The 50,307-nt window shown below is 74.1% G+C and carries 38 protein-coding genes; 20 read left to right on the plus strand and 18 right to left on the minus strand.

What is annotated here, in order from left to right:
• Window positions 1-141: 141 nt before the first annotated feature.
• From ABZ862_RS36235 to ABZ862_RS36255, 5 genes are all read right to left on the minus strand, one after another.
• Window positions 142-1,779 (minus strand): NAD(P)-binding protein, encoded by a 1,638-nt coding sequence (locus ABZ862_RS36235; RefSeq protein WP_360968137.1) that lies wholly within the window; start codon window positions 1,777-1,779, stop codon window positions 142-144.
• Window positions 1,776-2,789, minus strand: coding sequence for a thiamine pyrophosphate-dependent enzyme (locus tag ABZ862_RS36240; RefSeq protein ID WP_360968140.1), 1,014 nt, complete (start codon window positions 2,787-2,789; stop codon window positions 1,776-1,778). Before ABZ862_RS36240 ends, ABZ862_RS36235 begins: the two co-directional genes overlap by 4 nt.
• A complete protein-coding gene (porA, locus tag ABZ862_RS36245) occupies window positions 2,786-4,027 on the minus strand; it encodes a pyruvate ferredoxin oxidoreductase (protein ID WP_360968142.1) in 1,242 nt (413 codons plus the stop codon). The genes ABZ862_RS36240 and porA overlap by 4 nt, the downstream gene beginning before the upstream one ends.
• Complete coding sequence (locus ABZ862_RS36250; RefSeq protein ID WP_360968145.1) at window positions 4,011-4,601, minus strand: 2-oxoacid:acceptor oxidoreductase family protein; 591 nt, start codon at window positions 4,599-4,601, stop codon at window positions 4,011-4,013. Before ABZ862_RS36250 ends, porA begins: the two co-directional genes overlap by 17 nt.
• 372 nt (window positions 4,602-4,973) lie before the next feature.
• A complete protein-coding gene (locus tag ABZ862_RS36255; RefSeq protein WP_360968147.1) occupies window positions 4,974-5,873 on the minus strand; it encodes a universal stress protein in 900 nt (299 codons plus the stop codon).
• Between the two features lie 520 nt (window positions 5,874-6,393).
• Between ABZ862_RS36255 and ABZ862_RS36260 the strand changes: the two genes are divergently transcribed.
• Genes ABZ862_RS36260 through ABZ862_RS36280 form a run of 5 tightly spaced genes read left to right on the plus strand, consistent with a single transcriptional unit; the run spans window position 6,394 to window position 13,627 of the window.
• A complete protein-coding gene (locus ABZ862_RS36260) occupies window positions 6,394-10,092 on the plus strand; it encodes a nitrate reductase subunit alpha (protein WP_360968150.1) in 3,699 nt (1,232 codons plus the stop codon).
• 1 nt (window position 10,093) lies between these two features.
• Window positions 10,094-11,623 carry a nitrate reductase subunit beta gene (gene narH, locus ABZ862_RS36265; RefSeq protein WP_360968154.1) on the plus strand — a complete coding sequence of 510 codons (1,530 nt, stop codon included), beginning with the start codon at window positions 10,094-10,096 and terminating at the stop codon, window positions 11,621-11,623.
• Window positions 11,620-12,393 carry a nitrate reductase molybdenum cofactor assembly chaperone gene (gene narJ / locus ABZ862_RS36270; RefSeq protein ID WP_360968157.1) on the plus strand — a complete coding sequence of 258 codons (774 nt, stop codon included), beginning with the start codon at window positions 11,620-11,622 and terminating at the stop codon, window positions 12,391-12,393. Before narH ends, narJ begins: the two co-directional genes overlap by 4 nt.
• A complete protein-coding gene (gene narI, locus ABZ862_RS36275; protein ID WP_360968160.1) occupies window positions 12,393-13,121 on the plus strand; it encodes a respiratory nitrate reductase subunit gamma in 729 nt (242 codons plus the stop codon). Before narJ ends, narI begins: the two co-directional genes overlap by 1 nt.
• Window positions 13,121-13,627 (plus strand): hypothetical protein, encoded by a 507-nt coding sequence (locus ABZ862_RS36280; protein ID WP_360968236.1) that lies wholly within the window; start codon window positions 13,121-13,123, stop codon window positions 13,625-13,627. Before narI ends, ABZ862_RS36280 begins: the two co-directional genes overlap by 1 nt.
• Here the strand turns inward: ABZ862_RS36280 and ABZ862_RS36285 are convergent.
• Window positions 13,611-15,488: a PAS domain S-box protein gene (locus ABZ862_RS36285; RefSeq protein WP_360968238.1), complete on the minus strand. Its 1,878-nt coding sequence runs from the start codon at window positions 15,486-15,488 to the stop codon at window positions 13,611-13,613. The two genes, ABZ862_RS36280 and ABZ862_RS36285, sit on opposite strands and share 17 nt — an antisense overlap.
• A gap of 406 nt (window positions 15,489-15,894) precedes the next feature.
• On the opposite strand from ABZ862_RS36285, the gene ABZ862_RS36290 reads away from it, so the two are divergent.
• From ABZ862_RS36290 to ABZ862_RS36300, 3 genes are all read left to right on the plus strand, one after another.
• Window positions 15,895-16,650 carry a CBS domain-containing protein gene (locus ABZ862_RS36290; RefSeq protein ID WP_360968163.1) on the plus strand — a complete coding sequence of 252 codons (756 nt, stop codon included), beginning with the start codon at window positions 15,895-15,897 and terminating at the stop codon, window positions 16,648-16,650.
• A 237-nt stretch (window positions 16,651-16,887) separates the two neighbouring features.
• On the plus strand, window positions 16,888-17,460 hold the full coding sequence (locus ABZ862_RS36295; protein WP_360968166.1) for a hypothetical protein: 573 nt from the start codon (window positions 16,888-16,890) through the stop codon (window positions 17,458-17,460).
• A gap of 122 nt (window positions 17,461-17,582) precedes the next feature.
• Entirely contained in the window at window positions 17,583-18,005 is a 423-nt protein-coding gene (locus ABZ862_RS36300) for an Hsp20/alpha crystallin family protein (protein WP_360968168.1), read from the plus strand.
• A 109-nt stretch (window positions 18,006-18,114) separates the two neighbouring features.
• Here ABZ862_RS36300 and ABZ862_RS36305 read toward each other — a convergent pair whose 3' ends face one another.
• The 4 genes from ABZ862_RS36305 to ABZ862_RS36320 all read right to left on the minus strand — a co-directional run bounded on the left by ABZ862_RS36305 (window position 18,115) and on the right by ABZ862_RS36320 (window position 24,065).
• Window positions 18,115-18,771 carry an NAD-binding protein gene (locus tag ABZ862_RS36305; RefSeq protein WP_360968171.1) on the minus strand — a complete coding sequence of 219 codons (657 nt, stop codon included), beginning with the start codon at window positions 18,769-18,771 and terminating at the stop codon, window positions 18,115-18,117.
• A complete protein-coding gene (locus ABZ862_RS36310; protein ID WP_360968174.1) occupies window positions 18,768-19,430 on the minus strand; it encodes a TrkA family potassium uptake protein in 663 nt (220 codons plus the stop codon). The genes ABZ862_RS36305 and ABZ862_RS36310 overlap by 4 nt, the downstream gene beginning before the upstream one ends.
• A complete protein-coding gene (locus ABZ862_RS36315) occupies window positions 19,427-22,231 on the minus strand; it encodes a cation-transporting P-type ATPase (protein ID WP_360968177.1) in 2,805 nt (934 codons plus the stop codon). Before ABZ862_RS36315 ends, ABZ862_RS36310 begins: the two co-directional genes overlap by 4 nt.
• A gap of 1,162 nt (window positions 22,232-23,393) precedes the next feature.
• Window positions 23,394-24,065, minus strand: coding sequence for an alpha/beta hydrolase (locus ABZ862_RS36320; protein ID WP_360968180.1), 672 nt, complete (start codon window positions 24,063-24,065; stop codon window positions 23,394-23,396).
• A gap of 292 nt (window positions 24,066-24,357) precedes the next feature.
• On the opposite strand from ABZ862_RS36320, the gene ABZ862_RS36325 reads away from it, so the two are divergent.
• Window positions 24,358-24,873, plus strand: a complete 516-nt coding sequence (locus tag ABZ862_RS36325; RefSeq protein WP_360968182.1) for a hydrogenase maturation protease — start codon at window positions 24,358-24,360, stop codon at window positions 24,871-24,873.
• 439 nt (window positions 24,874-25,312) lie between these two features.
• Window positions 25,313-25,534 carry a hypothetical protein gene (locus ABZ862_RS36330; RefSeq protein WP_360968185.1) on the plus strand — a complete coding sequence of 74 codons (222 nt, stop codon included), beginning with the start codon at window positions 25,313-25,315 and terminating at the stop codon, window positions 25,532-25,534.
• Window positions 25,535-25,624: 90 nt separating this feature from the next.
• Here the strand turns inward: ABZ862_RS36330 and ABZ862_RS36335 are convergent, their stop codons facing one another.
• Entirely contained in the window at window positions 25,625-26,239 is a 615-nt protein-coding gene (locus ABZ862_RS36335; RefSeq protein WP_360968188.1) for a DUF4389 domain-containing protein, read from the minus strand.
• Window positions 26,240-26,475: 236 nt separating this feature from the next.
• Entirely contained in the window at window positions 26,476-27,201 is a 726-nt protein-coding gene (locus ABZ862_RS36340) for a CBS domain-containing protein (RefSeq protein ID WP_360968191.1), read from the minus strand.
• Between the two features lie 425 nt (window positions 27,202-27,626).
• On the opposite strand from ABZ862_RS36340, the gene ABZ862_RS36345 reads away from it, so the two are divergent.
• The 4 genes from ABZ862_RS36345 (at window position 27,627) to ABZ862_RS36360 (ending at window position 33,439) form a co-directional block, all read left to right on the plus strand.
• The gene (locus ABZ862_RS36345) at window positions 27,627-28,499 is read left to right on the plus strand and encodes a universal stress protein (protein WP_360968194.1); all 873 of its coding nucleotides are present in this window, start codon (window positions 27,627-27,629) and stop codon (window positions 28,497-28,499) included.
• A 64-nt stretch (window positions 28,500-28,563) separates the two neighbouring features.
• Window positions 28,564-30,942: a glycosyl hydrolase family 65 protein gene (locus ABZ862_RS36350; RefSeq protein WP_360968197.1), complete on the plus strand. Its 2,379-nt coding sequence runs from the start codon at window positions 28,564-28,566 to the stop codon at window positions 30,940-30,942.
• A gap of 196 nt (window positions 30,943-31,138) precedes the next feature.
• On the plus strand, window positions 31,139-31,960 hold the full coding sequence (locus tag ABZ862_RS36355; RefSeq protein WP_360968241.1) for a universal stress protein: 822 nt from the start codon (window positions 31,139-31,141) through the stop codon (window positions 31,958-31,960).
• A 489-nt stretch (window positions 31,961-32,449) separates the two neighbouring features.
• A complete protein-coding gene (locus ABZ862_RS36360; protein WP_360968200.1) occupies window positions 32,450-33,439 on the plus strand; it encodes a nitroreductase family protein in 990 nt (329 codons plus the stop codon).
• Window positions 33,440-33,492: 53 nt separating this feature from the next.
• Here the strand turns inward: ABZ862_RS36360 and ABZ862_RS36365 are convergent, their stop codons facing one another.
• The 3 genes from ABZ862_RS36365 to ABZ862_RS36375 form a co-directional block, all read right to left on the minus strand.
• Window positions 33,493-33,783, minus strand: coding sequence for a hypothetical protein (locus tag ABZ862_RS36365; protein WP_360968203.1), 291 nt, complete (start codon window positions 33,781-33,783; stop codon window positions 33,493-33,495).
• 172 nt (window positions 33,784-33,955) lie between these two features.
• Entirely contained in the window at window positions 33,956-36,301 is a 2,346-nt protein-coding gene (locus tag ABZ862_RS36370; protein WP_360968205.1) for a heavy metal translocating P-type ATPase, read from the minus strand.
• A gap of 18 nt (window positions 36,302-36,319) precedes the next feature.
• Window positions 36,320-37,198 carry a universal stress protein gene (locus ABZ862_RS36375; protein WP_360968208.1) on the minus strand — a complete coding sequence of 293 codons (879 nt, stop codon included), beginning with the start codon at window positions 37,196-37,198 and terminating at the stop codon, window positions 36,320-36,322.
• A gap of 237 nt (window positions 37,199-37,435) precedes the next feature.
• Between ABZ862_RS36375 and ABZ862_RS36380 the strand changes: the two genes are divergently transcribed.
• Complete coding sequence (locus tag ABZ862_RS36380) at window positions 37,436-38,260, plus strand: universal stress protein (RefSeq protein WP_360968211.1); 825 nt, start codon at window positions 37,436-37,438, stop codon at window positions 38,258-38,260.
• A gap of 46 nt (window positions 38,261-38,306) precedes the next feature.
• On the opposite strand, the gene ABZ862_RS36385 is transcribed toward ABZ862_RS36380, so the two are convergent.
• Window positions 38,307-38,936 (minus strand): TetR/AcrR family transcriptional regulator, encoded by a 630-nt coding sequence (locus tag ABZ862_RS36385; protein WP_360968214.1) that lies wholly within the window; start codon window positions 38,934-38,936, stop codon window positions 38,307-38,309.
• A gap of 240 nt (window positions 38,937-39,176) precedes the next feature.
• On the minus strand, window positions 39,177-43,196 hold the full coding sequence (locus tag ABZ862_RS36390; protein ID WP_360968217.1) for an acyltransferase domain-containing protein: 4,020 nt from the start codon (window positions 43,194-43,196) through the stop codon (window positions 39,177-39,179).
• Between the two features lie 456 nt (window positions 43,197-43,652).
• Between ABZ862_RS36390 and ABZ862_RS36395 the strand changes: the two genes are divergently transcribed.
• Window positions 43,653-44,006 (plus strand): helix-turn-helix transcriptional regulator, encoded by a 354-nt coding sequence (locus ABZ862_RS36395; RefSeq protein WP_360968219.1) that lies wholly within the window; start codon window positions 43,653-43,655, stop codon window positions 44,004-44,006.
• A gap of 62 nt (window positions 44,007-44,068) precedes the next feature.
• Here the strand turns inward: ABZ862_RS36395 and ABZ862_RS36400 are convergent, their stop codons facing one another.
• Window positions 44,069-45,763, minus strand: coding sequence for a glutamate--tRNA ligase family protein (locus ABZ862_RS36400; protein WP_360968222.1), 1,695 nt, complete (start codon window positions 45,761-45,763; stop codon window positions 44,069-44,071).
• Between the two features lie 242 nt (window positions 45,764-46,005).
• Between ABZ862_RS36400 and ABZ862_RS36405 the strand changes: the two genes are divergently transcribed.
• From ABZ862_RS36405 to ABZ862_RS36420, 4 genes are all read left to right on the plus strand, one after another.
• Window positions 46,006-47,196 carry an MFS transporter gene (locus ABZ862_RS36405; RefSeq protein ID WP_360968225.1) on the plus strand — a complete coding sequence of 397 codons (1,191 nt, stop codon included), beginning with the start codon at window positions 46,006-46,008 and terminating at the stop codon, window positions 47,194-47,196.
• Window positions 47,193-48,110 (plus strand): TIGR03619 family F420-dependent LLM class oxidoreductase, encoded by a 918-nt coding sequence (locus ABZ862_RS36410; protein WP_360968227.1) that lies wholly within the window; start codon window positions 47,193-47,195, stop codon window positions 48,108-48,110. Before ABZ862_RS36405 ends, ABZ862_RS36410 begins: the two co-directional genes overlap by 4 nt.
• Window positions 48,111-48,123: 13 nt before the next feature.
• The gene (locus ABZ862_RS36415) at window positions 48,124-49,092 is read left to right on the plus strand and encodes a LysR family transcriptional regulator (protein WP_360968230.1); all 969 of its coding nucleotides are present in this window, start codon (window positions 48,124-48,126) and stop codon (window positions 49,090-49,092) included.
• A 180-nt stretch (window positions 49,093-49,272) separates the two neighbouring features.
• The gene (locus tag ABZ862_RS36420; protein ID WP_360968233.1) at window positions 49,273-50,229 is read left to right on the plus strand and encodes a DMT family transporter; all 957 of its coding nucleotides are present in this window, start codon (window positions 49,273-49,275) and stop codon (window positions 50,227-50,229) included.
• The last annotated feature ends 78 nt before the right edge of the window (window positions 50,230-50,307 follow it).

A 50,307-nucleotide genomic window follows, 5' to 3' on the forward strand; every position in this document is an offset into this window, starting at 1 on the left:
TCGTCCTCAAACTCCCCCAGAGGGGGTACCCCCGGACGGGCTGTATCCAGCCCCTCCGGCGTTTGAGGAGCGGGGGTACGGGGGCAGCGCCCCCGGGTCGGGACGGGAAGGGGCGGCGGGGGCGGCATCCCCCCGGTCCGCTCACCCCGCGCCGTCATCCTCCGGCGTCATCTCGATCGCCCCGCACGGGCACTCCGCCGCGCACAGCCCGCAGCCCTTGCAGTAGTCCAGGTCGATCGAGAACCCCTTCCCCGGACCCAGCTTGGTGATCGCGTTGTCCGGGCAGACGCCGTAGCAGTTGTCGCACTCGAAGCAGTTGCCGCAGGACATGCAGCGCCGCGCCTCGAACAGCGCCGTCGACTCGTCCAGCCCCTGCACCACCTCGTCGAACGTCGTGACCCGCCGCGCCAGTTCGAGCCGCGGCCGCACCGACGCCGGCGCGTCGGAGTAGTACCAGGTGTTCAGCTTCCCGAACTCCGCGACCGCGTGCCGGTCACCGGGGTCGTACGACGTGCCGCGCAGATACGCGTCGATGTGCCGCGCCGCCCGCTTGCCGTGTCCCACGGCCACCGTGACCGTACGCTCGTCGGGCACCATGTCACCGCCCGCGAAGATACCCTGACGGCCCGTCATCAGCCCGTCGGCGACCTGGACCAGACCGTGGTCGAGGGTGAGGCCGGGCACGTCCCGCAGCAGCGACAGATCGGACTCCTGGCCCAGGGCCAGGACCACCGTGTCGGCGTCGAGATCCTCGAACTCGCCCGTGGGCTGCGGGAATCCGGTGTCGTCGAGACGCATCCGCTCGATGGAGAGATGCCCGCCGTCGGCGTGCTTGATGGTGGAGAGCCACTTCATCCGCACGCCCTCCTCCAGCGCCTCCGCGACCTCGTCGTCGTGCGCGGGCATCCGCTCCCGGGTGCGCCGGTAGACGACGACCGCGTCCGTGGCGCCCAGCCTGCGGGCCGTGCGCGCCGCGTCCATGGCCGTGTCGCCGCCGCCGTACACCGCGACCCGGCGGCCCAGCAGCGGCGGTTCCCCGCCCTCCATGCCGGCGAGCAGCGACACCGCGTCCAGGATGCGGGCGCTGTCACCCGCCGGGATGTACGCGCGCTTGCCGATGCCCGCCCCGACGGCCAGGAACACCGCGTCGAAGGCGCCGTCGCGCTGCGCGGCGAGCACATCGTCCACCCGTACACCGCATTCCAGCGTCACGCCGAGCGCGGTGATCCGCTCGGTCTCCGCGTCCAGCACCTCACGCGGCAGCCGGTAGCGCGGAATGCCGTAGCGCATCATGCCGCCGGGCAGCGGCTGCGCCTCACGGACCGTCACCTCGTGCCCGTACAGGCGCAGATGGTAGGCGGCCGACAGGCCCGCGGGGCCGGAGCCGACCACCAGGACCCGGCTGCCGGTGGACACCGCGGGCGGCGGGACGTGCCAGCCGCGCCGGATCGCCTCGTCGCCGAGGAACCGCTCGACCGCGTTGATCCCGACCGCGTGGTCGAGCTGCGCCCGGTTGCACGCCGTCTCGCACGGGTGGTAACAGACCCGGCCCATCACCGCGGGCAGCGGATTGTCGCGCATCAGCTGCCGCCACGCGGTCTCGTAGTCGCCGCTCTCCGCGTGGTACAGCCACTGCTGGACGTTCTCCCCGGCGGGACACGCCTGGTTGCACGGCGGCAGCAGATCGACGTAGCCGGGGCGTTCGGTGCGCCACGCGCCGGTGCGGTTGGCCAGGCTGGAGCCGACGTCCAGGGTGATCGCGAACGGCTTCTCCTTCATGACGGCACCTCCTCACGATGCCCCAGCAGCCCGAACCGGGCGATGTTGCGGTCCGCCGCCTGCTGCAGGCGGGCGATGACGTCCGTGCGCACCTCCGGCTCGAAGAGATGCGCGTACCGCTTCTGCGGCCGCAGATACTCCTCCACCGCCACCTTCCGGCGGATCGGCGTCACATCGGTGACCACCCCGCCCGTCGCCTCGAACACCGGGAACAGACCGCTCTGTTCGGCGAGCCGCGCGATGCGCACCGTGTCGCAGGACGCCGTGCCCCAGCCCAGCGGACAGGGCACCAGCACCTGCAGATAGCGGGCGCCGCGCATCCCCATCGCCCGGTGCACCTTCGCCTCCAGGTCGCGCAGCCCGGCGACGGTGGCGGTGGCGACGTACGGGATCTCGTGCGCCATCGCGATCAGCGGCAGGTTCTTGCCCTGCCCGAACGGGGCGCCCGGGCTCTCGCCCACCGCCTGGGTGGTGGCGGTGCGCGCGGCCGGGGGAGTGGCACCCGAGCGCTGCACACCGGTGTTCATGTACGCCTCGTTGTCGTAGCACACGTACAGCACGTCGTCGTCGCGCTCGAACATGCCCGACAGACAGCCGAGCCCGATGTCCACGGTGCCGCCGTCGCCGCCCTGCCCGACCACCCGCACATCGGTGCGGCCCTTGGCGCGCAGCGCGGCCGCGACCCCGGCGGCCACCGCGGGGGCGTTGCCGAACAGCGAATGCAGCCAGGGCAGTTGCCAGGACGTCTCCGGATACGGGGTGGAGAACACCTCCAGGCAGCCAGTGGCGTTGACGGCGATCACCCGGCCGCCGGTGGCCCGCTGCGCCGCGTCCAGGACGTACCGGGCGCCCAGGGCCTCGCCGCAGCCCTGGCAGGCCCGGTGGCCGGAGGTGAGCGCGTTGGAGCGGCCCGGGTCGGCCTGGTCGGACCGGGCTTCCGGCGCGAGCAGCCGGTTCCCCGCGGCGTAGCTGCCCACCTGGTAGAACCTGGTCTGCGGTGCGGCACTCATCGGTTGCTCCCCACGTCGCGCAGGATGTTCTCCGCGGACGGGCCCGACCGTCTGGTCGCGGCCATCCGCGCCAGCTCCCGCTCCACCAGCTCCGTGTCGAGGTCCAGGAAGGTCAGCTGTCCCAGCCGCCCGGCGAGCGCGTCGTCGAGCAGCCGCAGCAGGGATTCCTTCGTGACCGCCCGCCCGCCGAGCCCGGCGATCACGGTGTGCCCGTCGAGCTGGATGCCGGACAGCGCGGTCCGCACGTTCGCGGAGACGATCCCGCCGATCCCGACGGCCAGCGCCCGCTCCAGCACCACCACCCGGGCCGCCCGCCCGAGCACCGCGCGCACCGCGTCCAGCGGGAACGGCCGGAACGACGTGATCGCCAGCGCCCCGATCCGCACGCCGTGCCCGCGCAGCTCGTCCACCGCGTCGCACACCGTGCCGAACACCGATCCCAGCGCCACGACGACGGTCCCGGCGTCCTCGCACCGGTACGGATGCACCAGGCCGCCGCTCGAGCGTCCGAACACCTCGCAAAACTCCCCGGCGACGCGCGGGATCACGTCCAGGGCCTGCATCTGCTTGGCGTGCGCCAGATAGCGCACCTCGGTGAAGGCGTCCGGGCCGACCATGGCGCCGATCGACACCGGGTCCGCCGGATCCAGGACCTGCCGGGGCTCGTACGGCGGCAGGAACGCGTCGACCTGCGCCCGCTCCGGCACCTCGACCCGCTCCCAGGCGTGGGTGAGCACGAAGCCGTCCATGCACACCATCACCGGCAGCGACAGCTCCTCCGCGAGCCGGAACGCCTGCGGATGCAGATCGGCGGCCTCCTGGTTGTCGCGGGCGTACAGCTGGATCCAGCCCGAGTCGCGCTGCGACATGGAGTCGCTGTGGTCGTTCCAGATGTTGATGGGCGCGCCGATCGCCCGGTTGGCGACCGTCATCACGATCGGCAGGCCGAGCCCGGCGGCGTTGTAGAGCGCCTCCACCATGTACAGCAGGCCCTGGCTCGCGGTCGCCGTGTAGGTGCGCGCCCCGGCCGCGGACGCCCCGATGCACATCGACATCGCGGCGAACTCGGACTCCACGTTCACGTACTCGCAGGGCGTCAGCGCGCCCGACTTCACCAGGCGGCTGAGCTCCTCCACGATGTGGGTCTGCGGCGAGATGGGATAGGCGGCGATCACCTCCGGGCGGCAGTACGCCACCGCCTCGGCGACCGCGCGTGATCCCTCAGTCTGCTTCAGCACCGGCCGGCTCCTTCCGCTCGGCGCCCACCCGCTCGAACGCCTCCCGGGCCGCGGCCGCGTTGGCCGCGCCCAGCGCCCCGGGGAACCGCTCCTCGATCGCCGCGGTGAGCGAGCCGATCCGCACGCACCCGGTGAGCGCGGCGAGCCCGCCGAGCAGCACGGCGCTGGGCACCGGCCGTCCGACGTGCCGTACCGCGATCGCCGTGGCGGGCACGGTCAGCACGACCGCGCCCGGCACCGTCCCGGTCAGCGACGCCAGGCCCAGTTCCTCGCTCCGGCGCGGGGAGTTGATCAGCACCGTGCCGCCGGGCCGCAGCCCCTCGAAGACGTTCACCTGGTGCAGCAGCGTGGCGTCCTGGATCACCAGGGCGTCCGGGCGGGTCACCGGTTCGTGCGCCCGGATCGGCGCGTCGTCCGTCCGGCAGAACGCCGTCACGGGCGCCCCGGTGCGCTCCGAGCCGAAACTCGGGAACGCCTGCGCGTGACGGCCCTCCCGGAACGCCGCCAGCGACAACAGCTCCGCGGCGGTGACGGCCCCCTGGCCGCCCCGTCCGTGGATGCGAACCTGGAACACGGCACCCTCCTCCCAGAGGCCGGCCGTCCTGTCCTTCCAGTCGTAACCCCGCCCTCGCCGCCCCGTACAAGGGCCGAAGGGTCCACCCCGGGACCCGACGGGACCCCAGGGCCACCTGGCCCCGTGCCGCGACCACAGCCCCGGCGCGGCCCGTCCTGGCCCGTCCTGACCCGGTCCTGGCCTCGCCTCGGCCCGGCCCGGAGTGCCGCCGGCGGAGCCCCCACGGCCTTGGCCGAGCCCTCGTCCGGAGCGTCCCCGGACCAGGGCCGGGCTCAGAGACCGTGCGGCCCGCCCGGGCCAGGGCCGCCCGTCCCGGCGGGGGCCCTGGCCCGGGCGCCGGCCGGCCCGGGGCGGCTCAGGCCGCGGTCAGGGTCACGCGTGCGGTACCACCGCCACCGGGCAGCGGGCGTGGTGCATCGCCGCGTGGGCCACCGGGCCGATGTGCGTGCCCAGCCGGCCACGGCGGGTCCTGCGGCCCACCACCAGCAGTCCCGCACCGGCCGCCGCGCGCGGCAGCTCCTGCGCCGGACGGCCCTGTTCGACCCGCTCCCGGATCTCGACCGACGGGAACTTCTCCCGCCACGGCAGCAGTGCCGCGGCGAGCGCCTGCCCGGCCGCCTCCCGCGCCGCCTCGTCCGCCTTCGCGTCCGAGACGCCCGGCAGGCGCGAGGTCTGCCAGGTGTGCACCGCGACCAGCGGGGCGCCGCGCCGCTCCGCGCTCTCGAAGGCGTACGCGACGACCTCCTCGCACGGCTGCGTGGCGTCCAGGCCGACCACGACCTCACGGTACGGGGCGTGCGCCGACGGCCGCCCGGCGGGGTCCGGCAGATGCTCGTCCTCGAGGGTCTGCTCGGCCCGGACGAGCACCACGGGCCGCGGCACCCGGGCCACCGTGGACAGCGCCACCGAGCCCGCCATGAAGCCGCCGAACCCGCTGAAGGCCCGGCTGCCGAGGACCAGCAGCTCGGCGTCGGAGCCCGCCGTGACCAGCGCGTCGGCCGCCGGCCGCGCGACCTGCTCGGCACTCAGATACACCTGTGGATAACGCTCGTTGAGCCGGTCGAGAGCCGCGCGGAGGATCCGCCGCGCCCAGTAGCGCGGTGCCTCCAGCTCCGGCAGCTCCGACGCGTCCGGCTCGTTCGACGGCAGTCCCTCGTACGCGTGCACCAGCCGCAGCGGCAGGCCGCGGCGCAGCGCCTCCCGAGCGGCCCAGTCGGCGGCTGCGAGACTTTCGCGGGAACCGTCCAGCCCTACGACAACGGGGCGTAGCACGGCCAACACCTCCCCGGATCGGTGCCCGCTCGGTCCGCTCCGTCGCGGGCCCTGCCCTACCAGCATCCCGGGACCGCCGGGGCCCCGGGCAGGGCCCGCGCGTCCTGGCGGCCGGGCCGAACGGCCCCTTCCACCGGCTCGGACGGCGCCGCCCCCGGCCCGCCCGGCCGACGGCCGGCGCACCCCTGTCCGGGGGAGCCGGCCCCGCCGTCGCCCGCGGCCGAACCCGCGGCCGTCCGTGTCCGGCCCCGCGACCGACACACGGCCGACATGCGACAGGCACGGCGGTCGCGGCCGGCGCCGGGCGGAGCGCGGCGCGGGGTCCTTCCCGGGTGGTGCGCCGAAGGGCCCGCCGTGCCGGGGTCGTCCGGCGCGGGCCGGGACCGGCGGCGCATCGTACTCGTGGCCCATCGGCGAGGATCACGTGGGCCGCAGGGCCCCGTGATCGGGCCGTCCGGAGCCCGCACAGGGACCATCGGCCCAAGGTGTGATCGAAAACCCCCGCATAGCGTCGCGCCTCATGGAGAACGATCAGAAGACACGGCGTGGTGCGCCGGCCCCCGACGGCGGCTGGCCCCTGGCGGCCCGGAGGCTCTTGTCCCGCCGGGAGATCTCGGCGGACGGACGCGCCGTGTTCGGTACGGGAGACGCCGAGTGGGAGGGCTTCTACCGGGACCGCTGGTCGCACGACAAAGTGGTGCGTTCCACCCACGGGGTGAACTGCACGGGTTCGTGCTCGTGGATGGTGTACGTCAAGGACGGGATCATCACATGGGAGCACCAGGCGACGGACTATCCGTCGATCGGCTCCGACTGCCCCGAGTACGAGCCGCGCGGCTGCCCGCGCGGCGCCTCGTTCTCCTGGTACACGTACTCGCCGTCGCGGGTGCGCTATCCGTATGTGCGGGGCGCGCTGCTGAAGCTGTGGCGTGAGGCCCGCCGGCGGCTGGGCGACCCGGTGGCCGCGTGGGCGGAGATCACCTCCGACCCGGCGAAGGCACGTGCCTACAAGAGGGCGCGCGGCAAGGGCGGTCTGGTGCGCGCCGACTGGGACGAGGTGGCCGAGCTGGTCGCCGCCGCCCAGGTCCACACGGTCAAGGAGTACGGCCCCGACCGGGTGGCCGGCTTCTCGCCGATCCCGGCCATGTCGATGGCGTCGTTCGCGGCGGGCGCCCGCTACCACTCCCTGATCGGCGGCACCCTGCTGTCGTTCTACGACTGGTACGCCGACCTCCCGGTGGCCTCGCCGCAGGTGTTCGGCGACCAGACCGACGTGCCGGAGTCGGCGGACTGGTGGAACGCCGGTTACCTGATCATGTGGGGTTCCAACATCCCCGTCACCCGCACCCCGGACGCGCACTTCCTCACCGAGACCCGGTACAACGGCACCAAGGTCGTCGCCGTGTCCCCGGACTACGCGGACAACGTGAAGTTCGCCGACGAGTGGATGGCCCCGCACCCGGGCACCGACGGCGCGCTGGCCATGGCCATGGGCCATGTCGTCCTGCGCGAGTTCCTGGTGGACCGCAAGGTGCCCTACTTCGAGGGCTATCTCCGCCAGTTCACGGACGCCCCGTTCCTGGTCACCCTGCGCGAACACGGTGAGGGCCTGGTGCCCGGCGGCTTCCTGACGGCCGCGGACCTCGGCGAGGACAGCGAGAACGCCGACGCCAAGACGGTGCTCGTCGACTCCGCGACCGGCGAGCCCGTGGTGCCGAACGGGTCGCTGGGCTTCCGCTGGGCGAAGGGCGAGACGGGGCGCTGGAACCTCGACCTCGGCGAGGTCGTCCCGGAACTGACCTTCCTCGACACGGCCGAGGAGACCGTCGAGGTGGCCCTGCCCCGGTTCGACGAGGGCGCCACCGAGGGCGGCTCCGTCCTCGTGCGCGGCGTGCCCGCGCGCCGGGTCGGGGGCCGGCTCGTGACGACCGTGTTCGACCTGATGCTCGCCCAGTACGGAGTCCACCGCCCCGGTCTGCCGGGCAGCTGGCCCGCGTCGTACGACGACGCCTCCCAGCCGTACACCCCGGCCTGGCAGGAGACCATCACCTCCGTGCCGGCCCGGCAGGCGGCCCGCATCGCCCGGGAGTTCGCCCGCAACGCCGAGCGCACCCAGGGCCGTTCGATGATCGCGATGGGCGCGGGCACCAACCACTGGTTCCACTCCGACACCATCTACCGCGCCTTCCTCGCCCTGACCACCATGACGGGCTGCCAGGGCGTCAACGGCGGCGGCTGGGCGCACTACGTCGGCCAGGAGAAGGTGCGCCCGGTCACCGGGCTCCAGCACCTGGCGTTCGCCTTCGACTGGCAGCGCCCGACCCGGCACATGGCGGGCACCTCGTACTGGTACCTGCACACCGACCAGTGGCGCTACGAGGCATTCGGCCCCGACGAACTGGCCTCCCCGCTCGGCGAGGGGCGCTTCAGGGACAAGGGGTTCGCGGACTGCCTCGCACAGGCGGTGCGGCTCGGCTGGACGCCGGGACACCCCGGCTTCAACCGCAACCCGCTCGACATCGCCGACGAGGCCGCCGCCCGGGGCAAGCCGGTCGCCGACCATGTCGTCGACGAACTCAAGTCGGGCAAGCTGAAGTTCGCGGTCGAGGACCCGGACGACCCGGCCAACTTCCCGCGCGTGCTCACCGTCTGGCGGGCCAACCTGCTCGGCTCGTCCGGCAAGGGCAACGAGTACTTCCTGCGCCACCTGCTCGGCACCGACGCCGCCGTGCGCAGCGAGGAGGCCCCGGAGGAGGCCCGCCCGAAGGAGGTGGTGTGGTACGAGGAGGCGCCGGAGGGCAAGCTCGACCTGCTGGTCTGCATGGACTTCCGCATGACCTCCACCGGCCTGTTCGCCGACGTGGTGCTCCCCGCGGCGACCTGGTACGAGAAGGACGACCTGTCCTCCACGGACATGCACCCCTTCGTCCACGCGTTCACGCCGGCCATCGCCCCGCCCTGGCAGGCGCGCACCGACTACGACACGTTCCTCACGATCGCCGACAGGTTCAGCGCGCTCGCCGCCGACCACCTGGGCACCCGCACCGACGTCCTCCCGGTGCCGCTGACCCACGACACCCCCGACGAACTCGCCCAGCCCGGCGGAGTGGTGAGGGACTGGAAGCACGGCGAGTGCGAACCCGTCCCCGGCCGCACCATGCCCAAGCTCGCCGTCATCGAGCGGGACTACGCGGCCGTGGCGCAGAAGATGCGCGCCGTGGGCCCGCTGCTCGACACCCTCGGCACCACCACCAAGGGCGTCACCGTCCACCCCGACCGCGAGATCGACGAACTGCGCCGCCGCTGCGGCACCGTCCGCGACGGCGTCGCCGAGGGCCGCCCCTCGCTGGCCACCGCCACCGACATGTGCGAGGCCATCCTCGCCCTGTCCGGCACCACCAACGGCCGCCTCGCGACCGAGGGATTCAAGGAACTGGAGCGGCAGACCGGCAGCGAGGGCCTCGTCGAACTCGCCGCCGAACGCGAGGCCGAGCGCATCACCTTCGCCGACACCCGCACCCAGCCCCGCGCCGTGATGACCTCCTACGAGTGGTCCGGCTCCGAGACCGGCGGCCGACGCTACTCCCCGTTCGTCATCAACACCGAGCACAAGAAGCCCTGGCACACCCTGACGGGCCGTCAGCACTTCTTCACCGAGCACGACTGGATGGCCGAACTCGGCGAGCAGCTCCCCGTCTACCGCCCGCCGCTCAACACCAACCGGCACTACGGCGACGAGCACCTCCACGACGGCGACCGCGCCGAGGTGACGGTCCGTTACCTCACCCCGCACTCCAAGTGGTCCATCCACTCCGAGTACCAGGACAACGCCTACATGCTGGCCCTGTCCCGCGGCGGCCCGGTGATCTGGATGTCCGTGCAGGACGCCGAGAAGGTCGGCGTGAAGGACAACGAGTGGATCGAGGCGTACAACCGCAACGGCGTCGTCGCGGCCCGCGCCGTCGTCACACACCGGATGCCCGAGGGCACGGTGTACATGTACCACGCCAAGGACCGCACCGTGAACGTCCCGAAGACCGAGGTCAGCGGCAAGCGCGGCGGCATCCACAACTCCCTCACCCGGCTGCTGCTCAAGCCCACCCATCTGGCGGGCGGCTACGCCCAGTTCACCTACGCCTTCAACTACTACGGCCCGACCGGAAACCAGCGCGACGAGGTCACCGTCATCCGCCGTCGCTCGCAGCGAGTGGAGTACTGACATGCGTGTGATGGCCCAGATCGCCATGGTCATGAACCTCGACAAGTGCATCGGCTGCCACACCTGCTCGGTCACCTGCAAGCAGACGTGGACCAACCGCACCGGCGTCGAGTACGCCTGGTTCAACAACGTCGAGACCAAGCCCGGCATCGGCTACCCGCGCCGCTACGAGGACCAGGAGCAGTGGAAGGGCGGCTGGATGCTCGACAAGCGCGGCCGCCTCGTGCTGCGCTCCGGCGGCCGGGTGCGGCGGCTGCTGTCGCTGTTCTCCAACCCCCACCTGCCCTCCATCGAGGACTACTACGAGCCGGTCACCTACGACTACGACACCCTCGTCAACGCCCCGGCCGGCAACGACGTCCCCGTCGCCCGTCCCCGCTCCGTCCTCACCGGCAAGCCGACCGCCATCACCTGGGGCGCCAACTGGGAGGACAGCCTCGGCGGCGCCCCCGAGCACGCCGGAGGCGACCCCAACCTCACCGGCGAGTGGGCCGAGAAGGTCAAGTTCGAGTTCGAGCAGACCTTCCTCTTCCACCTGCCCCGCCTCTGCGAGCACTGCCTCAACCCCGCCTGCGTCTCGGCCTGCCCGTCGGGCGCCATGTACAAGCGGGTCGAGGACGGCATCGTCCTGGTCGACCAGGACAAGTGCCGCGGCTGGCGGATGTGCGTGACGGCGTGCCCGTACAAGAAGGTGTACGTCAACCACGCCACCGGCAAGGCGGAGAAGTGCACCTTCTGCTTCCCCCGCATCGAGGCCGGCCAGCCCACCGTCTGCTCCGAGACCTGCGTCGGCCGGCTGCGCTACCTCGGCCTGCTCCTCTACGACGCGGACCGCGTCGGTGAGGCCGCCGCCACCCCCGACGAGAAGGACCTCCTCGACGCCCAGCGAGGCGTGTTCCTCGACCCGCACGACCCCGAGGTGATCGCCGCCGCCCGCGCGAGCGGCATGCCCGAGGACTGGCTGGACGCCGCCCGCCGCTCCCCGGTCCACGACCTGGTCGCCCGCTACAAGGTCGCCCTGCCCCTGCACCCGGAGTACCGCACCCTGCCGATGGTCTGGTACGTGCCCCCGCTCTCCCCGGTGCTCGACGCGGTCAGCGGAGCCGGCGGCGACCAGGACGACCCGGACCACGTGTTCGCGGCCGTCACCCGGCTGCGCATCCCCCTCGACTACCTCGCCAGCCTCTTCACCGCGGGCGACACCGACGTCGTCGCCGGCGTGCTGATGAAGCTCACCGCGCTGCGCTCCTTCATGCGCAGGCGCACCCTCGGCGAGGTGGACGACGACACCGTCCTCAAGCAGGTCGGCCTCACCGTCCGCGAGGCGGAGGACATGCACCGCCTGCTCGCGGTGGCCAAGTACAAGGACCGCTACGTCATCCCCGCCGCCCACAAGGAGGACGCCGCCGCGCTCACCGCGATGGAGAACCGCTGTCCGGTCGAGTCCTCCGGCGAGCAGCCCGGCGACGGCCGCAAGGTCATGCTCGGCATCCCCACCCTGCGCCGCTCCACCCACGGAGGCCACGCATGAGCCCCCTGCCGGGCCTCGCCCGCACCCGGGTCCGCGCCGCCGCGCGCCGCCCCGCGCCGCTCACCCCCGAAGAGGCGCGGACGCGTCAGATGCTGCTGCGGCTCATGTCGCTGTTCCTGCAGTACCCCGACGCCGAACTCGCCACCGCCCGGCCGGTGCTGACGGCCACCGTCGACGCGCTGCCGCCCTCCCCGGCGGCCGGTGAACTGGCCGCGTTCGCCGAGTGGTTCACCACGCAGGACCCCGACGCGCTGGAACGGCACTACGTCGAGACGTTCGACCTGCGCCGCAAGAGCAGCCTCTACCTCACCTACTACCTGCACGGCGACACCCGCCGCCGCGGCATGGCCCTGCTCACCCTGGCCCAGCGCTACCGCGCCGCCGGCTGGGACATCGACGGCGGCGAACTGCCCGACCACCTCCCCGTGGTGCTGGAGTTCGCCGCGCTCACCGGAACCGGCAAGGGCGAGGCCCCGCTGCGCCAGCACCGCCGCGGCCTGGAACTCATCCACCGCGCCCTCACCGACGCCGGCTCGCCCTACCGGCATGTGCTCGCCGCCCTCGTCGGTCTGCTGCCCCCGGCCACCGAGGAGGACCTGGCGGCGGTGGCGAAGCTGGCCGCGGAAGGACCGCCCAACGAGGACGTGGGCCTCGACCCGTACGGCAGCGGGGAGTTCGCCCCGCCCGGCACCTTCGTACCGCCCATGCAGGCACCGAACACCCTGGTCCCGCCGAACCCCGCCGCGCCCGCACCCCAGGAAGACCTCTGATGAACGTCTCCGGCCCCGACCTGCTGCTGTGGGTCGCCTTCCCCTACATCTGCCTGGCCGTGTTCGCCGTGGGCCACGTCTGGCGCTACCGCCACGACCAGTTCGGCTGGACCTCCCGCACCACCCAGCTCCTCGAACACCGCTGGCTGCGCTGGGGCAACCCGCTCTTCCACCTCGGCGCCCTGATGGTCGTCGGCGGCCACGTCGTCGGCCTCGCCGTGCCCGCCTCCTGGACCGAGGCGGCCGGGATCAGCGAGGACGCCTACCACACCACCGCCGTCGTCGCCGGGTCCTTCGCCGGTGTCTGCATGGTCGCCGGCCTCGGCATGCTCAGCGCCCGCCGGCTGCTGACCCGCCGCATCCGCCTCACCACCGACCGCAGCGACAAGCTCCTCTTCCCGCTGCTCGCGGCGACCGTCCTGCTCGGCATCACCGCCACCGCCGCCCACAACGTCTTCGGCCCCGGCTACGACTACCGCGAGACGATCTCCGTCTGGTTCCGCGGCGTGTTCACCTTCCGCCCGCAGCCCGACGCCATGAGCGGCGCCCCGCTCCTCTTCCGGCTGCACGCGCTCACCGCCTGCGTGCTCTTCGCGGCCTGGCCCTTCACCCGGCTCGTCCACGTGTGGAGCGTCCCGGTCGGCTATCTCGCCCGCCCGTACCTGGTCTACCGGCGCAGGGCCGGTGCACGGCCGATGGGCAGGCCCGTCCCTGAGGAGGTCCGTTGATCGTTGCCGTCGGGCACGGGGATCTGACCCCGGCCACCCTGGAACTGGTGGAGAGCGAGCTGCGGGCGCGCATGGAGCGCCTCGGCGAGGGCGTGACCGGACTGGTGCGCGCCGGTGCCGGACTGCCCGTGGCCTTCGGGCGTGCGGTACGGGCGGCGGGCCGCAGGCTCGTCGTGCTGCTGCCCGCGCAGCAGTCGGTGCCCGCGACACTCCCCGGCAGCGACCGGGCGGGTGCCGGAGAGCTGCTGATGCTGGCCGAGCAGGTCCGTCTGGTGGCCATGGATCCCGCCGACCGGGGCGCGTGCATCGGCGCCGACGAACGACTCGTCGGCGCCAGCAACGGCGTCCTCGCCGTATGGGACGGCTCACCGTCCACCGGCCGGGACGCCACCGCGCACCTCGTCGCCTACGCCCGCGCCCGGGGCATCCCGGTGGACATCGTCTGGCCGGACGGCGCCCGCCGCGCCGCCCACGGCACGGGCCCGGGGTTCACAGCCGCAGGGTGAACCAGGTGGTCTTGCCCTCGTCGGTCGCCCTGACCCCCCAGTCCGCGGCGAGGGCCCTCACCAGGCACAGCCCGCGCCCGGACTCCTCGTCCTCGGCCGCCGACCGGGGCTGGGGCAGCTGCGGGCTGCGGTCGTCGACCTCCACCGTCAGCTCGGCGGCCGTACGGTGCAGCCGTACGGTGAGCGGCCCCGCCGCGTGCTGCACCGCGTTCGTCAGCGTCTCCGAGAGCAGCAGCAGCGCGTCGTCGGCGCCGTCGGCGCAGTTCCACAAGGTCAGCGCCTTGTGCAGGAACACCCGGCCCTCGGGCACGGAGGACGCCAGGGCGGGCAGGTCCGTGCTCAGCGCGGCCAGCGGCGCGGCCGGCAGCTGCGCCAGCAGAAGCGTCACGTCGTCGTTGTGGCCCTCGGCGCCGGGCAGCATGCTCGCCAGTACATGGTCGGCCGCGTGCTCCAGGCTCGGCGTACCGGCGAAGCACCGCTCCAGGACCACGGACAGCTCGTCTATCCGGCCCTCGATGTCGCTCTCCGGCGTCTCGATCAGGCCGTCGGTGTAGAGCATCAGCGTGGCGCCCGGCGGGATCGCCGTGCAGGACTGCTCGTACAGGACGCCGCCCACCCCCAGCGGGGCGTTGACCGGGGCGCTCAGGCTGCTGACGCGCGCCCCGGCACCGTCCGCCCCGGCCGGTTCCCCGTCTCCGGGGCCCGCGCCCGGGCCCGCGACGAGGACCGGGAGATGTCCGGCCGAGCAGACGGTGACCGTGCCGGCGTCGGGCGCGATCACGAGATAGCAGCAGGTGACCAGCTGGTCGGGCACGTCCAGGTCGGCCACACAGGTGTCCAGTGCCTGCATCAGCTGCCGCGGCTGCATCCCGGTCTTGGCGAGCGCGTGCGCCGCCGACCGCAGCTGGCCCATCACCGCGGCCGCCTCCAGACCGCGGCCCATCACGTCACCGATCAGCACCCCCACGCGGTCGGCGCCGAGCGGTATCAGATCGAACCAGTCGCCGCCCACCCCGGCGCCCTGGGTGGCGGGCCGGTAGCGGCTCGCGGTGGCCAGGCCCGGCAGGGCGGGCGGGGTGCCCATCAGACTGCGCTGCAGGGTGAGGGCGATGTGCCGCTGCTGCTCGTACAGCGCGGTCAGCTGGGCCTCCGCGCGCTTGCGGTCGCTGATGTCCCGCACGATGGCGCACGCCCCGACCACCGTGCCGCCGGTGTCCCGGGTCGGCCACAGCGTGACGTCGACGTCCAGCATCCGGCCCGTCCTGGTCACCCGCAGCGTCTCGAAGTGCTCGACCTTCCGGCCGCGCCGCAGCCGCTTCAGCAGCTCGGCGATCTCCTTGTCCAGGCCGGGCGGGGCGAGCATCGACACATGGCGGCCGATGGCCTCCTCGGCCGTGTAGCCGTACAGGTCCTGGGCGGCCTTGTTCCAGTACGTGATGCGGCCGTCCAGCGTCTTGGCGAGGATCGCGTCCTGCGACGACTCGACGAGCGCCGCGAGCTCGTTGATCCGCGCCTCGGCGGCCTTGCGGTCGCTGACGTCCCGGACGGCCGCCGACACCAGCAGCCCGTCCGCCGTCTCCAGCGGGCTGAGACTGATCTCGACCGGGAACTCGGTGCCGTTCTTGCGCAGCCCGTGCAGATCCAGCCCGGCCCCCATCGGGCGCACCTGGCGGTTGGCGGTGTAGTCGCGCCGGTTGCGGGTGTGCTGGACGCGGAACCGGCGCGGCATCAGCAACTCGACCGGGCGGCCCAGCAGTTCCTCGCGCCGGTAGCCGAACAGCGCCTCCGTCTGCGCGTTGACCAGCTTGATGGTCCCGGCGTCGTCCACGATCACCATGGCGTCCGGCGCGGCCTCCAGCAGCCCCCGGAACCTTTCCTCAGCACCGCCGGGCCCGCTCCGGTGCGTGGCCGCGCCGCACCGGCATCCCTCACGGTCCGGACCGCCTGCCGAAGGCGCTCCGCCGCGTGTGACGAAGTCGTTCACCTCCGTCTCACCTCCATCCGAACACGACCACTGGGAGGACATCTCACCGCTTCCCGGCCGGCCGCACGGCACGATGTCGTTTACTGTCCGTGCACTGTCCGTTCCTGTACGTCGCCGGGGCCGCCCGTGCCCGCGCCCTGGCCGCCCGCCGTCCGGAACGGGGCGATGCGCGGTCCGGGAAGTGCCCACCGGGGTCCGGTCCGGGGGCCGGTCGGCCCTGCCGTACGGCGGCCGGAGGGACGAACCTGGAGAAAGGGACCCCGCACACTGCCCGGAGGTCACCATGTACGGAACCGCGCACCTGGTCGGCGACGTGATGACCCGTACCGTCGTCGCCCTGGGCGGCGGAGCGGCGTTCAAGGACATCGTCAGGGCCATGCGGCAGTTCCAGGTCAGCGTCCTGCCCGTGGTCGACGATCAGTACCGGGTCCTGGGCGTCGTCTCCGAGGCCGACCTGCTCTCCAAGGAGGAACTCCGCGACGACGGCCCCGATCGCGGTCTGCTGCCCGCCCGGCTGAGGCTCGCCGACCTGGCGAAGGCGGGGGCGCGGACCGCGGGCGAGCTGATGACCGTGCCGCCCGTCACCGTCCGGCCGGACGAGACCCTCTCGCGGGCCGCGCGGACCATGGCGCACCGCCAGGTCAACTGCCTGCCGGTGGTGGACGGGGAAGGGGTCCTCAAAGGCGTCGTCAGCCGTTCCGACCTGCTCAAGGTGTTTCTGCGGGAGGACCTCGACATCGCCGGTGAGATACGCCGCGAGGTGGTCGCCCGTCTGTTCCCCAGCCCGCTGGAACCCGTCAGGGTGACGGTGCACGATGGTGTGGTGGGACTCACCGGGCGGGTGCCCGACGCCTCCCTGGTGCCCGTCGCCGTACGGCTGGTGCGGGCCGTGGAGGGCGTGGTCGACGTGGACTGTGCGCTGACCGGACCGCGCCGCCGGGTGGACCTCGACGCCGACCTGCCGGACACGGGGACCGCGGCGGAGCCGGAGCCCGAACGGCCGGAAGGACCCGAACAGCCCGAACAGCCCGAACAGTAGGAAGGACCGGAACGGCACCGGCGGCCAGGTGGACCCGGTCGGGCCGCGGCCGGGGACACAGGCGCCGGTGACGCGGCCCGGACGGGCCCTTGACGGGTCCCAAGGTCCCGTGAAGACGCCTCATCGGCCCCTCTTGCGCCGGACCGCCGCGTGAGACGTTCGACGTGAGGGGACCCGGGCGGGGCGCGGTATGCGCGGAAGGGGTGCTGAGCGATGACGACGGCACAGCGTGACCCAGTGAGGAAGCTGCCCTTCTGGAGGTGGCGGAGCAACACCCTGCGCCGCCGCAGCGACCGCGTGGAGGCGTGGATCGTGCTGGCCGCCTGGATCATCGGCGCGCTGGGCGCGCTGGTCGCGGGCGTCGCGGCGAGCCTGTGGGTCGATCACGATCTCACCGCCCGGCGTGAGGCCACGCGTGAGGTGTCCGCCGTGCTGGCGGAGAACGCCCCGAGGAACACCTCCGTGACGCCCTACAACGGCGACGGCACCGTATGGGCGCGAGTGCGGTGGACGGACCCCGACGGCAGCAGGCACACGGCGCGCGCCAAGGTCGACCCCGGCGGCCGGGCCGGCAGCCCGGTCACCGTGTGGATCGGCCCCTCCGGCACGCCGGTCACCCAGCCGCCGGGAGCCGTGGAGGCCCGGTTCCAGGCCACGCTGCTCGGCGTGCCGGCCGCCGTCGGCGCCGCTTCCCTGACACTGATCGCCACCCGCCTGGTGCTCGTCCGCATGGAGCGGCACCGCATGGCCGAGTGGGAGGCGGAATGGGCGCAGACCGGCCCTCGCTGGCGCAAGCGCATGAACGGCTGACCGCCCGGGACGTCGAGCGTCTTCACCAGGGCCCGATCGGGTCCCGCAAGGGGCCGGTCGGCCCACCCGACGGACCGCCCGGGGGGTGACGCTGGAATCGGGAGGACGAGAAGGAGGGCGACATGAGCGGCATGATCGAGCGGTTGCCCGGCTGGCCGACGCTCCCCGACCTGTTCGGCTGGGTCGAGGGCGGATTCCCGGCGGCGCACACCGTTCCCGGTACGCACGGCATACGCGTCGAGGAACACCTCGAGGACGGCACCTACGTGCTGCGGGCCGAGCTCCCGGGCATCGACCCCGCCGAGGACGTGGAGATCACCGTCGCCGAGGGCATGCTGACGCTGCGCGCCGAGCGCACCGAGAAGTCCACCGAGAAACACCGCACCGAGTTCCGCTACGGCACGTTCACCCGCTCCGTGCGGCTGCCCGCCGGCGCCAGGGGCGACGAGGCGACCGCGGAGTACAAGGACGGCGTGCTGACCGTCACGGTCCCGGTGCCCGAGAAGGAGAGCGGCGCGAAGACCATCCCGGTGCGGCACGCCTGACCGTGCCCCGCACCGGACCGTAGCCGTACCGCAGTGCGCGACCGGTCCGCCGGCCGCGCACGCGCATGCGCCGGGCACCGGGGTGTGCCGTCCCTGCCGCCGTGCCGGGTCACTGGAACGCCGCGTGGACCTCCGTCTCGGTCGCGGTGTGGGACACCACGAGGAGTTCGTCGCCGGCCCGCAGCTCCAGGTCCGGCGCCGGGACGAGCGGCTCGCCGTCGCGGACCACCGCCGTGACGACGATGCCCGCCGGGACGGCGAGCCGGGCGAGGGTCTGCCCGGCGGCGCGGGAGAGCGGCGAGATGGTCGTCTCGATGACGTTCACCCCCGCCTTGCTCAGCCGCAGCAGCGCGACGGTGTCGGTGGCGCTGGTCGCCTCCTCGATCAGCGAGACCAGCGGCGCGGCGGACGGCACGGCGGTGTCGACGCCCCAGTGGGAGGTGAACAGCCAGGCGTTCTCGTCGTCGTTGACGCGGGCGATCACCCGGGCCACCTTGAACTGGCGTTTCGCCAGCAGACTGACGACCAGGTTGTCCTCGTCCGCGCCGGTCGCGGCGACCACGAGATCGGCGGCGTGCGCGCCCGCACCCTCCAGGACGGCCGGTTCGCAGGCGTCCCCGACGACCAGCTCGGCGGGCAGCCGGTCGCGCAGCGCGCCGACCCGGTCCTCGTCCCGTTCGACGACGGTGACCTGGTTGCGGGCCGAGCCCAGGACCTGGGCGATCTGGGTGCCGAGGCGGCCCGCCCCGGCGACGACGACCTTCATGTCCCGAGCTCCTTGTCCAGGAAGCCGCGCAGCCGGCCCAGGGCGTCCGCGGCGACCGCGAACGTGACCAGGTCGTCGGCCTCCGCCGGGGTGTGCGGTGTCGGCAGGAACGACCGGCCGCCGCGTGTCACCTCGACGACCCGGATCTCCCCGTCGACCTCCAGATCGCCCAGCGGCCGGCCGGTGAGATACCCGGGCAGCCCGGAACGCAGCAGCAGGGTCTCGCCGTTGCCGAAGTCCAGCTCCGGCGTCAGATGGCGGTGCAGCAGCATCTGGTGCAGCTGGTGCACGGTCCAGCGCACGCTGGCGATGGTGGGGATGCCCAGGTCGCGGTAGATGTCGGCGCGCCGCGGGTCGTAGATGCGGGCCAGCACGATCGGCACCCGGTAGGTCTCCTTGGCGGTCCGCGCGCTGACGATGTTGGTGTTGTCGCCGGAGGTGACGGCGACGAACGCGTCGGCCAGCCCGATCCCGGCGCTCTCCAGCACCGTACGGCTGAACCCGTTGCCGTGCACCACCTGCCCGCCGAACCCGGCGGGCAGCATGCCCCGGGTCCGTCTCGGGTCGCGGTCGATGACCCGTACGTCATGGCCCTCGCCCGCCAGCCGGGCGGCGAGCGCGGAACCCACCCGGCCGCAGCCCACCACGATGACCCTCATGGCGTCTCCTCCTTCTCGGCCGTCACGGCGGGGACCGGTGTCCGGCGCACCCACCCCTTGCGGGCTTCCTCCGCGGCGAGCAGCAGCACGCCGAAACCGGCCAGGACCGCCCAGTCGGCGGCTGCCAGGGCCGCCGTGTGGAACACGTCCTGCAACAGCGGTACGTAGCTGATGGCGGCCATCAGCCCGATGCCGAAGCAGCCCGCCGCGATGAGCCGGGGGTTGGAGAACAGCCCGATCGTGAACACGCTCTCGCGGTCGGTCCGCACGGCCAGGGAGTTGAAGAACTGGCTCACCACGATCGCGGCCTGGGCGAGCGTGATCGCCTTGCGGTAGGCGGGGTCCGAGGCGGTGAAGTCGGCGTACGGGATGCCGGCGGAGTTCACCTGCCAGAAGAACACCGCGCACACCCCGAGGGACTGCACGGTGCCCAGGAACACGAACCGCCGTACCAGCGTCGCGTTGAACAGCCGCTCGCGGCGGGAGCGCGGCGGACGGTCCATGGTGTCCGGTTCCGGTGGTTCCGCGCCGAGCGCCAGGGCGGGCAGCACGTCGGAGCCGAGGTCGATGGTGAGGATCTGCACGGCCGTCAGCGGCACCAGCGGGAACCCGGCGAACGCCGCGGCGAGGATCGGGGCGAGCTCGGCGAGGTTGTGGCTGAAGAGATAGGCGAGGAACTTGCGGATGTTGCGGTAGACGGAGCGGCCCAGCTCCACGGCCGCCGTGATCGACGCGAACGAGTCGTCCAGCAGCACCATCGCGGACGCCTCCCGGGCGACGTCCGTGCCGGTGGCGCCCATGGCCACCCCGATGTCGGCGTGCTTGAGCGCCGGCGCGTCGTTCGCGCCGTCCCCGGTGACCGCGACGACCTCGCCGCGCGCCTGGAGCCCGGCCACGACCCGCATCTTGTGCTCCGGGCTGACCCGGCACAGCAGCAGCTGCCCCGGTGCGGCCAGCAGGCCGTCCAGCTCGGCGGTGTCCATGGTGTCCAGCCGGGCGCCGGTGACGACGGTGGGGGAGGGGCCGGTGACGATGCCGACGCGGCGGGCGATCGCCTCCGCGGTCAGCGGGTGGTCGCCGGTCACCATCACGATCCGGATGCCCGCCCGCCGGCAGGCCCGCACCGCGTCGGCGACCTCCTGCCGGGGCGGGTCGAGCATGCCGATCAGGCCCAGGAACGTCAGCCCGGACTCGGCGGCCGACTCGTCCCCGGGCACCTCGTCCACGGCGCGCACCGCCACGCCGAGCACCCGCAGGCCCCGCTCGGCCATCGCGTCGTTCGCGCCCGTCACGACGGCCCGCCGGTCGTCGGTCAGCGGCCGGTCCTCCGCCCCGGCGGTGCCGGTGCCGTCAGGGGCGCCGCCGGTCCCGGTGCGGACGCGGGTGCAGCGGGCCAGGAGCTCCTGCGGGGCGCCCTTGACGCACAGCACGTTCCCCCCGGGGCTCCGGTGCACGGTGCTCATCAGCTTGCGCACCGGGTCGAAGGGGAACTCCCCGATCCGCGGCGCCGCCGCCTTCTCCTCGACCCCGTCCAGTCCGGCCTTGGCCGCCGCCACGAGGATCGCGCCCTCCGTGGTGTCGCCCAGTATCCGCCAGTCCCCGGTGTCCGGTCCCTGCGCCTCTCCCGGCCCGGAGGGCGGCACGAGACGGGCGTCGGTGCACAGCAGCCCGGCCCGCAGCAGGTCCCGTACGGCAGCCGCGTCGGCCACCTCGCCCTCCGGGGCGTAGCCGACGCCGGACACGTCGTGCGTCACGCCGTCGCCCCACACCTGTGTGACGGTCATCTCGGCCCGGGTGAGGGTGCCGGTCTTGTCCGTGCAGATGACGGTGGTGGAGCCCAGCGCCTCCACCGCCAGCAGCCGTTTGACCAGCGCCCGGCGGCGGGCCATGCGCCGTACCCCGATGGCCAGCGACACGGACAGCGTCGCGGGCAGCCCCTCGGGCACCAGCGCCACCATCACCCCGAGCGCGAACACGAACGCCGACACCAGCGGCTGCCCGGTCTGCAACCGCAGGGCGAACAGGGCCGCGCCGATCGCCACGGCCAGGGCCGACACCCGGCGCGCCATGACGGCGACCTCGCGCTGCAGCGGCGTCTTCGTCCGGGGCGCCTGGTCCGCCAGCCGGAAGATCCGGCCGAACTCCGTCGCCGCGCCGGTCGCGTAGACGACGGCCTTGCCCGCGCCGGACATCACCGTGGTGCCCATGAACACGCAGTTGCGGGAGTCCAGCGCGGTGTCCGCGGTGGTCGGATCACTGCCCCGGCCCACGGCGGCGCTCTCCCCGGTCAGCGGCGCGTTGTTCACCGACAGGCCGTGCGCCTCCACGACCCGGCAGTCCGCCGACACGGCGTCCCCGGCCTCCAGGACGACCAGATCACCCGGGACCAGCGCGGCCGACGGCAGCTCCACCCGCTCCCCGTCCCGCAGCACCCGGCAGGTGTGCGGCACCATCGCCTGGAGCGTCTGCGCGGTCCGCTCCGCCGAGTACTCCTGGACGAAGCCGATGACCGCGTTCAGCACGACCACGCCCAGGATGGCGAACGCCAGCTGGAGGTTGCCGACGTCGTGCGGGTCCTGGAGGCCGTAGGCGAGGAAGGTCAGCGCCGACGCGATGAGCAGCACGACCGCGAACAGGTCGGTGAACTGGGCGGCGAAGCGCCGCCACAGGCCCTTGCGGCGGGGGCGGGGCAGCTCGTTGGGCCCGTGGCGGGCCAGCAGCCCGGCCGCCCGGACCGGGTCGAGACCGCGTGGCGAGCCGCCGTACGCGCCGTACACCTCGTCGGGACGCAGCCGCTGCACGGGCGGCACCGGCGGACCGGGCGCCGGTCCGCCGGGCGGCACGAGCGCGGACGCCGGCGCGGGTACGGGTGCTGTGCGGTCGGCCGGGACGCCGACACCGGGACGATGTGACACCGGACCCCCAGACCGGACGGGCGGCTGTCCGTCCAGGCTCGCTCGCGGGAGGCCGCGTCGCCGCGGGCCACCCGGCACCGGACGCCGGCGGTGGCGGCGGAGACGGGCGAGAACGCGCGAACGGGTTCCCGCCGCCGGCAACTGAGTTGCTGTGGAGAGTCGTTCGGGGGCAGAGGCGGGCTCCGTCGCTCGCCCCGCAGGCTGATCTCAGGATACGTCCACCTGGACCGGATGCCAGGGTCGAGCGGACCGGGGCGGGGGTCCACCGGCCCTGGCGGCGGCCCCGCGCCCCCGGCCGGAGTCGACGACGTCCGGGGGCCACGGTCCGCGCCGCCGGGGGCGGCAGCCGTCGGGTGAGGGTGTCCATGTCGCCGTCGGCCATGGGAAGCCGGGCGGCGGCGGCCGGGCGGCTGAGCGGGCGGCGCTGTGCGGGGACGGCGGCCGTCCGTGGCGGGCCGGTCCGGCGGGCACGGGCCGGGGTGGCGCCGGGACCGGCCGGACGCGGGTGTCCTGCGGCGCCCTCCGGGTTTCCGCGGTATCCGGAAGGTGCCGACTGGTCGTCAAGTCTGGTCTCCAGCAAGGTTGTTGGTCCGACCGGACCCACGGATGAGCCGTTCGGCCCCGTCCCGGGGAGCGCTCCGCGGTGCCAGGGTGAGAGACGAGCCCGCGGGACGAACAGCGAGAACGTGCCGTGGGCGGCGCCGGAGGGGGGCCGGTGCGGGCCGCCGCCGGGGAGCGGCCGTCCGGGAGGGGCGGGTCAGGTGATGCCGCCCAGCCGCCGGGCCCACGCGAGGCCGAGGGGGAGCGACACGGTCGCCAGGGAGGGGTCCCCCGCACGGCCCGTGGGCCCGGCCTTCCCGTGTCCGTATGTGTGCGCACGCGCCCGCTCGGGACGAGTCCCGTCCGCCCCGCGACATCAGGCGCGCCGTCCCGCACCGGCCGTCCGCGGCACCCGTCCTCCGGCGGCCGGGCGACGCCGCCTTCGTGACCTACCCGCCCGCCGTACGGCCGTTGCCGCCGCGTCCCTGGCCGCGCCGCCCCGCGCCGGTCAGTTCCGCGACGTGGCCGCGGTCGGACGGCCGAGATGCGCCGTGAACCACTCGGCCGCCAGCGAGGCCACCGTGGCGAGTGCGCCGGGCTCCGGGAACAGCTGCGTGGCGCCCTGCACCACCGCGATCCGGTGCTCGCACCGCATCCAGTCGGCGGCCAGCCGGTTGAGACCGAGGACCCGGGTGTCCTGTGAGCCCACGACGAGCAGCGTGGGCGTCCGCACCCCGGCGAGTGCCGCCGGGGACGCGAGATCGGGACGTCCGCCCCCCGACACCACCGAGAGGACGTCGGCGCCGGGCATCGCGGCGGCCTCCAGAGCGGCGGCGGCGCCGGTGCCCGCGCCGAGGAAGGCCACCGGAAGCCCGCACTCCCGGCCCGCCCAGAGGGCGGTGGCGTGCAGCCGGCCGGCCAGCATCCGCACGTCGAAGACGTTGTGCCGGTCGCGTTCCTCGGCCTCGGTCAGCAGATCGAGCAGCAGGGTGCCCAGCCCGGCCCGCCCGAGGACCCGGGCGACGTAGCGGTCGCGGGGACTGCGGCTGCCGCAGCCGCCCCGCGCGAACGCCACGACCACCGGCGCGCCGCCGGGCAGCGCCAGCCGTCCGGCCAGTCGCACCCGTCCCGCGGGCACGTCGACCTCACGGCCCGCCTCGCTACGGTCCCGGTGACGCATGGGCCACCTCCTCACGCGGGTAAGGCGGGCGGCGCGACGGCCTCCCGCCCCCTCCATTGGAACCCCGCCCGGCGCGGTCCGGCAGGGTCCATCGGTCCCCGTCGCCCTCCTCCGCCGTCCTCTCCCGCTCTCAGCCGCTCACCGTCGTTCTCCGCCGCCGGCTCCGCGGAAGAACCGGTCACCGAGCCCCGGCGCAAAGGCCGGGCGGGCCGGACCCGGGGGTCCTTCGGCCCATGGCGGCGGCCCCGAGGTCCCGCACGCTGGAGACACACGCAGTGGAGGGAGGACGACCATGGCTGTCTCCACCCGCATCGCGGTCATCGCCGTCGGCGACCGCTCCCGGCACGACGCCGGTATCGGTCCGGCGGTGCTGGCCCGGCTGAGGGAACGCGCCGCCGAGCGGCCGCTGCCCCGGGGGACCGCGCTCGCCGAGTGCGACGGGGAGCCGGGACGGCTCGCCGGACTCTGGGAGAAGGCTGAACTGGCCGTCGTGGTGACATCCGCGCAGGCCCACCGGGGCCGTCCCGGCCGCGTCTACCGGCTCGAACTCGACGAGCAGGCCCTGCGCCGTCCCCCGGGCACCGGCGGCCCGGACACCGATCCGCACGGGCTCGCCGCCGCCGTGGAACTGGCCCGTGAGCTGGCCCGGCTTCCGCACCGTCTGGTCGCCTACGCCGTCGAGGCCGCCGACACCTCGCAGGGCCCCGGGCTGTCCGCGCCGGTCGCGGCGGAGGTCGGCGCGGTCGCCGGTCTCGTCGAGGAGGAGATCGTCCGCCACCGTTCCGTGGCGGTCCACGGCGGGGCGTGAGCGGGCGGACCAGGGCGGGAAGGGCCCTACCCGCTTCTCGCGGATCCTGATTGCGCGGTGCGCGGCCGAGGCCGCTTCCCCGCGTCTTCGACGGTCCTTCCCGCCACTTCCAGCACACCACACCGGCCGGGCGACCGCCAGGGCCGATCGGCCCGCCCCGCGCGGGGGAACCACGTCCCGAGCGGCCGCGGCGTGAGCGGCGGCGGCGCCGCTCCGCCGTGCTCCGGGCCATGGGCAACGGGCGGTGGGTGCCGGTCCGCCGATCCACCGGCCGTCGGTCCCGGCATCCGCGCCTGTCGATCAACGGCGCCTGGAAATAGGGCCGTTGAAGTCCCTTACCCGGGACCACCGGCTCATGCGGCCCGCCCGGCGGAGGAGTTGGCTGGAGGTGGCAGGCAACGACGCCCTGGACGGGCCCCGGCAGGGAGGAGGGAACACTGTGGGTACGACGCTGACACCGGAGTTCTGGGAGCGGTTCGCCGTTCTCCTGGTCGCGGCGACGGTTGTGACCGTCGTCCTCGCCACCGCGTTCGACACGCTCGTGCTGCGGCTGACGGCCCGGCACGGACGCGGCCACCGGCCGCCGGCACCCCCGGAGCCGGCCCCGCACCGGCCGGTGCCCGCACACCGTCACCGCGCTCACAGCTCCGTCGGCTTCTGACGGGGGTGACGACGGGACGGCCGTCGCACCGCGGCGGCCCGTGCCCGGGCAGCCGCCCCGCACCGCGGCGGCCCGGCACGGACGCGTGCGTCACCCGGCCGGGTCCGGCTCCCGGCCGCCCATGTCGAGCCGGAAGGGCGGATACACGTCGGTCATCAGACCGGCGTACGCGGCCACCCTCAGCACCCAGCGGTCCAGGCCGGTCACCAGGTCGAAGATGCCCCGCGGATAACGGCCGTCGAACGCGAGGGCCACGCCCGCGAACAGGACGAGCCACGCGATCAGTCCCCAGGCCCACGGCACCTGGGCACCGCCCAGCAGGAAGGCCACGACCACGTAGTGCGGCGCGGCCAGCAGCCACCACTTCACCAGCACCAGGCCGCGGGACAGCTGCTCCGGGTACACGATGTCCCAGTGCGCCGGGTAGTCCGGTACGTCGGCGAGGGTGAACGGCGGGTAGCGGTCGGTGCCGAGGCCACCGTAGGCGTAGTACGCGACGCGCCACGACCAGCGCAGCACCCCCGCGTTGAAGCCGAACAGGGCACGCGGGTAGCGGCCGGTGAAGAGGATCGCGAAGAACGCCACCACGCTCACCGCCACGAACGCCGTCCACAGGAAGCACAGGACGACGTAGTGCGGCAGGGCCAGCAGCCACTTCACCAGCCACAGCCAGCGGGAGAGCCCCGGATCCAGCTCGGCGGTCATCCGGGCCGGCCAGGGCGCCGGGTGCGGGACCGGGACCGGTCCCGCACCCGGGTACGCCGGTCCGCGCGGCGGAGGCGCCCCCTTGTCCATCGGATCCGTCGGACTCGTCGGACTCATGGGATCGGTCGGATCGGTCGGACTCATCGCAGCGGCTCCTTCCGAAGCCGGGCCCGCGGGCACCGCCGAGCGGACCCGGCCCCCGCACGCTCAGCGCGTACGGGCTCGCACCGTATGGTTCACAGCTTGTTCAGCCATCCGTCCGCGACACCGTGCAGTGCCTGCTCGGCCGGCTGGAGACGGGCGTCGTCGAACCGGTACGTCAGATGGTCGACGACGCCGACCACGCCGTCCACGCGGGCCGTCATCGCCGCCGCGATCGTCTTCTCGCTGCGCCGCTCCAGACGCCCCACGAGGGTCACCACTCCATCTTGCACGGTGACCGTCACACCGCGCGGCGTCAGCCACAGCGTCTCGACGAACACCCGCTGCTCGACGTCCCCGCGGATCTCCTCGTCGTCGCGCCGGAACACGCCCAGCAGGTCGGAGCGGGTCACGATGCCCACGAGACGGTCCGCGTCGTCCAGCACCGGCAGCCGTTCCACCCCGTGCCGGGCCATCAGCCGGGCCGCCTCACGGACCGTGTCGTCGGCGCGTACCGTCACCGCGGGCGCCGTCATCAGCCCACCCGCCGTGCGGGCACTGGTCTTCGTGTGCTCCGTCCGGCCCCGGCGGGTCAGCCGCCGCAGCCAGCCGGCCGCCGGTGCGGGCTCCTGCGGTTCCCGCGCCTGCCGCAGCATGAGGTCGGTCTCCGACAGCACCCCTACGACCCGGCCTTCGTCGACCACCGGGAGCCCGCTGATACGGTGCGCACCGAGCAGCCGCGCCACCTCCTTGAAGGGGGTGGCGCGATGCGCGGTGACGACGTTGTCGACCATCACATCGGCGACCTTCGTGGGCTTCATGACGGATCCTCCTCGACGACAGGCGGGCCTGCCCGTGCCGGTCCTCCGTGCCTGTCGCACCATCACTGTCCGGCCCCGACGGTGCTTACCCCAGGGGCTGAACGGGCAGCTTCCGGGACCAACGGCCCGCACGTCCCGGACATTCGGCCCTGGTGCCGAAGGGCCTGTCCGGTACAGGTCCGCGCGCGCCCGTACGGGTGATCCTGCGCCCGCCTGCGGCGGTCCATGCGGGCCGAACGTCCCCGCCGGGGGCCGAACCTCCCCTCACCGCCACCGCGCCCGGATGTCACCGTGAGGGTGGAGCCCCGTGCCCCCGGCACTCCACGACCCGGCACTCCACGGCCGGCGGCGGACCGCCCGGGCACCCCCGGCCCCGGCATGTCCCGGCCCAGCACTTCCCCGGCCCCCGGAAGGCAGTGGGAACCATGGATCAGCCACTCGTCGTCGGTGTCGACGGCTCCGCGTCGAGCCTCAGGGCGGTCGACTGGGCGGTGGACGAGGCGGCCCGGCACGGACTGCCGCTGCGCCTGGTCCACGGCTCCCTCTGGGAGCGCTACGAGGGGGCCCTGCCACCCGGCGAGCTGTCCTTCGGACCGCTGCCGGGGCCGTCCGCCGAGCAGGAGGCGGCGCGCATCGTCGTCACCGCCGCGGCCGAGCGCGCCCGCCGCCGCGACCCCGCGCTGAAGGTCTTCCCCGAGATCGTCCCCGACGAGCCGGCCGACGCCCTGCTGCGCGCGGGGCACGACGCGTTCGCCGTGGTCACCGGCTCACGCGGGCGTGGCGAGCTGACCGGTCTGCTGCTCGGCTCGGTCGGCCTGGCCGTCGCGGCCCGCGCGCACTGCCCGGTGGTCGTCGTACGCGGCGACCGCACCGGACTCACCGGCGGCCACGAGCGGATCCTGCTCGGCGCAGGCGACCCCGCCACCGGCGCCGAGGCCGCCCGCTTCGCCTACCGCGAGGCCGCCGCCCGCGGCTGCGCCCTGGACGCCGTACGGGCCTGGCGGCGCCCCGCGTACGACAGCGCCGAGACGGCCGGCTACCACCAGGAGCGGGCCTCCGCCGTACTGCAGGCGCTGCTGCACGACGCGGCCGACGGGCACCCCGGGGTACGCGTGTGCCGTGCCACCGTGGAGGGACCGGCCCGCAAGGTGCTGCTGAACCGGTCGGCCGCCGCCGACCTGGTGATCATCGGCGCCCAGCGCCGCTACGGCCACTTCGGGCTGCAACTGGGCCGGGTCGGGCACACCCTGCTGCACCACGCGTACTGCCCGGTCGCCGTGGTACCGCAACTGGTGTGACCGTACGTCCGGTGTGACCGTGGTTCCGGTACGCACGCCGCCCGCGCAGGGGAGGACCGTCGCAGTGAACGACTGGATCTGGGAGTACGAGGGCTACGACCCCGTCGACGAACGGCTGCGGGAGTCCCTGTGCACGCTCGGCAACGGCTATTTCGCCACCCGCGGCGCCCTGCCCGAGTGCGACGCCGACGACGTGCACTACCCGGGCACCTTCGTCGCGGGCTGCTACAACCGGCTCACCTCCGCCGTCGCCGGCCGCCGCGTCGAGAACGAGGACATGGTCAACCTGCCCAACTGGCTCCCCACGCGGTTCCGGCCGGCCGGCGGGTCCTGGCTCACCCCCGACACGGCGAGCGTGCTCGACCACCAGCTGCTGATCCACCTGGCGTCGGGGCTGCTGGAGCGGCGCACCCGTTTCGGGCTCGGGCCGGGCCGGTCGCTCACCGTGCGCCAGCTGCGGCTGGTCCACATGCTCGACCCGCATGTGGCCGCGCTGCGCACCGAGTTCACCACCGAGGGCTTCTCCGGCACCTTCGAGGTGGAGTCCGCCCTCGACGGCGGCGTCCGCAACGCGGGCGTGCCCCGCTACCGCGACCTGGACGGCGGCCACCTCACCCACGTCCACACCGGCGCGGAGGGCGCCGGCGGCGGCACGGTCTGGGTACGCTGCCGCACCCGTACCTCCGACATCCGCGTCGGCATGGCCGCCCGGCTCACCGCCGACGTGCCCGTCACCGCCGCCGTCGACGACGGTCCCCGTGCCGTGCAGCGTCTCACCCTCGCCCTCGCCGACGGCCGCACCGCCACCGTCGACAAGTGCGTCGCCCTGCACACCTCCCGCGACCCCGCGATCAGCGATCCGCTGTACGCCGCCGTCGACCGGGTCGGCCGCGCCCCCGGCTTCGACCTGCTCCTCGACGACCACATCACCGCCTGGGACCAGCTGTGGCGCCGCGCCGAACTCGACGTACCCGGCGAGGCGGGCCAGATCCTGCGGCTGCACCTCTTCCACGTCCTGCAGACCCTCTCCCCGCACACCGCCGACCTCGACGTCGGCGTACCCGCCCGCGGACTGCACGGCGAGGCCTACCGCGGCCACGTGTTCTGGGACGAGCTGTTCGTCCTGCCCTACCTCAACCTGCACTTCCCCGAGGTCTCCCGCGCCCTGCTGCGCTACCGCCACCGCCGCCTCGAACAGGCCTGCACCAGCGCCCGGGGGGAGGGCCGCAGAGGTGCCATGTACCCCTGGCAGAGCGGCAGCGACGGCCGTGAGGAGACCCAGCAGCTGCACCTCAACCCCAAGTCCGGCCGCTGGCTGCCCGACAACTCCCGGCTCCAGTTCCACGTCGGCTCGGCCATCGCCTACAACGTCTGGCAGTACTGCGAGGCCAGCGGCGACACCGAGTTCCTGCACACCAAGGGTGCCGAGATGCTGCTGCAGATCGCCCGTTTCTGGGCCGACGCGGCCGTCTACGACGAGAGCCTGCGCCGCCACCGCATCAAGGGCGTGGTCGGTCCCGACGAGTACCACGACGCCTACCCCGGCGCCGTACGCCCCGGCCTCGACGACAACGCGTACACCAACGTCACCGCCGCCTGGGTGCTCGGCCGGGCCCTGGAACTGCTGCCCGCCCTGCCCGAGCCGCGCCGCCGTGAACTCGTCGAGCGCACCGGCCTCGACGCCGGGGAGCTGGAGCAGTGGGAGGACGTCTCCCGCACCCTGCACGTGCCCTTCCACGCCGGTGTCATCAGCCAGTTCGAGGGCTACGGCGACCTCGCCGAACTCGACTGGGACGGCCTGCGCACCCGCCACGGCGACATCCGCCGCCTGGACCGGATCCTCGAGGCCGACGGCGACACCGTCAACCGCTACCAGGCGTCCAAGCAGGCCGACGTGCTGATGCTCGGCTACCTGTACTCCCCGGCCGAGCTGAGTGCCCTGTTCACCCGGCTCGGACTGCGGCTCGACGACGACACCTGGCACCGCACCGTCGACTACTACCTGCGCCGCACCAGCCACGGCTCCACCCTGAGCGGCCTCGTCCACGGCTGGGTGCTGGCCCGGGCCCGGCGCGCCGAGGCGTGGAAGTTCTTCCAGGAGGCCCTGCAAGGGGACATCGCCGACGTCCAGGGCGGCACCACCGGCGAGGGCATCCACCTCGGCGCCATGGCCGGGACCGTCGACATGGTCCAGCGCGGACTGACCGGACTGGAGACCCGCGGCGGCGCCCTGTGGCTCGACCCGGTCCCGCTGCCCGAGCTGTCGTCGTACTGCTTCACGATGCGCTACCAGGGCCACTGGGGCGTACGGCTGAGGCTGAGCCGGGGCAAGATCGAGGTCGCCGTACCGGCGTCCGACGCGTCCCCCATCGACGTACGGCTGCCCGGCGCCGAGGTCAGCCTCGAGCCGGGGGAGGTCCGGCTGCTGCCGCTGGCCGACTGACGTTCTTGCGGCGGAAGCGACCGGAATCCGGCGGTCTTCCGGTCCGGGCGCCCGCGATCCCGTGTTCTTCCGGCCGGATTCCGGCGGGCAGGGGCCGGTCGGTCCCGCGCGGGGCGCCTGGCGGCCCATACCGGGCGCAGGGCCGCGGAGCGACCCTGACGGTGTCGAAGGAGACACTACGGCGGAGGTGGCAGCCATGCTCGCGCGGGTGATTGCTGGGGTGGACGGGTCCACCGAAAGTCTCGCGGCCACGGAGTGGGCCGCCCGCGAGGCCGAACGGCGCGGCCGGCCGCTGCGCCTGGTGTACGCCTGGACCAGGCTGCCGCGCAGCGGCGAGCACGAGTCCGCCGGAGCGGTGGAACGCTATCTGGGCCGCCGGATGCTGCGCGGCGCCGAGGACCGCGTCCGCACCACGCACCCCGGCCTGCCCCTCGACGACCGGCAGATCGAGGGACCCGCGGCGCCGGTCCTCACCCACGCCGCCGGACCCGCCGACCTGCTCGTCCTCGGCTCCCGCGGACACGCCGGACGGCTCACCGGTCTGCTGCTGGGCTCCGTCTCGCGCGGTGTCCTGGGCAGGGCCACCCGGCCCGTCGTCCTCGTCCGCGCCGGTCACCGGGCCGGGACCGACGGCCGCCGTGACGTGGTCGTCGGCCTGGACGCCGCCGACATCTCCGAGGACGTCCTCGCCTTCGCCTTCGAGGCCGCGCACCTGCGGCAGACCCGGCTGCACGCCGTGTACGCGAGCCCGGCGCCCGGCACGGCGGACGACCTGCACCGGGTCCTCTCCGACACGCTCCACCGCTGGCGGGACAAGTACCCCGACGTGCCCGTCGTGGAGACGGTGACCGCCGGGCGGGCCCGCACCGAACTGCTCCGCGCGGCAGCCGACGCGGCCCTCCTGGTCGTGGGCCACCGCCGCAGCCCGCACCACCTGCGCCCCCGCACCGGCCGGGTCACCCAGGCGGCCGTCGTCCACGACCCGGGCTGCCCGGTGGCGATCATCCCCCACGACTGACCCCTCCGGCCGCCCCCTCCCCGCCCCCCGGCGGGCAGCCCCCGGCCGCGACCGGCCCCGCCCTCCCGACACCCACCCGCGCGCGGCCCCCTCCCCGGTTCCGGGGATCCTCAGGGCGGTACGGGCGGGTGCCAGGGGCGACCCGCCGCGGGCCGGCCCCTCGTCACCGCCGGGCAGCTCCCGGCCCCGGCCGGCCCTGCCCCCCCGGCACCCACCCGCACACGGGCCCCTCCCGGGTTCGGGGGGATCCGCAGGGCGGTGCGGGTGGGTGCCGGGGGCGACCCGCCGCGGGCCGGCGCCCCCGGCACCGGTGGTGAGACCTCCCCGTCCCGGACCACGCCACCCGCGCCCGGCCCCTCACCCGGTGAGCCGCGCGCCGGAGATTCGTCACGCCCGAGCGCAATCGCCCGTGATGTACTGGTACCGGCACGAAACGACCGCCCGGCGCGACCCGCCCCGGTCCCCGCCCGGCCCGAGGGGAGGTGCGCCATGCAGGCGCAGCCACTCGACACGACGACCGTCACCGGCCTGGTCGCCGCCGCCACGGCCGCCCCCTCGCTGCACAACGCCCAGCCCTGGCGCTTCCGTTACCGCACCGCCACCGCCGTCTTCGAGCTGCGCCCCGACCTCAGCCGCGCCATGCCGCGCACCGACCCCGACCACCGCGGCCTCCACCTCGGCTGCGGTGCCGCGGTGTTCAACCTGCGCGTCGCCGCCGCGCACGCCGGACTGCACACGGACACCCGGATCCTCCCGGCCCCCACCGACCCGATGCTGCTGGCCACCGTCACCGTGACGGGCAGCGGCGCCGCCGACGCCGGACTGGCCCGCCTCCAGCCCGCCGTCGCCCGCCGCCACACCAGCCGCCACCCCTTCGAGGACCGGCCCGTCCCCGGCGGTCTCGCCCACGAACTCGCCGGGGCCGCCCGGCAGGAGGGCGCCCAGCTCGACTTCCCCGACCTCTGGCACGTGGAGGCCCTGCTCGACCACATCCACGACGTGGAAGGCCGTGACAGCCTGGACCCGGAACGCTACGAGGACGTCCGGCACTGGACCCGGGTCGGCGAGCAGAACACGGCCGCCGTCGACGGCGTCCCCGACTACGCGTTCGGACCGCGCCGTACGGGCGGCCGTGCCCCGGTACGCGACTTCGCCGACGGGCGGCACGACCTCGCCGGCCGCCCCGGCGCCGTCTTCGAGACCGCCCCGAACCTCGCCCTGCTGGGCACCCGCCAGGACCATCCCGCCGACTGGCTGCGCGCGGGCCAGGCCATGGAGCGGATCCTGCTGCTGGCCACCCTGCGCGGTCTGGCCACCTCGCTGACCTCGCACTCCCTGGAACGCCACGACCTGCGCGAACTCGCCCGGGACCCCGAGTCGTCCATGGGCTACGTCCAGATGGTGCTGCGCCTGGGCTACGGCCTCCCGGGCACCGCCAGCCCCCGGCGCCCGGTGACGGACGTCCTGGAGATCGACTGAGGAAGCGGACCGGACCGGCAGGCGGACCGGCCGAGGGGACGGAGGGGCCGCCGTCAGTGGGAGGTGTCCAGCGACTGCGCGGCCAGTTCCTTCATCCGGGTCTTCTTCGCCCGCAGCCGGCCGCCCTCGGCCAGCCACCGGCGCCGGGCGAGCGGACGCCAGCGGCTCGGCTCACGCCGCTGCCAGTCCCGCAGCGCGATCACCGCGCACGCGTCCTCGACCACCAGCATCATCACCGTCGGCAGCCGGAGGGCGGCCTCCACTCCCACGGTGCGTTCCGCGTACGGCAGATGCACGACCGTCGCGGGACGCCCGCACGACCGGCGGGAGGGAACCGTGCTCATGGCTGACCACCTCCGGGAGACCCGCCGCACGCCACGCTGCGCCACGGCACGGGTTCGCGGACATGCTGGTGCCCCCACCGGCCCCCCGCCCACGGGTCGTACGGCCCGTGCCGAGGACCGTCGGCCCCTGGAAATCCCCCCGCGGCCGTGCAGGTCCGCACGGGGCACCCGGTCAGGGTGCGAGGGAGAAGTAGTTCTCCTCCTCCTGGATGAAGTGCAGGCGCAGCACGGTGTGCAGCCCGTAGAGGCTGGCCCGCAGATCGTCGATCTGGTCGGCGGCCAGGGAGCCGTCCGGGCCGGTGAGAGCCAGATGGGTGGTGATCCGGCGGGCCAGACGGTCGATCTCGGCATGGGCCCGGCTCATCGTGGCGGTCGCCTCGGGCCCGCCCAGCGGGGGCGCGAGCGCGGGGTACAGCTCGTGCTCCTCGGCGTGCTCGTGCGGCAGCAGCCGCTCGGCGAGCAGCCGGTCGACCTCCTTCACCGCCCGCAGGGCGTCGGGCTGCGGACCGTCCGTGAGCCGGTCGGCGGCGTCCCGCACGGCCTCCAGGACGTCCTGCAGATCGTCGTGCTCGGCGGCGAAGCGGTGGATGAGGGCCTCGGTCGCCGGTTCGAGCGCGGGCCGCGCCGTACGGTCGCCGCGCAGGGCGCGCAGGGCGTTGAGGATGACGGCGGCGTCGATGGCCTCCTGGAGCAGCGCGCCCGCCGCGGGCGGCAGCAGCCCGAACGCGGCCGCGACCATCGCGCCCAGTGACATGATCATGCCGCCGAGGGCGCTCTGCACCGCGATCCGCCGGGCCCGTACGGCGATGGTGACGGCGTCCGCGAGCCGGTCCACCCGGTCGGTGGTCAGGACGATGTCGGCGGCCTCGGAGGACGCGGTGGAACCGCGCGCGCCCATCGCCACGCCGACGTCGGCGGCGGCCAGCGCGGGCGCGTCGTTGACGCCGTCGCCGATCATCACGGTCGCCGCCTTCCCGGCCGGGCCGCGTTCCGCTCGTACCGCGGCGACCTTGTCGGCGGGGGAGAGCCCGGCACGCACGTCGTCCAGGCCGAGCACCGCGCCGACCTCGCGGGCGGGCTCGGGCCGGTCGCCGGTGAGCATCACCAGGCGCTCGATGCCCGCCGCGCGCAGCCGCCGCAGGGTGCGGGGCGCGTCCGGGCGCAGCGGATCGCGCAGCAGCACGGCACCGGCCGGTCCGCCGTCCACGGTGAGCCAGACGACCGTGGCGCCGTCCAGCATGGCCCGGTTGTCGGCGGCCCGCGCCCAGGCGGGGAGCCGGGTGCCGGGAGCGAGCCGGCCGACTCCCGTGCGGCGGCCCGCGACGGTGCCGGTGGCACCCCGGCCGGGCTCCTCCGTCACGTCCTCGGGCACGGACAGCGTCAGCCCCCGCTCACGCGCCGCGTCGACCACGGCCCGCGCCAGGACGTGCGGCGAGTACTGGTCCACGGACGCGGCGAGCCGCAGCACCTCGGACGCCTGCAGGCCCGGCGCGGCCACCACGTCCAGCACCCGCGGCCGGCCCCCGGTCAGTGTGCCGGTCTTGTCCATCAGCAGGGTCCGGGCGTGCCCCAGGTTCTCCAGCGCCCCGCCGTCCCGGATCACCACGCCCAGCCGCGACGCCCGTGACAGCCCCGACACCACGGCCACCGGCGCCGCCAGGAGCAGCGGGCACGGTGTGGCGACCACCAGCACCGCCACCGCCCGTACGGCGGAACCGGACACCAGCCAGGCCAGCGCGGCGGCCGCCACGGACAGCGGGAGGAACCAGGCCGCGTAGCGGTCGGCCAGCCGCACCACGGGCGCCGACTCCGCGCCGGCCTGCCGGGCCAGCCGTACGATCTCGGCGTAGGTGCTGTCCTCCTCGGTGGCCGTGGCCCGCAGCTCGAAGGCACCGCCCGCGTTGACGACGCCGCTGCGCACGTCCTCGCCCTCCGGCCGCCGCACGGTCAGGGACTCGCCGGTGAGGACCGACTCGTCGAGCACGGCCGTCGCGCCGGTGACCCGCCCGTCCACCGGGACGACCTCACCCGGGCCCACCACCAGCAGATCGCCCACGGCGACCTCGGCGAGCGGCACGGTCACGACCTCCGTGCCGGACCGCCGCCGGGCGCTCCGCGGGGCGTGCTCCAGCAGGGCCCGCAGATCGTGGCTCGCCCTGCGCTGCGCGGCGGACTCCAGGGTGCGGCCGGTGGCCAGCATCAGCGCGATCAGGGCACCGGCGAGATACTCGCCGACGGCCAGCGTGCCGCCGAGCGCGAGCACCGCGATCAGGTCGACACCCGCGTGCCCCTCGTGCAGGGCGTGCAGCACCCAGCCGACCGAGGGTCCCACGGCGGCCACGGTGCCGATCGCCCAGGACAGATCGGCGAGCGTGTCCGCACCCGCCAGCCAGAACACGATGCCCGCGAGCAGCGCCAGGGTGGTGACGGCCAGCAGCAGCGGTTCCAGCCGCGGCGGCCACAGCCGGCCACCGGGCTCCTTCGCACGCGGCTCCCGCACGGGGGTCACGGAATCCATCTCGGTCTCCTCGGCCGCTCAGTCGTGCGGAACCACGGCCACGGGACACGGCAGATGGTGCAGTGCCGCGTGCGCGACGGGCCCCAGTTTCCAGGGATGGTGCACGGGGTTGCGGTGCCGTCCCACGACGGTCAGCCGGCTGTGTGCCGAGGCGGCCAGCAGCACCTGCGCCGCGGACCCCACGACCACCTCCTCCGTCACCGGCACGTCGGGGAACTTGGTGCGCCAGGCCGCCAGCGCGGCCGTGAGCACGGCACGCTGCGCCTCCTCGTCGGCGTCCTCCGGGCGGGCCGGGCGGCCGCCCGGAGGCACGGCGAGCGGCACGGCCCGTACGGCGCGCACGCGGTCCCCGTGCGTCCGGGCCCGGCCGAAGGCGAACTCCAGCAGGGTGTCCGAGCCGGCGCCGATGTCCTGGACCCCGACGACGATCTCGTCGCGCCCGTCCGCCGCCGGGTGCCCGAAGCCGGTCTCCACGGCCGGATCACCGGCGCGCACGGTGACGGCCGGGCACGGCGTGAGACCGAGCACGTGCAGACTGATCGAGCCGAGCAGGAAACTCGTCACGGAACCCAGCCCGCGCGAGCCCAGCACCAGCAGCGACGCCGTACGGGCGAGCCCGAGCAGAGCCGGCGCGGCGGGCTCCGGCACCAGTTCCGTGGTCACGGCCAGACCGGGGTGGCGGTGCAGCAGCTCGGCCTCGGCGCGCCGCAGCACCTGTCCGCCGTAACGCTGTTTGGCCAGGGCCTCCTGGGCGATCGGCACGTCCAGCGGCTGGGTCGTCCAGGAGTGCAGCAGCAGCAGCGGCAGCCGCCGGTCAGCGGCCTCGCGCGCGGCCCACCAGGCGGCCGTCACGCTCGCGGGCGAGCCGTCGAGCCCTACCACCACGGGGCCGGTCATGGCACACCTCCAGGTCGGGCGCGGCAGCCGGGCCCGCCGCTGCCGCGCGGGTCCGTCCTTCCGCCGCGCGGGTCCTTCCCTCCCTTTACTTCAGAGTCGTCCGCGCCGCCCCCGGCCGGGAGGGCCGGTCGGTGCGTCCTCGGGCCCGGACGGCCCAGTGCGGCCGTCCGGTCGCCGACGGACGCTGGACGGCGGACGCCAGGCGGGCACCGCCCCGCCGAGAGGGGAGCAATGGCCATGAGCGGTCAGGTCACGGCGGGTCCCGTGGTGGTGGGAGTGGACGGCTCGCCGTCGTGCCTCGCCGCCGTGGAGACCGCGGCACGTGAGGCCCAGCGGCGCGGCGTACGGCTCCAACTGGCGCACGCCCTGTCGTGGACGGGCCGGAGCGCCCCCGGGGTGGCCCCCTGGGACCCGGACGGCGCCGACGTACGGGAGCAGGTGAACGGCGCCCTCACCCTGGCCGAGGGCCGCGCCCGGCGTGTCGCGCCGCAGGTGGCCATCACCCGCGAGGTCCTGGTCGGCGAGCCCGGCACGGTCCTGGAGTCCGAGTCCCGTACCGCCTCGCTCACCGTCGTCGGCAGCAGCCCGCCGAGCCCGCTGCGCGGTCTGCGGCACATGTCCGTCGCCGGGCACCTCACCGCGTACGGCCGCGGCCCGGTGCTCGTGGTGTGCGGCAGGCCCACCCGGACCGGGCCCGTGGTGCTCGCCGAGGACGGCACCCCGGGGGTGCGGGCGGCCGCGGAGTTCGCCTTCGCCGAGGCGTACGAGCGCGGCGCGGACCTCGTCGTCCTGCACACCCGCACCGAGCGCCGCCGCTCCGGGACCCCGGCGCCCGGCTCCGACCTCACCGGCCTGGTGAAGAAGTACCCGTACGTCACCGTCCGCTCCCGCTGGATCCGCCACCGCCCGCACCGCGCCCTGATCGACGCCAGCGCCGGCGCCCGGCTCCTGGTCCTCCCCGCCCGTCCCCGCCACACCCCGGCCCTCCCCGGCACCACCGACCACGCGGTCCTGCGCCGCGCGCTGTGCCCGGTGGCGGTGATCCCCGGCCGCCCGCAGTGACGGGAGACAGGACCCGTGGCCGGGCCGCCGTGGCCGGGGACTCCGGTCAGTTGCGGGAGGCGGCGATCCCGTGGAGCACCATGCCGCACAGGACGTTCAGTTCCTCACGCAGGTCGAGCGACCGGTCGTTCTGCCGGGACCAGCGGTAGAGCGTGCCGAGATAGCCGTCCCGCAGCAGACAGCCGGCCTGCCGGGTGTCGACCCCCGGGGCGATCTCGCCGCGTCCCTTGGCCGTCTCCAGGATGTCGCTGAAGATCCGCGCGGCGAACGGTTCCTCCTCCATGGGGCGACCCGCCTTCACCCAGGCCGTGAGCATCACCTGGGTCACGTCGCGTTCGGTCTCGTTGATGTGGGCCAGCGCCTGCATACATCGTTCCAGGGACAGCAGGACGGAGTCGGGACCGTGCTGTGCCGCCGCCTCGAGCTGGTCCCGCAGCCGTGACCTCCGGCGCTCGCCCCAGGTGTCGATCAGGTCTTCCTTGCGCTGGAAGTAGTTGAAGAAGGTGCGGCGGGCCACGTCGGCCTCCTCCGCGATCTCGTCGACGGAGGTCTGCTCGTACCCTTTCTCGGTGAAGAGCTTCAACGCGGCGTCGTAGAGGCGGTTCTTGACACGTACCTTGTTGCGCTCACGGCGACCGATCGGCTCTGCCGACGGGTTCACGGATGCATCGATCATTGCCGCTCCTGTTCCAGGCGGGCCCCCGTCGTGTCGCCTCCCGTGCTCCCCTCGTCACGTGGGAGCTCGCCGGCCCTCTGGTCTGCGAGTACGGGAAATCTTTGTATCACAGTGCATAAATGCCTGTCAGTTCACCTTACGGTCGGTGGCCGATCGGTGAACGTGGCCGGAGCGGTCCGGCCGGCCGTGCGGACCGCTCCCCCGTACGGCCGTACGGACACCCGTCCGGCCGTACGGCGCTCACATCGTCAGCTGCCGTGCGCTCTCGGTGCCCACGAGCCTGTTCAGGGATATCTCGATGCCGTGGTCCAGGAGTTCCTTGCGCAGCTGATGTGCCATCAGGGAGTCGAGACCGTAGTCCCGCAGCGCGCGGTGCTCGTCGATCTGCTCGGGAGGCATGCCGAGCAGCCGTGCGGCGCTCCGTACGAGGACCTGCCCGACGGGAGCCTCCGCCGGGCAGGGCGGCTCGGCGACTTCCGAGGGGGCGGGGTCCGGCGCGGTGGGAACGGGTGCCGCCGGCCACGCGGGGACGGGTGCGAAGTCGGGTGAGGCCAGCAGGCCGGTCAGCCAGCCACCGACCGAACTCTGTCCGGCGACCACGGCGCGGCTCGCCAGCCGGGCCGCCGTGCCGCGCAGTTCCGCGGCGGTCCCGGGCAGCCGGTCCACCAGAGCGGGCAGCCCCGTCGGCAGGGAAGGCAGCCGGGAGGCGACTTCGGGCCATCGGTGAGCCAGTGCGGCGAGCTGTCCCGACCGGGCGGGCAGCGGGCCGCGGTCCTGTGCAGGTTCCGGCCACCGGCGCAGCGCGACGGCGCGGAATTCGGCCAGCACCCGTCCGCCGGGCGCCGCCACCGTCACGTCGGCCGTGGCCGTCGCGCCGTCCGGGGCGGCCGAGAACGTCGCGTGCACCCAGAACTCCTCGGGCAGATCGGCGACGATCCGCGTGTGCCCGAACGAGACGGGCCGGTACAGGGCGCCGGACGGCACGGCGGCCAGCAACGGCAGCAGGCAGGTCTCCCACACCGCGTGCCGGGGCAGCTCCGGCCGGTGCAGCAGCGCGACCGCCTCGCCGTCACCCCGCCACAGAGTATGTACCGTACGGAAGGACGGTGCGATCTCGTACCCTTGTCCCTCCAGGTGCCCGAAGAATTCCGGCCCCGACCAGCAGACCCGGCAGCGGGCGAGGGCCGGATGCGCGTCGAAGACCGCCGGTGTGCCCGCGGCCGGCCGTACCGAGGCGGTCAGGCATGTGGTGCCCGGCTGCTCACCGGGGCCGTCCGGCACGGCCCGCACCGTCGCCGTGTGTCCTCCGTCCGCGGCCGGGCCGAGCACGGCGCGCAGCAGTACCCGGCCACCGCGCGGTACTTCGGTCCAGGCGCCGCCGACCATGGCGTCCGCTATGAGCACCTCGGAGCCGAGACCCGCCGCGCGGGCCGCGTCGTGCAGGACGGCGAGGTGGACCACGGGCGGTACGGGCGCGAGACCCCGGACCCGTACCCCGGTCGCGCGCTCGTCCACCGGGAAGTGGCCGGCGCCCTCGGCGTGTCCCCGGGGCGGGTGAGCGGCGGAGCCGGCTTCGGTGAGCCGCAGGTGCTGCTCGTCCCACCGGTAGTGGGGCAGCGGGACGTGCGGGGCGGAGCTGCCGAACCAGCGTCTCCAGTCCACCCGGCCCCCCTCGGCGAAGCAGTGGCCGAGCGCCCGCGTCAGGCTCTCCTGTTCGTCCTGCTGCCGCCGGGTGGAGCCGGCGACGGCACCGGCGGCACCGGCGTCGTCGAGGGTGGCGCACACCGCCGGGCCGAGCACCGGGTGCGGGGCCACCTCCACGAAGACGGACTCGGCCTCCTCGGCCAGGTGCCGGACGCTCTCCCGGAAACGAACGGGCTCGCGCAGGTTGCTCATCCAGTAGGCCGCGTCCAGTTGCGGCCCGTCGATCTCGCGGCAGAACACGGACGAATACATCGGCACACGGGGAGTGCGGGGAAGCAGGCCGGCGAGTGCCGCCGCGAGAGGAGCGCGCAGCGGGTCCATCATGGGCGCGTGCGATGCGACGTCCACCGGGACCGTACGGTGGAACACACCCCGCTCGGCGAGGACGCCGGCGACGCGTTCGAGGACGGCACGGTCACCGGCCAGCACGGTGGAGTCCGGGGCGTTCTCCGCCGCCACGCACAGACCGGGCCCCTCGGCCAGGACGAGGTCGCGTGCGGCGGCACCGGACAGTCCGGTGGCGAGCATGCCGCCCCTGCCGGACAGCTGCCCCATGAGTCTGCTGCGTCTGCAGATCACGGCGGCGGCGTCGGCCAGCGACAGGGCACCGGAGACGCCGGCCGCGGCGGCCTCCCCCATGCTGTGGCCGAGGCAGACGTCGGGGGTGACGCCCATCGCCCTCCAGTGTGCCGCCAGCGCCGTCTGCACCGCCCACAGCACGGGCTGCACGACGGCGACATCCGCCGGGAACTCCGTTTTGGCCTCGGTCAGCACGTCGATGACGGACCATCCGGTCTCGCCGCGCACCGCGGCGTCACACTCCCGCAGGGCATGCCGGAAGGCGGGTGAGGACGCCATGAGCGTGCGGCCCATGCCCGCCCACTGCGACCCCTGGCCGGGGAAGACGAACACGGTACGGCGTCCCGGGCCGTAACCGGCCTCTCCCGTGCCCGCGTTGTCCACCGTACGGTCCTCCGCCACGGCCCGCAGGCCCGCCGCGAGTTCGTCGTGACCGGAGCCGGTCACCCACAGCCGGTGGGGGAGAGGTTCGCGCCGCAGCGCGGCGGTGGCGCAGATGTCCGCCGGGCTGTGGGCCCGGCCGGGGCCGTCGGGGCCGAGGTGTTCCGCGTAGGCGGCGGCCAGCCGGAGCAGCGAGCGCCGGGAGCGGGCGCTCAGCACCAGCAGATGAGGGCTGCGCCTCGTGAACGCCGCGGAGCCGTCCCGGCCGGGATCCGGCTGCGGCGTGCCCCGGCCGGGACGGTGGGCGCCCACCACCACATGGGCGTTGGTGCCCGACAGGCCGAACGAGCTCACGCCCGCGAGCGCTCTGTCGCCGGCCGGATCCAGCGGGGTGTTGGCGGTGACGACCTCGACGGGCATGTCGTCACGGGTCAGCAGGGGGTGGGGCCGCCCGGCGTGCAGGGAGGCGGGGATCGTCCTGTGCCGGACCACCAGCACGGCCTTGATGAGACCGGCGATCCCGGCGGCGGCCTCGGTGTGGCCGATGTTGCTCTTCACAGAGCCGGTGAGCAGCGGCCGGGCCGGTGCACGGCCGTCCCGCACCGCCTCGGCGAGGGCCGTCAGCTCGACGCCGTCGCCGACCGCCGTGCCCGTGCCGTGGGCCTCCACGTAGTCGAGGGAGGCCGGTTCGACACCGGCCTCCCGGCACGCGGCCCGTACCGTGTCCACCTGGCCCGGGACGGCGGGCTTCAGCGGCAGCCCGCTGCCGCGCCCGTCGTTGACCGCGGCGCTGCCGTGCAGCACGGCGAGAACGCGGTCGCCGTCACGTTCGGCGTCGGCGAGCCGTTTGAGCAGGACCACGCCGGCGCCCTCGCTGCGGACGAAGCCGTCGGCGTTCTCGGCCCCGAACTTGCAGCGCCCGTCGGGGGAGAGCATCGACGCCTGCGAGTACGCGACGGCGTCGTACGGGGAGAGGATCACATTCACGCCACCCGCGATCGCGAGGGTGTTCTCGCCGGACAGCAGACTCTGCCGTGCCATGTGCACGGCGACCAAGGACGAGGAACAGGCCGTGTCCACGACCAGGCTGGGTCCGTGCAGGTCGAGAGCGTAGGAGATGCGGCCCGTGGCCATGGAGCGCAGATGGCTTCCCGTCGCCTCGCGCAGCGAGTGCCGTTCGAGATCACCGTGCCGGGCGTATTCGGCGGTCGCCTGTCCCACGTAGACGCCGGTGCGGCTGCCGGCCAGGGCGGAGGGCACGATGCCCGCGTCCTCCAGCGCCTCCCAGACGACGGTGAGCAGCAGCCGGTGCTGGGGGTCGAGAGTCACGGCCTCGGACGGGGCGATGCCGAAGAACGCAGGGTCGAAGGCGAAGGGGTCGTCGAGGAAACCGCCGAACCGGGACACCGTCCTGCCCGGGGTCCCGGGCACCGCGGAGTGGCAGGCGTCCACATCGAAACGGTCCGGTGGGACCCGGGAGACGGAGTCGGTGTTCGCCAGGAGGTTGTGCCAGTACTCGTCGACCGACGCGGCGTGCGGGAAACGGCATCCCATGCCCACGACGGCGACCGCGGAATCCTGATCAAGAGCAGCCATGAAAAAGACCCATCTGCGAAATGGACGGATGACCGAACCGGTACGGAGAGATATACGGGTCTCGCAGCGGGCATTCTGATGCAAAAATGCATCGCAGGTCAATGTTGCCTTCAAGGATTTGTTTGCACTGTAACGAACGGCAGTGTACGGGCGTTATGTCGTTTTTGTGATTGCTCTGCGGTGGCTCTGTGGTTGCTCTGCGGGTCCGCGGGGACGCGCCGTGTGACGTATGTCACTCAAACTTGAACTGCCGGGCAAACTTGCATCGTAATGTAAGAAAGATTGTCACTCGATCAGAAGGCGGTCACCGTGCGATTTCTCGTCAGCCGCGTGTTCAGTGACGACGGCCGATTACCGCGACTCCGGGCGGCTCATCGGACGTACTGGCTGCACCTCTCCCAGCAGAGCGTGCTGGTGGGCGGGGGGACGTGGGAGGAGGGGTGCAAGGAGGTGCTGGTGATCAGAACGAAGGACCGGGCCGCTCTGGACCGCGTGCTCGACGCCGATCCCTACACCGTCGAACGGCTCGTCCTCGCCACCACCGTCCAGGGACTGGACGACCTGGTCGGCGCCGGGGAACGAGCCGGGCCCGCGACCGCCACGGAGCCGGCCGACCGGCTGAGCGCCCACGAACGGAGAGTCGCCCAGATGATGCTCGCCGGGCTGACCAACCGTCAGATCGCGGAACGGTTCACGGTGTCGCAGCGCGCGGTCGAACAGCACATCACCCGCATCTACCGCAAGCTGTGTATCAGCCGGCGCGCCCAGCTGGCGGTGGCCCTGCGTCCCGAGCGCATGCCCGCGGGCTGAGCGCGGCGGTCCCGGAGCGCGGGCGGGCGGGGGCCGTGCGCCGCCGCCCGCCCGCCGCCCGGTCAGCCGGGGCGGCCACGGCCGCCCCGGCCCGCGGGGGACACGTCCCCCGCGGGAGCGAGCACGGTGAGCCGGCGCAGCACCTCCCGCCGGCCGAGAACCTGGGCCACCTGGAACAGATCAGGGCTGCGGCGGCTGCCGGTGAGACACACCCGCAGCACGTCGGCCACGTCCCGGACCGAACCGCGGTAGGCGCCGGGCGCCGTGCGGAAGGTGCGTGCGTCGGGTGCGAAACCATGCCGTCCGGCCACGGCGCGCACCACGGCGAACCAGTCGTCCGGCGGCCCCTCGTGCCGGTAGTCCGCGGCCAGTTCCGAGGCGAGGACCGCCACCACCGGTCCGGGCAGGCCGCCGAACCGGGGATCGTCGGGCCGGTCCGCGACGACGTGCAGCCCCGGGAAGAAGAAGCCGTACGCCGCTCTGAACTCCGACCAGCACGCCAGGTCCTTGCGCGGCGTCCCGGTGCCGCGCCGTGCCATCTCGAACGCCGCGAGGGCGGTGTCCGGCCGGTCCCGCAGCCCAGCGTGCAGCCCGCTGTCGTGCCGGGACGCCCACGCGGCCAGCTGCCGGAGGGCCTCCTCGGGCGTCAGCGAGGCGATGTACTCGCGGCTGAGGGACCGCAGCCTGGCCAGGTCCACCATCGGCCCCGCGGTGCCCATCTCCGCCAGCCGCAGCGGCTCGGCCAGCGCTCCGGCCGTCGGCAGTCCGGCCAGGCGGCTGTTGGCGAGTCCGCGCAGATAATGCCCCACGGCCGCGGCGGGATACCCGGCGGCCGCGTAGAACCAGGCCGCCGACTCCGGGTCCCTCCGCTTGCTGAGCTTGCGCCGCCCGGCACCGTCGAGCTTCATCAGCGGTGCTATGTGCGCGTACTCGGGAGGCCGGAAGCCCAGCGCCCGGTGCACCTGGCGGTGCAGCGGCAGCGAGGAGATCCACTCCTCGCCCCGCACCACCAGGTTCACCCTCATCAGATGGTCGTCCACCACGTGCGCCAGGTGGTACGTCGGCAGCCGCCGCCCGTCGGTGTCCGCGGACTTCAGCAGCACGGTGTCGTTCCCGTTGTCCAGCATCGTCAGCGGCCCCCGGACCAGGTCGCGGAACCGTACCCGCCCCGGCAGCCCCACGGGGCAGCGCAGCCGCACGGTGTACGGCTCGCCGGCCGCGATCCGCCGCCCGGCATCCCGCGCGGACAGCGAGCGGCACCGGGCCCACTTGCCGTAGTAGCCGAGCGGTGAGCGGGAACGCCGCTGCTCGCGTGCGTTGTCCTCCAGGCGTTCCGCGGAACAGAAGCACGGGTAGGCCCGCTGCTCACGGGCCAGTTCCCGTACGTACGACAGATAGACGGCCTCCCGTTCCGACTGCCGGTAGGGTCCCCAGGGATCCCCCGGTCCGCCCTCGTCCGGCTCGAGGCCGAAGTAGCGGAAGACCCGGGCGAACTCCTCGGCGGCGCCCGCCACCTCACGCTCCTTGTCGGTGTCCTCCACCCGCACCAGGTACACCCCGCCGGAGCGGTGGGCCAGGTCCCTGGCCAGCGTCGCCACATACAGGCCGCCCAGATGGACCGCGCCGGTGGGGCTGGGCGCGAACCGTGTCACCAGGCCCTGCGGCGGCAGTCCGCGCGGCGGGTAGTGCCGTTCCCAGTGGGCGGGCGGGAGCAGATCGGCGGGGAACCAGGAATCGACGATCTCTAGGTCCTGCACGGCTCATCCTTCCGTCGCGTTGCCTCGGTACGGCCGGCCGCCCGACGGGCCGCGGCCGCGTCGGGACGCGACGGGCCGCGGCCGCGTCGGGACGCCGACGTTAGGGGGCCGTGCCCGGCGTGCGGCCGTCCGCGGGGACCGGGAGTGCGGGAACCCGTACCGGCGGGCGGCCCCGGTGCCCCTCGGTGCCGGTCCCCGCGTGAGGCTTGAGCCACCGGGAGCCGGACGAAGGGGGAGACATCGTGCTGCGCGTGCTGCTGCTCGCCGTCGGGGCGCTGGCTGTGGGGACCGACGCCTATGTGACGGCGGGACTGCTGCCCGCGATCGGCGCGGACCTGCACGAGCCGGCCTCCGTGACGGGACAGCTCGTGACGGTCTTCATGCTCTGCTACGCGCTCCTCGCGCCCCTGGCGGGCGCGGCGCTCGCGCGGTGGAGCGTGCGCCAGGTGCTGGTCGGGGCTCTCGGCCTCTTCTGCCTGGGCAACGGGGCGAGCGCGATGGCGCCGTCGCTGTCCGTGCTGATGGCGACGCGTGCTCTGGCCGGGGTGGCAGCCGGGGTGTTCGTACCGGTCGCGGCGGCCGCCGCCGCGGCGCTGGGCGGCCCCCGGCGCCGGGGCCTGGCGCTGACCGTGGTCCTCGGCGGCCTGAGCTCGGGCACGGTGGCAGGGGTGCCTGCCGGACTGTGGCTGGCAGGCCGGGCCGACTGGCGGGCGGCGCTGTGGCTGGTGACGGCGATCGGCGCCGCGGCCCTCGTCGGCTGTCTGACGCTGCTGCCCGAGGTGCACGGCGCCGCGATGCCCGGGCTGCGCGAACGCCTGGCACAGCTGGGGGACCGCCGGGTCGGGACCGTGGTGGGGGCCACGTTTCTGCAGACCGTGGCCAGCCTCGGCCTCTACACCTACCTGCTGCCGGTGCTGGACGGGGCCGGTCTCACCGCGCACCGGACAGCACTGTGGCTGTGGGGCGCGGGCGGAGTCACGGGCAGCTTTCTCGTCGGGCCCCTGCTGGACCGCACCGGACGGCCGCGCGCCCAGGCCGCGCTGCTGCTCGCCGCCCTGGCGGTGTGCCTGGCCCCGCTGTCCCTGGTCAGCGGTACGGCCGTTCTCGCCCTGCTGGTGCTGTGGGGCGCCGCCGGCTGGGCCTTCGTGGTGCCGCAGCAGCATCTCCTGCTGGGGCTCAGACCGTCCGGCGGCGCGGCCGTCCTCGCGCTGAACAGCTCGGCCACCTACCTGGGCGGGTCGGTCGGCACCGCGCTCGGTGGGGCCGTGCTGTCCGCGGGGATCGCGCCGGGTGCCCTGCCGCCGCTGGCCGCCACCGTCGCCGCGGCGGCCTGCGTCCTGCATCTGTCCGGCCGGCGCACGACCGGCCTGCCCCGAGCGGCCCCGGACGCACGCCCGTGTCCGGAGTCCGACCGAGAACGGAGACCCGCATGAAGTTCGGAGCGAACCTGCCCAACTACGGCCCGGCGACCACGCCCGCGAGCATGCTGCAGTGGGCCCGGCGGCTGGAGGGCCTGGGATATCACCAGCTCATGGTGTCCGACCACGTGGCGCTCACACCGGATGTCCAGCACCTGTTCCCCGCCCCGTTCTACGACCCGTTCACCGTGCTCGCCTGGCTGGCGGGCGTCACGGACCGTGCGCGCCTCGGCACGACGGTGACCGTCCTGCCGTACCGGCACCCTCTGCTGGTGGCGCGGCAGGTGGCGGGCATCGACCGGATCAGCGGCGGCCGGTTCGTCTTCGGGGCCGCCGCGGGCTGGGCGCCCGGTGAGTTCGCCGCGGTCGGCGTGCCGTACGCCCGCCGGGGTGCCCGCAGTGACGAGTACCTGCGGGTGATGAAGGCGTTCTGGACGCGGGACGTGATCGCCCACGACGGCGAGTTCGTCAGGTTCGGCCCCGTGCACACCGGACCGCGACCGGTGCGGCCGTCCGGCCCCCCGGTCTGGATCGGCGGGCACAGCCCGGGCGCCCTGCGGCGGGCGGTGCGCCACGGCGACGCCTGGCATCCCACCTCGGTCACTGCCGACTGGCTGGTGCACGCCGGGCTGCCCGCGCTGCGCGACACGGCCAAGCGGCTGCACCGCCCCGTTCCCGCGCTCGCCCCGCGGATCAAGCTGAGAGTGACCCCCCGGCCGCTGGCGGGCGCACGGGTGCTCGGCGAGGGGAGTCTCGACCAGATCCGCGACGACCTCGCGCTGCTCGACCGGCTGGGTGCCGACACGGTCGTGCTCGATCCCACCTTCCCCGCGCAGGTGCGCACCTCCGCACAGGCCGACGCCGATCTGGCCGCGTTCGAGCTGCTGGCCGAGGAGGTGATCGACCTGGAACACGAACGGCTCCGCTGACGTTGCGTCACGTATGGGAACTGAGACGGGTACTGCGCGAGCCAAGCCGTACGGAACCGACCTGGATCTGCGCAAGCTGCGGGTGCTGCTGGAACTGGACCGGCTCGGTACGGTCAGCGCGGTCGCGGCCGCGCTGCACCTCACCCCTTCGGCCGTCTCGCAGCAACTGGCCGGACTCGCCAGAGAGCTCGGGGTGCCGCTCACCGAACCCGCCGGACGCCGGCTGCGGTTGACCGGAGCGGCGAAGGTGGTGCTCCGGCACGCCGAGGAGATCTTCGCGAGCATCGACCGGCTGCACCGAGCCGTCGCCGAACACCGTGACGGCGAGCGGGGCGAGGTGTCCGTGTCCGGGTTCGGCACCACCCTCGCGCCGCTCATCCTGCCGGCCGCAGGCATCCTCAGCCGGCGGCTGCCGGGGATGCGCACGACGCTCGCGGAGGTGGACCCGCCCGCCAGCTTCGAGATGCTCCAGCAGGGCCGCACGGACGTGGTCGTCGCCGTGGAGTCACCCACCGCGCCGGTCCGCGACGCGCGCTTCGACAAGCATCCCCTCATGACGGAGGTGTTCGACGTGGCGCTGCCCGCGGAACACCGGCTGGCCCGGGTGCCCTCGCTGAGACTCGGGGACCTCGCCGGGGAGGCATGGATCTTCGCCACGGTCGGCATGTGCCAGGAAATTCCCCTCGCCGCCTGCGCGGCCGCCGGTTTCACGCCACGGGCCACCCACGTCATCGGAGACTGGGACGCCACCTTCGCGGCGGTCCGTCAGGGCCTGGGCATCTGCCTGGTGCCGCGCCTGGCCCGCAGGGCGTCGCAGCCGGGTGTCGTGCTGCGGCGGTTCGACGACGCTCCCGGGCGGACCGTGTTCGCCGCGGTGCGCAGCGGCAGCGGCGGGGTCCCGCAGATCGAGGCCGTGCTGGAGGCGCTGGCAGAGGCAGCCCGTATCACTGAATCGAAGATCAATATGGCTTGTGAGGCGTAAACGCTAAGGCGATACGGCGTGCCGGTTGATGTATCCCATGTTTCAGCCGGCCTTCACATTCATCGGAAAAATCATTTGCTGGACGCCGGCGACGGCGCGGGCGACGCTCTTGAAGCGGTTGAACGCCTCTTCCGTCCTCCCCCTGTCCTCCGCTGTCTTCCATGAATGCGAGGGTCCGTCATGAAATCGGGCGCGCTGCTGCGACTGTCCGGCCTGAGCCTGCTGTGGGGTTCGGTCTTCCTCTGGATCAAGATCTCCGGGCGGGGCTTCTCGCCCGTGGAGATGGTGTTCGTACGGCTCGTCCTCGGCGCGGCCGTGCTGCTGGCCATCGGCCTGGGCAGGGGACAGCGTCTGCCGCGGGACAGGCGGGTGCTCGGGCATCTGGCCGTCGCCGCGCTGCTCGGCAACACCGTTCCCTGGCTGCTGTTCGCCCAGGGCGAGATCGACGGCTCCAGCAACGTCGCCGGCATCGTCAGCGGCACCGGCCCCGTCTGGACCCTGGGCGCGGCCGTCCTCCTCGGCACGGAGAAGCGGCTCGGTGCCGCCCGGATGTGGGGCATGGCCGTCGGGCTGCTCGGCGTGGTGCTCGTGGCCGCTCCCTGGAACCCCGGCACCCATGCCTCCACCAGCAGCATCGTGTGCTTCGTGCTCGGCGCCGTCAGCTTCGGCAGCAGCTTCGCGTACATCGGCCGCTTCCTCGCCAACCGGGGGATCCCCGTCTTCATGCTGGCGGGCGGGCAACTGGGCATCGCCGCGGTCCTCACCCTGGCCGCCGTGCCCTTCCTCGGCCTCGACCCCGTGCGGTGGCGTACCGACTCCGTCGTCGCCCTGATCGTGCTGGGCGTGGTGTGCACCGGCTTCGCCGTGCTGCTCAACACCGTGATCATCACCAAGGACGGTCCCGCGGCCGCCGCGACCGTCATCTACCTCATGACCGTGGTGTCCGTGGTCCTGGGCGCGGCCGTCCTCGGTGAGTCCCTCGCCTGGACGGTTCTGCTCGGCACGGCGGCGGTACTCCTCGCCATCGCGCTGCTGCGCCGCAAACCCGCCCCGGAGCCCGCCCCCGCGACGGATGCCGTCCCCGCACCGGCCGACAGCGGGCCCGCCCGGAAGGCCCCCGTCACCGGAACCCGGTGAGGCCGGGGCTCCCACCGCCTCGGCGGGACGGAGGCAGGTGACGACCAGGTCCGGGACGGCCGTCCCGGACCGAAGAGC

The sequence above is a fragment of the Streptomyces sp. NPDC047000 genome (assembly GCF_040644295.1).
In the GTDB taxonomy this organism is placed as follows: Bacteria; Actinomycetota; Actinomycetes; order Streptomycetales; family Streptomycetaceae; genus Streptomyces.

Bases quoted from the DNA above. Each gene is read 5' to 3' on its own strand.
- ABZ862_RS36235 (WP_360968137.1), bottom strand. From the start codon at position 1,779: ATGAAGGAGAAGCCGTTCGCGATCACCCTGGACGTCGGCTCCAGCCTG.
- ABZ862_RS36240 (WP_360968140.1), bottom strand. From the start codon at position 2,789: ATGAGTGCCGCACCGCAGACCAGGTTCTACCAGGTGGGCAGCTACGCC.
- ABZ862_RS36260 (WP_360968150.1), top strand. From the start codon at position 6,394: ATGGAGAACGATCAGAAGACACGGCGTGGTGCGCCGGCCCCCGACGGC.
- narH (WP_360968154.1), top strand. From the start codon at position 10,094: ATGCGTGTGATGGCCCAGATCGCCATGGTCATGAACCTCGACAAGTGC.
- narJ (WP_360968157.1), top strand. From the start codon at position 11,620: ATGAGCCCCCTGCCGGGCCTCGCCCGCACCCGGGTCCGCGCCGCCGCG.
- narI (WP_360968160.1), top strand. From the start codon at position 12,393: ATGAACGTCTCCGGCCCCGACCTGCTGCTGTGGGTCGCCTTCCCCTAC.
- ABZ862_RS36290 (WP_360968163.1), top strand. From the start codon at position 15,895: ATGTACGGAACCGCGCACCTGGTCGGCGACGTGATGACCCGTACCGTC.
- ABZ862_RS36300 (WP_360968168.1), top strand. From the start codon at position 17,583: ATGAGCGGCATGATCGAGCGGTTGCCCGGCTGGCCGACGCTCCCCGAC.
- ABZ862_RS36305 (WP_360968171.1), bottom strand. From the start codon at position 18,771: ATGAAGGTCGTCGTCGCCGGGGCGGGCCGCCTCGGCACCCAGATCGCC.
- ABZ862_RS36310 (WP_360968174.1), bottom strand. From the start codon at position 19,430: ATGAGGGTCATCGTGGTGGGCTGCGGCCGGGTGGGTTCCGCGCTCGCC.
- ABZ862_RS36320 (WP_360968180.1), bottom strand. From the start codon at position 24,065: ATGCGTCACCGGGACCGTAGCGAGGCGGGCCGTGAGGTCGACGTGCCC.
- ABZ862_RS36325 (WP_360968182.1), top strand. From the start codon at position 24,358: ATGGCTGTCTCCACCCGCATCGCGGTCATCGCCGTCGGCGACCGCTCC.
- ABZ862_RS36335 (WP_360968188.1), bottom strand. From the start codon at position 26,239: ATGACCGCCGAGCTGGATCCGGGGCTCTCCCGCTGGCTGTGGCTGGTG.
- ABZ862_RS36340 (WP_360968191.1), bottom strand. From the start codon at position 27,201: ATGAAGCCCACGAAGGTCGCCGATGTGATGGTCGACAACGTCGTCACC.
- ABZ862_RS36345 (WP_360968194.1), top strand. From the start codon at position 27,627: ATGGATCAGCCACTCGTCGTCGGTGTCGACGGCTCCGCGTCGAGCCTC.
- ABZ862_RS36355 (WP_360968241.1), top strand. From the start codon at position 31,139: ATGCTCGCGCGGGTGATTGCTGGGGTGGACGGGTCCACCGAAAGTCTC.
- ABZ862_RS36360 (WP_360968200.1), top strand. From the start codon at position 32,450: ATGCAGGCGCAGCCACTCGACACGACGACCGTCACCGGCCTGGTCGCC.
- ABZ862_RS36365 (WP_360968203.1), bottom strand. From the start codon at position 33,783: ATGAGCACGGTTCCCTCCCGCCGGTCGTGCGGGCGTCCCGCGACGGTC.
- ABZ862_RS36370 (WP_360968205.1), bottom strand. From the start codon at position 36,301: ATGGATTCCGTGACCCCCGTGCGGGAGCCGCGTGCGAAGGAGCCCGGT.
- ABZ862_RS36375 (WP_360968208.1), bottom strand. From the start codon at position 37,198: ATGACCGGCCCCGTGGTGGTAGGGCTCGACGGCTCGCCCGCGAGCGTG.
- ABZ862_RS36380 (WP_360968211.1), top strand. From the start codon at position 37,436: ATGAGCGGTCAGGTCACGGCGGGTCCCGTGGTGGTGGGAGTGGACGGC.
- ABZ862_RS36385 (WP_360968214.1), bottom strand. From the start codon at position 38,936: ATGATCGATGCATCCGTGAACCCGTCGGCAGAGCCGATCGGTCGCCGT.
- ABZ862_RS36390 (WP_360968217.1), bottom strand. From the start codon at position 43,196: ATGGCTGCTCTTGATCAGGATTCCGCGGTCGCCGTCGTGGGCATGGGA.
- ABZ862_RS36410 (WP_360968227.1), top strand. From the start codon at position 47,193: ATGAAGTTCGGAGCGAACCTGCCCAACTACGGCCCGGCGACCACGCCC.
- ABZ862_RS36415 (WP_360968230.1), top strand. From the start codon at position 48,124: ATGGGAACTGAGACGGGTACTGCGCGAGCCAAGCCGTACGGAACCGAC.
- ABZ862_RS36420 (WP_360968233.1), top strand. From the start codon at position 49,273: ATGAAATCGGGCGCGCTGCTGCGACTGTCCGGCCTGAGCCTGCTGTGG.